Raw genomic sequence first — 57,671 nt, 5'->3', positions numbered from 1 at the left:
TTTGATATTGACATCGTAATAATCGGTGATGGAATCAATACCGATTACCCTGATATTTCGGAAATCATGGAAAAGGCGCATGACAAGGTTGCTCCCAATAAAACCGGCAGCACCCGTTACAAGCACAGTCTTTCCGTCCAACTCTACATTATATGGCAACATGGTCAGTCCCTTCTAAAAATGTCACGTGTATAAACCTTTGCTTCCACATCTTCCAGACTGTTGTCAAAACGGTTGGCTATGATAGCCTTGCTCTGCACCTTGAATCCAGCAAGATCGTTAACAACCCTGCTGCCGAAAAATGTAGTCCCGTCCTCAAGCGTGGGTTCATAGATGATCACTTCCGCACCCTTCGCCTTGATACGTTTCATTATACCTTGAATGGCGGACTGGCGGAAATTGTCAGAGTTCGATTTCATGGTCAGGCGGTATACACCGATGACGCAAGTATGTTCCTTGGATGCGTCCCATTGTCCATTTCCCGTATAATAACCTGCCTTGCGGAGCACTGCATCAGCTATATAATCCTTACGGGTTTTGTTTGATTCCACGATTGCGGACATCATGTTCTGAGGAACATCCTGATAGTTGGCAAGGAGTTGTTTGGTATCTTTCGGCAGGCAGTAACCGCCATAACCGAATGAAGGATTATTATAATGTGTCCCAATACGGGGGTCAAGGCCTACGCCCTCAATGATCGCTTTGCTGTCCAATCCCTTTATTTCAGCGTATGTATCAAGTTCGTTAAAGTAGCTGACACGGAGAGCCAGATAGGTGTTGGCGAAGAGCTTGACTGCTTCCGCTTCTTTTATGCCCATAAAGAGCGTGTCGATGTTTTCTTTGACAGCCCCTTCCTGCAAAAGGGCAGCAAATGTCCTAGCTGCTTCCTGTAACATAGTGACATCCGTGACAGACCGGATCGCCTTGTTTTCTTCAGCAAACTCTGGACCGTCAATGATCTTCGGATAACCTACGATGATACGGCTCGGGTAGAGATTGTCATAAAGGGCCTTGCTTTCACGAAGGAACTCCGGTGAAAACAGCAGGTTGAACTTCTTGACTCCTTTCTGGGCATATTTTACATAAAGGTTACGGGTATAGCCCACCGGAATTGTCGATTTGATGACCATTACGGCATCGGAATTCACTTCAAGCACAAGATCGATAACTTCCTCCACACGACTCGTATCGAAATAATTCTTCACAGGATCGTAGTTTGTAGGAGCGGCTATTACCACAAAGTCGGCATCAGCATAGGCTGACCTCCCGTCCAAAGTGGCAACAAGATCAAGCGGCTTTTCAGCCAGATACTTCTCGATATAATCATCCTGGATAGGGGAAACCTTGTTGTTTAGTTTCTCCACCTTTTCCGGGATTACATCCACGGCAGTTACATGATGATGTTGTGATAGCAGTGTCGCTATGCTCAGTCCCACATAGCCAGTTCCGGCTACTGCGACCCGAATCTCTTTGAAATCACGCATATTATGTTTGATTTGGTTTTATCAATAGCAGTTTATTTATCCTCCCGACTTGTATGCTTCTCTCCATAACCATAGCCATAACCATAACGCTTGCCATAGCCATAATACTTGCCGTATTTACCATAACCATAATAATAGCCGTACTTCTTTTTCTGAAGATCCAAGCCGTTAATGGCGATACAGAGGTTAGGCAGTTTGTTGTTTTCCATAAGCTCATTGATCAAAGTAAACTCTGCCTTACGGGTATAATCGGCACGGCATACGTATACCGACAAATCAGCAGTACGCCCTATCAGCAAGGTATCAGTTACCATACCCACGGGGGCCGTATCCAGAATCACATAGTCAAAATTAGCCTTCAACGTTTCGATAGCTTTTTCCAAGCCGTCACGGGCCAATAATTCCGTTGGATTGGGAGGAACTGATCCGCCCGGAAGAATAAACAGATTCTTGTTTATATCGGAAGGCTGTACCAAATCCATCAGATTCTTTGTCGGATTGGTCAGAAACTGGGTAATACCATGTTCCTTTTGGGAAATATTAAAAACCTTATTCAAGCCAGGCTTGCGAATGTCAAGACCAACTATCACAACTTTTTTACCTAATAAAGAAAGACTGATGGCCAAATTGGATGATACGAAAGACTTACCTTCACCACTGATGGTAGAAGTCACCAGAATCACATTCTTGCCATTTTCAAGCATAAACTGAAGATTGGTACGTACATTACGGAATGTCTCACTCATCAGGTTATTATGATTCTCAAATACAGCTATAGAACCGGACTTTTCATCCGCCAACGGGATATCGCCAATAACAGGAAGAGAAGTTAGTTTTTCAACATCAGCACGGCCCTCAATCTTGAATTTGGTCAATCCAATCAGATAAATAATACCTACCGGAAATCCTACTCCTAATACCAAGGCGGCAAGATAGACCATCATCCTCTTAGGAGAAACCGGATTGTCGTCCGCTAACGCTTCATCAATAATCTTGGCATTATTTGCTGTAGCTGCCAAAGTGATGGCATTCTCTTCACGTTTTTGAAGTAACATCAAATAAAGACCGGCCTTAATTTCCTGCTGCCGGGCGATACTTACGAACTGACGTTCCTGGGTCGGAGCGTCATTAATGCGACGGGAATAGCGGTTCGCCTCACGTGCAAGGTCTTCTTTGGTTATCTGCAATCCTTTCAATGTAGCATCCAGCGTAGCCTGTACATTGCTCCGCATCGCACGGATACTAGTATCCAAATTTATGATCGTCGGATTATTCTCGGTTGATGTACGGAGCAAACGCTTTCTTTCAACCAACATTTCATTATATCTGTCTATTGCACCAGCTGATGCCGCATCCTGTAATCCAATATTACTTGGTAAGACCTCATATTCATTACCTTGCATATAGCGTTGCAAATCCATCACCAAATTGATTTGAGTCTGGTTTTCCACACGCTTCTTTTCATATTCAGCATTACCGGTTAAGGCTATTTGCGCCTCACTGCTCAAATCTGTAATTCCGGCGCTACGCTTGAAGTTCTCCAAGTCTTGTTCTGTACTTCCAAGTTCCTTGGAAATAATGCCGATACGTTCGTCGATGAATTCTGCGGTTTTTTGGGCTACCTCATTCTTGTCATTATTGGCATTGATATTGTACATTTCAAGGAGTTTGTTGATGAAGTCCTTGCCACGTTGGGTATTTGAGTTCTTTAACGAAAGAACAGCTACAGAAGCAGTTTTTGATGTAGGGGCTATCGACAAAGATTTGATATATCCTTTGGCCACAGACATCGGCCGGTTTATAAAAGCTTTTATATGACGCTCCTTACTTTCCTCCTTAGCCTGATTGGTCGTCAATGTATCTTTGCTTTCAAAAAAGGCGACCGTCCCCTCATCGGTCGGAAAAACAGCAGGTAATTTATCGAATTGTTTCCGGTACTCTTTGTCTTTCACTGTTATCAACGCATCCATCCCACCATTGGGAAATAAAGTCATCTCCACTTCCATTGGTGCAGACAGTTTTTCCGCCTCCTGTGGAGTCAAGCTCACCACTACGGGCGAGGTACGATAAAGTTCCCTATTAGGAAACTCATCTTCATCCTTATAAGTCACAAACAGTCCCAGATTGTTGACCACTTCACGGGCAAGAGACTTTGATTTCAGCACCTCAATTTCATTGTCTACATTGTTCGACGAGGAAACGAAGCCGTCCAGTCCCATCTTTTCCAGTTCGGAGGACATGCTCGCACCACCGCCCTTCTTGTCATCCTTGATTAAGACTGTAGCGGTTATATCATAGACGGGAGTGGCCAAACGCAGGTAGCCCCATGCGCAGGCGATACAGATTATTATAGAAACCACAAACCAAGGCCAATGGATCAGGTAACGGAAAAGGATTTCCTGAATATTCACCTGATCTTCCGGTTGCTCACCCCGGTTCTCTCTTTTTTCCTCAATCATATCTATATTACTATTTGAAGATTGTTACTAATAAACTTGCCAATGATACCAGAATAGAAGTAGCGGAGAACCACAAGCTGGTACTGTTACCTATATCAGAGTTACGAGCTTTTGCTTTATTAGGAGTCACATAGACTATATCATTCTGCTGTAACCAATAATAAGGAGAAAGAATTGTCTCCGCCTTGTTTAAATCCAATGTTACAATTTCCTGTTTGCCATCAGCACCCTCACGAATCAGTTTCACATTGTCACGAACTCCCCAAACCGTCATGTCACCGGCCATGGCAAGAGCTTCCAATAAGTTGACTTTCTCATTGTTGATAGTAAATGTACCCGGACGGGCAACCTCACCTAATACAGAAATTTTATAGTTTACCATACGGACAGTAACTATCGGAGTCTCCTTTATGTAAGGTTTCAGTTTGTCTATTATCAGTTGTTCAGCTTCTCTTTTCGTCAATCCACCCACTTTCAATTCACCCAGAACAGGAAAATTGATCTTGCCTTCATTATCTACCAGATAAGGTTGTAAGACAGGCTGGGTAGTCAATTGGGTGCTGGCAGTAGCCGCATTAGCAGGAGTTGCCACCGTCAAGTTGAACGGAACTGCAAGTTCCGGACTAGTACATGAGACTACGATAGTAAGTAAGTCTTTAGGCATTATCTTGGCATCATATAAATTTTCCTGTTGATTGGTGTCCTTTACAACTCCCGCATCCTGCAAATAAGGTACTTTCTTATAGGACTGGCAGGAAGCAAACAGAAATACCACTATCAGACAGGAAAACAAACTTCCATATAAGCTTCGTACATTCAAATGCGTGCGCAATGATTTATTCATATTAAATGATAATTTATTTATAGAATCTTTTGTTGATTATTCCCTATTTATTCTTTATCCAGTACTTCAAATCGCGGAGAATTTTTTGATTTGAACTCCGGAACTATTTTCTTCATCAACCGCACGGTATCCATGATCTTTACCGCGCGCGACAACTTTTCAAATTCTGCATAAGTATCAAGAATATCAGCATATTCATACCGACGAACTTTGGCGATCATGATTTTCTTATTTTCTGTCGGGATCGTATTTTCTTTATCGCTCAACACCTCTTCATACAATTTTTCACCCGGACGTAATCCCGTGAATTCTATTTTGATATCTTCACCCGGACGATAGCCAGCCAATTCGATCATACGAGTCGCTAGATCAACGATCTTGACTGCTTTTCCCATCTCAAAAACAAAGATCTCATTGCCCTCACCCATTGTGGCGGCCTCCATTACCAAACGGCAAGCTTCGGGAATGGTCATGAAGAAACGAATAATATCGGGGTGAGTAACAGTCACCGGCCCACCATTCTCTATCTGTTCTTTAAAACGAGGAATGACAGAACCGTTACTACCCAATACATTACCAAAGCGGGTGGTGATAAATTTGGTATGACCTTTCACTTTTCCTTCACGGATAGCACATCCCAGACTTTGAACATAGATTTCAGCTAAACGCTTGGAACAGCCCATTACATTAGTAGGATTTACAGCTTTATCCGTAGACACCATAATCATCTTTTCAGCACCATATTCCACAGCCATATCAGCCACCTGACGAGAACCGGTCACATTGACAAGTACAGCCTCACAAGGATTTTCTTCCATCAATGGTACATGTTTATAAGCGGCGGCATGAAAGACGATTTGAGGATGATACAATTCGAATACCATACGAACGCGTTCCTTCACACGCACATCACCAATCACCGGAACAAAATCTATATTTGGATATTTTTTCTCAAACTCAAGACGGACATTATGCAAAGGTGTTTCTGCAGAGTCGAACATGATAAGTTTCTGAATTCCCATCTGCACCAATTGACGGCAAAGTTCACTGCCAATACTGCCTGCCGCACCAGTCACCAACACCACTTTTCCCCTGAATTCTTCTGCAACCTGACGAAGGTTGATATTAATTTCGGCACGACCCAACAAATCCTCAATCTTAATAGGACGTACCCACTGATGAAAGTTTCCGTCAGAGTCCGCTTCACTGATAGTAGGAGCTATCAATGTTTTAAGTTCATTGTTTTTACAATATTCCAGAAGTCGTTTTTCTTCCAGGCGGGTATCTTCATAACGGGCAAACAGAATCCCCTTAATTCCGCGCTTCCGCATAATATAATCAACATCCGATTCATTTTCAAAGTAATAAACGGGAAGATCTGCCAATCGGCGTCGGCTGTTATTTTTGCCATATACATAAAAACCGGCTACCTTATAATGGGCACTATCCCTAAGACGTAACTTCAAAGCTACACTCTCTTCATTAGTACCATAAATAAGAATACGTGTGTTCTTTTTATTCACCCAATCCAATAAAAAATCATAGACGATTATCAATGATACACGGAAGGTTGTCAAGATCACTAAAGTCAATAAACCATCAAATAGAAGATAGGATATTTTATAATTATATGGCAATTGGGTCTCATATATAACTCCAAAAGAAATAATGACCAAACAGGTAATTTTAAATAAAACGGCACACATGATACGCCAAAGTTCACGTGCCTGTGAGAAACGAATTGTATTACGATAAGTATGGAATAATAAAGAGCCCGCAACACTTGCCACCAAAGAAACGCAAGCAAACTTACAAAGCATCCAGTCGGTCATTGGAACATGCGCCATATAATGAATTACCGCATAAGCGACCAACGAACATAATACAGAAATTGCCGTGTCAATACCTAAAATAACCCAATAACTAAAATAATTTTTGCGGGCATATTGCACTATGCCCTTCAATGTTTTTTCCATTATAGTATAAATGAATAAAATAATATTTCGAAATTTGATTTATCTGATTGATTATGATCAGTACAAGGACTATGACTACGATTTCCATGTTGGTGTAGCCCAACAGAGAATCCCTTCATCTTTCGATACGTACATACATTTCTACACTATATCTTTTGTAAAGATATAATTCATAATACTTTATGGATTTTTATTTTTGAGAGAGGTCATCGATAAATATATCCACTGTTTGGTTACCGATGTCAGATAGACTGCCTGCTATTTTACAGACTTTCATTACATTTTTGCAGTAAAATCCCCATACCCCTATAAAATAGATTGATTACTCAATCACGTAAATCCCCATTTTCAGATACCGGCTCTACACACCCAGCCGGTATATCTACACATGCACACCCTAACATTGTCAATCGAACAGCAACTTTCGATTTCCCATTCACATGTACTAATTCCCCTTCCAATCCTGCCAATGGTCCCTTGATTACCCGTATTTTCTCTCCCGGAGCCAATGGCGATGTACTCATGCTAATCGTCTCATCCGAGTAATCGAGCATAAACTTAAATCGCAACATTTGTTGATCAGGAATAACAGCCGGAGTACTCTCCCCACGTAATACCATGTAACGGCTGATAGAAGATAAAGTCAGGACTTCTTTTTGTTCTTGCAGATCAACGTGAACGAAAATCATCATCGGAAGCAGTACCCGGTCGACAATTTTACGGCGGTCGCTCCATTGATGGACTTCTTGTTGAATTGGAAGGAAATTTTCGATCCCCATTTTCGTAAGCCGCTCACTTGTTTTTTTCTCGTGACAAATACGTACTATAGCCACTAACCAACGTTTTGAGCGCGCTACGCTGCTGCCAATCACATCTGTTGGCAGAAGATTTCGATCGTCATTTTTCTTAATGATCATGTATTTTTACCCCTCATTTTTCCATTACTCCTTAGGCAATGGATTGAATTCGGTGACAAAGATAGATAAAATTATAAATAGTAAACAAGAAAAAACGCTTTCTTTTTTTACATACAAATAGAAATATACAGTTAAGACTATCTTGGACGTGAAAAATCCGCTATCACATTGGTTCTATTTTACCACCCATATTTTGTACAACATCCCTAAACAAATCAGGCGCGGAAATTCCGCGCCTGATTTCTATTCTTTCGATTTACTTACCACTTATAATTGATACCGAAGCTAAGCAATTCTTTCAACTGGAAGAAGCTGTCTCCTTCAGTCGGTTTCGAGCTATCGTCAAAACGGGTATGTATATAGAGCTTGGTAGAAAGATAACGGTTCAAAACGAAGTTGAATGTATTTTCCCATTCTACACGTGCCCAATGATAGTTGGTCAGATAATTGAGACGAGACTCTAAAGTTACTGCAGAAATAATGGTCCAGTTCAATGTGGATTGTAACTGGGAACCAAAGTCATTTTTAGAGCATTTTCCTTTGTCTAAGCCAAACTTAGTTTCGTCTACTTCAGAGCTACCGATATAACGCAAGTTGTAAGTCAACGGTGCCATAAAGACTGAAAGATTAAATTTCTTCTTGCTCAATTTATAGTCCATACCGACACTGACCGCCAAATCTGCCGGAGACATGAAAGCGGAAACTAATTCTTCGCTGTTAGCTTTATATCCGTTGAAAAACTGTGTCTTAAACTCGGACGAAATGGTATAATACCAATTCTTGAAAGCTCTCAAACCTAATTTATTATACAAACGAAACTGGTCGGTATTGAACAGATATTTATGATATTCATCTGACGGAGTGGAAGTCATACCTACTTTAGCTTCCAGCTGGTTCTCAAACAGCACCTTTTCATTGTCATTATAGTTGGCAAAAATCTGAAAAGTGGCTAATCCGGAGAAGTTACTTTCACCTCCCTTATACCAGTTATCCGAAAGGTGGTTCTGGCTAATCTGCAACGATCCGTTACCTCCGGTCACCCACCAGTTCGGCCGACTAATCTTCATATTGGCTTTCCCTACATTATCATCCATATTTTCCGGTTGAAACAGATGAATAACGTTTGCTTTGGGAGATATTTTCGGCTTCACATCGTGACGGAATACATCACGACTCATGATGCGGTCTTCTGTAGTGACAACCAAGTTCGGACGTTCCAAATAAAGATCCATCAATGCACTGTTCACTATTTTCTCGGCACGCTGGGTTTTGGTAAATGCCAGGGTATCATAAGGCAGAAGTTCCGCTGTCAGTTGAGGAGTGGTGTCCCATTGCATAGGCTTCCATTCCAATTTCGAATATTGTGCCATCGGAGCATAATAATATGCCAATGGTGTGAACAGACGAAAATAATCGGGATCAGACGGAATATAACGTGGCGGCACAGACAGGTCGTTCAAATAATCTAATTGCGCGACATACTTATTATATAAATAAGAAACGGTATCCAGTTTCGGAGTCGGCCCCGACATATTCAGTTTGAGCATCAAATATTTCTGAAGCTCCGCCGAAAGCGTATCTGCTTTCACGACTCTGGCTTTTGCCACAACTGTTGAAGATTTAACCGTTTTGGCAGGTTTAATCGCTTCAGGAGCAGGCTGCAGAGAGTCAGTCGGAAGTGGAGAGGGATCGACAGATTCCTGTGCAAAAAGCGATAACGATAAGATTGACAGGATAAACGCTGAACATAAAGTAGTAATTCTCATCATATTTGTCTATGGTTTAGAGTGCAAAGCTACATTATTTTGTTCAGAAATCATAGGATTCTTTTAAAATTGCATTTTTTAATAAAATTGTGGAGACGAAAGACTGTAATCTTCCTCTTTTTTTTATAATTTTGCGGTTTTTAAGTTCGTAAGAATACTACTAAGTAAACAATTATTAAAACAGTTATAGCTGTGGGAGAAACAAAGTATATTTTCGTCACCGGTGGTGTTGCCTCTTCTTTAGGAAAAGGGATCATCTCATCATCCATCGGTAAGTTGCTGCAAGCAAGAGGTTATAATGTAACCATCCAGAAGTTTGACCCGTATATCAACATCGACCCGGGAACATTGAATCCTTATGAGCACGGAGAGTGCTATGTAACCGTAGACGGACACGAAGCCGACCTCGACTTGGGACACTATGAGCGATTCCTGGGTATACAAACGACAAAGGCGAACAACATTACTACGGGACGTATCTACAAGAGCGTCATTGACAAGGAACGTCGTGGAGATTATCTGGGTAAAACGATCCAGGTGATTCCTCACATCACAGACGAGATCAAACGGAATGTTAAACTGCTTGGTAATAAATACAAGTTTGATTTTGTGATTACTGAAATCGGTGGTACGGTAGGTGACATCGAATCACTCCCCTACCTCGAAAGTATCCGTCAGTTGAAATGGGAACTCGGTAAGAACGCTCTTTGCGTACACTTGACCTATGTTCCTTATCTTGCTGCTGCCGGAGAATTGAAAACAAAACCGACGCAACATTCTGTAAAGGAACTCCAAAGTGTGGGTATTCAGCCGGATGTACTGGTACTGCGTGCCGAGCATCCGCTAAGTGACGGACTGCGTAAGAAAGTGGCACAATTCTGTAATGTAGACGATAAAGCCGTTGTGCAGTCTATCGACGCGGAAACAATTTACGAAGTACCTATCCTGATGCAAGCACAAGGGCTGGACAGCACTATCCTCGAAAAGATGGGACTGCCGGTAGGAGAAACTCCGGGACTCGGCCCATGGCGTAAATTCCTGGAACGTCGTCACGCTGCAGAGACAAAAGAACCGATCAATATTGCACTGGTTGGAAAATACGATTTGCAGGACGCTTACAAGTCTATCCGTGAAGCTTTATCGCAAGCGGGTACTTACAATGACCGCAAAGTGGAAGTTCATTTCGTAAACAGCGAGAAACTGACAGACGAAAATGTATGTGAAGCTCTGAAAGGTATGGCGGGCGTAATGATTGGTCCGGGATTCGGTCAACGGGGTATCGACGGCAAGTTTGTCGCTATCAAATATACACGTACACATGACATTCCGACTTTCGGTATTTGTCTGGGTATGCAATGTATTGCTATTGAGTTTGCACGCAACGTACTGGGATACGCAGATGCCAACTCACGTGAAATGGATGAAAAGACTCCGCACAACGTGATTGATATCATGGAAGAGCAGAAAGCAATCACCAATATGGGTGGTACGATGCGTCTGGGCGCTTACGAATGTGTATTGCAGAAAGGTTCGAAAGCATATCAGGCTTACGGACAGGAACATATTCAGGAACGTCACCGCCATCGCTATGAGTTCAACAATGATTATAAAGACCGATATGAAGCTGCCGGCATGAAATGTGTAGGTATCAACCCGGAATCGGATCTGGTAGAAATCGTTGAAATCCCGACTTTGAAATGGTTTGTCGGTACACAGTTCCATCCGGAATATGGCAGTACGGTACTGAACCCTCATCCGTTGTTCGTTGCATTTGTGAAAGCTGCCATCGAAAACGAAAAAGCAACGGTGAACGGCTAACGATACGTGGTAAACAACCGGTAGTTTGTAATTTATATAATTTGTAATTAAAATAAGAATGGATAAAAACACCATCACAGGTCTCGTTCTGATAGGTATATTATTGGTAGGATTCAGTTTTTTGAGCCGTCCAAGCGAGGAACAGATAGCTGCGCAAAAGAAATACTACGATTCTATTGCCGTGGTACAGCAGCAGGAGGAAGCGTTGAAGGCTAAAACGGAAGCTGCACTGGCTAACAGTCAAAAAGAGGTGGCATCGGCTGCCGATTCTTCTGCTTTGTTTTTCAATGCCTTGCATGGAACCGACTCTAAAATCAGCATCCAGAATAATGTAGCGGAAATCACTTTCACAACCAAAGGCGGACGTGTCTATTCAGCCATGCTGAAAGATTATATGGCACAAGACAAAAAGACGCCGGTCATGTTGTTCGACGGTGACGATGCTTCGATGAACTTCAACTTTTACAACAAGGCAGGAGCCATCCAGACCAAAGATTATTTCTTTGAAGCTGTGAACAAGACGGACAGTAGTGTTACAATGCGCCTGGCTGCGGATAGCACAAGCTATATCGATTTCATCTATACGCTGAAACCGGATAGCTACCTGATGAACTTTGAAATCAAAGCGACAGGCATGGAAGACAAGTTGGCTAGTACTAAGTATGTAGACATCGACTGGTCACAACGTGCCCGCCAACTGGAAAAAGGATTCACTTATGAGAATCGTCTGTCGGAACTGACTTATAAAGTAACAGGTGATAATGTAGACAACTTGTCTGCTGCCAAAGATGACAGTCAGAATTTGCCGGGACGCATTGATTGGGTAGCTTTCAAGAATCAGTTCTTCTCGTCTGTATTTATCGCTGAACAGGATTTCGACAAGGTTTCCGTTAAGTCAAAAATGGAACAACAGGGAAGCGGATATATCAAAGATTATTCTGCTGAAATGAATACTTTCTTTGATCCGTCAGGCAAAGAACCGACAGAGATGTACTTCTACTTCGGTCCGAACCACTTCAAGACGCTGAAAGCGCTGGATAAAGGACGTGACGAGAAATGGGAGCTTCACCGACTGGTTTACCTGGGTTGGCCGCTGATTCGCTGGATTAACCAGTTTATCACGATCAACGTATTCGACTGGTTGTCCGGCTGGGGATTGAGCATGGGTATCGTTCTGTTGATTCTGACTATTATGGTGAAAGTGCTGGTTTATCCGGCTACCTGGAAAACGTACATGTCTTCTGCCAAGATGCGTGTATTGAAACCGAAAATTGACGAAATCAACAAGAAATATCCGAAACAGGAAGATGCAATGAAGAAACAGCAGGAGGTGATGGGCCTTTACAGCCAGTACGGGGTAAGCCCGATGGGCGGCTGTCTGCCGATGTTATTGCAGTTTCCTATCCTGATGGCTTTGTTTATGTTCGTGCCGAGTGCTATCGAGCTGCGTCAACAGAGTTTCTTGTGGGCGGACGACCTTTCTACTTATGATGCGTTCATCACATTCCCATTCCATATTCCGTTCCTGGGTAACCATCTTAGCTTGTTCTGCTTGCTGATGACGTTGACAAACATCTTGAACACAAAGTACACAATGTCTATGCAGGATACCGGAGCGCAGCCACAAATGGCGGCTATGAAATGGATGATGTATCTGATGCCGATTATGTTCTTGTTCGTCTTGAACGATTATCCGTCAGGTTTGAACTATTACTACTTCGTGTCAACGCTGATTAGTGTGGGTACTATGATTCTGCTTCGTAGAACGACTGACGAAACTAAATTGTTGGCTATTCTTGAAGCGAAAAAGAAAGACCCGAAACAAATGAAAAAGACCGGATTTGCTGCTCGCCTGGAGGCGATGCAAAAGCAACAAGAGCAATTGCAGCAGCAAAGACAGAATAAAAAATAAGGAGTAATTCCCGAAATCTATTCTAAGAAAGCCGGACACCTATTTTGGTCGCCCGGCTTTCTTTCTCTAAAAAATAAAATAGGATGAAAACTAAATATTCTTATAAACAAATCTGGACAATCTCCTACCCTATCCTAATCAGTCTGATTATGGAACAGATGATTGGTATGACGGACACTGCTTTTCTGGGACGTGTCGGAGAAATCGAATTAGGTGCTTCCGCCATTGCAGGTGTATATTACCTTGCCATTTTCATGATGGCATTCGGTTTCAGCATCGGTGCCCAGATATTAATTGCGCGTCGCAATGGAGAAGGAAACTACAAGGAAATCGGACCCATTTTTTATCAGGGCATATATTTCCTGCTTGCCATGGCAGTGATTTTATTCACGTTCTCCATCGTATTCTCACCATATATCCTCAAGAATATCATTTCGTCTCCTCACATTTACGATGCAGCCGAGAGTTATATTCATTGGCGTGTGTACGGGTTTTTCTTCTCTTTTATCATGGTGATGTTCCGCGCCTTCTTTGTAGGTACGACGCAGACCAAGACGCTGACTTTGAACTCTATTGTGATGGTACTTTCGAATGTGGTATTCAATTATATCCTGATTTTCGGTAAATTCGGTTTCCCGCAATTGGGAATTGCCGGTGCTGCTATCGGCTCTTCGCTGGCTGAAATGGTATCGGTGATTTTCTTTATCATCTATACCTGGAAGCGGATTGACTGCAGGAAGTATGCATTGAATATACTGCCTAAGTTCCAAGGGAAAACACTGAAACGAATACTGAATGTTTCTGTGTGGACAATGATTCAGAACTTTGTTTCTTTGTCTACCTGGTTTATGTTCTTTCTATTTGTGGAACATTTGGGAGAGCGCTCTTTGGCAATCGCGAACATTATCCGAAACGTGTCGGGAATCCCGTTTATGATTGCAATGGCATTTGCATCCACCTGTGGTTCATTGGTCAGCAATCTGATCGGTGCAGGTGAACAGGATTGTGTACGGGGTACTATCAGGCAGCACATTCGCATTGGATATATATTTGTATTGCCAATTCTGATATTCTTCTGTCTATTTCCGGATCTGATCCTACGTATTTATACAGATATGCCGGATTTGAGAGCAGCATCCGTGCCTTCACTGTGGGTATTGTGTTCTGCCTATCTGGTGCTGGTGCCTGCCAATGTTTATTTCCAATCGGTATCAGGTACAGGGAATACGCGGACTGCACTGGCTATGGAACTTTGTGTATTGGCTATCTACGTCACATACTCTGCATATTTCATCATGTACCTGCGGATGGACGTCGCATTTGCCTGGACAACGGAATGCGTATATGGTATTTTCACGCTGATGTTCTGCTACTGGTATATGAAGAAAGGAAACTGGCAGAAAAAGAAGATTTAAATCCTTTTTTCACTATCTTCGCAAGAAAATAAACATTTTATAAAATATATGAGACAAGCTAATTTAATTATGATGTCGGCAGCAATGTTGTTAGCTGCCTGCGGAGGAACCAAAGACGCAGGCAAGACAGATCAGGTGCTTATCGAGAAATCGGATATTAAGATCGAAGGGAAGCGCATGACTCCCGAAGCACTTTGGGCTATGGGACGTATCGGCGGATTCGCTGTATCGCCCGACGGAAAGAAAATTGCGTATACGGTAGCGTATTACAGCGTACCGGAAAACAAAAGTAACCGCGAAGTTTTCGTAATGAACGCAGATGGAAGCGAAAATCAACAAATCACTCATACCCCGTATCAGGAAAATGAGGTGACTTGGATTAAGGGAGGCACCAAACTGGCATTCTTAAGTAATGACAACGGAAGCAGCCAGCTTTATGAAATGAATCCGGATGGTAGCGGGCGCAAGCAGCTGACCAACTACGACGGAAATATTGAAGGATATTCCATCTCACCGGATGGCAAAAAACTGCTGTTTATTTCACAAGTAAAGACGAAAGAAAGCACTGTTGATAAGTATCCGGACCTGCCGAAAGCTACCGGTATCATCGTTACCGACCTGATGTACAAACATTGGGATGAATGGGTGACGACCGCTCCGCATCCTTTTGTTGCCGACTTTGATGGTAACGGCATTTCCAATATCGTGGATATTCTGAACGACGAACCGTATGAAAGTCCGATGAAGCCTTGGGGTGGCATTGAGCAACTTGCCTGGAATATGACTTCGGACAAAGTGGCTTACACTTGCCGTAAAAAGACAGGACTGGAATATGCGATTTCTACCAACTCTGATATTTATATCTATGACTTGAATACTAAGAAAACAGAAAATATTACTGAAGAGAACAAAGGATATGATACCAACCCACAATACTCACCGGACGGCAAGTATATTGCCTGGCAGAGCATGGAACGTGACGGATACGAAGCTGATCTGAACCGTCTGTTCATCATGAACCTGGAAACTGGCGAGAAGCGTTTTGTGAGTAAGGCATTCGAATCGAATGTGGATGCTTTTGTCTGGGGAGCAGATGCTAAAGTGATCTATTTCACAGGTGTATGGCATGGAGAATCACAAATTTATGCGCTTGACCTGGCAAATGATTCGGTAAAGACTATTACTTCAGGAATGTATGATTACGAAGGGGTAGCTCTTTTCGGAGATAAGCTGATTGCGAAACGTCATTCAATGAGTATGGGTGATGAGATTTACTCTGTGGCACTGGATGGTTCTACCACTCAACTGACACAGGAGAACAAACAAATCTATGACCAGCTGGAAATGGGTAAAGTGGAAGGTCGCTGGATGAAAACAACAGATGGTAAACAGATGTTGACATGGGTGATTTATCCTCCACAGTTTGATCCGAACAAGAAATATCCGACTTTACTGTTCTGCGAAGGAGGTCCGCAGAGTCCGGTAAGCCAGTTCTGGTCTTATCGCTGGAACTTCCAGATTATGGCAGCTAATGATTATATCATCGTTGCTCCAAACCGTCGCGGTTTGCCGGGATTCGGTGTGGAATGGAATGAACAAATCAGTGGCGATTACGGTGGCCAGTGTATGAAGGATTACTTCACTGCTATCGATGAAATGGCAAAAGAGCCGTATGTGGACAAAGATCGTCTGGGATGCGTAGGTGCCAGCTTCGGAGGATTCTCCGTATATTGGTTGGCCGGACATCACGACAAACGGTTCAAAGCGTTCATTGCTCATGATGGTATCTTCAACATGGAAATGCAGTATCTGGAAACTGAAGAAAAATGGTTTGCCAACTGGGATATGGGAGGCGCATACTGGGAAAAACAGAATCCGGTGGCACAGCGTACGTTTGCCAACTCTCCTCACCTATTCGTAGAGAAATGGGATACTCCTATTCTCTGTATTCATGGAGAAAAAGACTACCGTATCCTGGCTAATCAGGCAATGGCTGCTTTTGATGCTGCCGTGATGCGTGGTGTTCCTGCAGAGCTGCTGATTTATCCGGATGAAAACCACTGGGTATTGAAGCCACAGAATGGAGTGTTATGGCAACGCACATTCTTTGAATGGTTGGACAAATGGGTGAAAAAAGCTCCGTCTAAATAAAATTTTACGTTAATTACATAGTAGAATAAACATAGTAAACTAAAAGAAGCCCCTGTTCTCAATCTTTTGAGTTCAGGGGCTTCTCCATTGCATTCATCAAAATCGGCTAAAATTATAAAAAAGTTCGCTAAATTTACTCCGAATAAATATTTTCAATTTCTACAATATACATCTTATGGAAACCTCCATGAGCACCACCGTACCACTTCTCTATTGATTCTTTATCCAGAAAACATTCCGGTTTGATAGTGTCAGCATAAAGTTTCTTACATTCCAGACTCAAACGTGCCTGCTCGAACAGGACATTTCCTTTTTCTGTAAATACAGGTTTCAATCCGGTTTCTTTTACTTTATCTATATTACGTCCCGACTTGGAACCACAAACAGCGTGAATTTTCTTATTTTCTTCTCCTAAGAAAGAAAGTGTCAGGTAATCGTTCTTCTCTACAAACTCGTATGTATACCGTTCGGGACGGATAAAAACGAAAGCAACCGGTTTATTCCACAACCAGCCGATGCCACCCCAACTTGCTGTCATCGTGTTAAACTTCTCCTTTGTTCCGGCTGTAACCAGCATCCACTCTTTTCCAATCGCTTCGAAAAAATTTTCTTTCAAATCTTTTACTTCTAATTTCTTCATCTCTTTATTCGTAAATATGTATTCATAATTAGTTTATATAATAATTTAGGCACGGATTACACAGATTAACACGGTTACTTTGCAACAATAACAACACTAAAAACCGTGAAATCCGTACCTAGAAAAATAACGATTAATTCATGGCAGGTACTTATCTAATTATTTCTGTTTATTCAATTTCACAATCTCTCCCAAATAGGGAATCTTCACCGGAATCTTCCGTTTCTTAGCCTCTGTTGCGAAGACTTTCGGGGGATCATGCAAAGGCTCGTCAGACAAATCGAATGTGCCATAATGCATGGGAATGGTAAGACCAGCATGCATTTCCCCGGCGGCAGTCAATGATTCGTAAGGCGATATATGATTGGGACGCATAAACCAGCGAGGTTTGTATGCCCCGATGCCTAACAAAGCATAATCCGGTGCTCCGAACAGATCGGGAATCTCACGGAAGTGACTGGAATAACCTGTATCACCGCTATAATAAAGAGAAATTCCATTTCCTTGCAGCATGAAAGCTCCCCACAGTCGCTGGCCACCATCACGTACGGAACGTTTGCTCCAGTGTTGTGCCGGTAGAAAAGTAATCTTCAATCCCTCATCTTCCATTTGTTGATACCATCCGGCTTCAATCACTTTCATTTCGGGAAACCATCCCTGAATCAGCTCACCGGTTCCCAAGCCGCAAAAGAGTTTCATTTGCGGGTTATTCTTCAGTAAACGGGCTATACTCTGTTTATCCAAATGATCGAAATGGTCATGGCTGACAAGTAGATAATCAATCCCTGTAAATATGTCAGGATTAGCGGGAAACTCGCTCTGTCTCTTCACAAAAGGAATACTGCCGAACACAGGATCGAACATGATTCGTTTACCTGCTAACTGGAGAAAGAAAGAATTATGTCCGAGCCATATCAGGGAATCTCCCACCACCGCATCCAATGAACGGAGATAACAAACTTTCGGATCCCATTTCACCGTTTTCTTCTCTTTGCGTTGGGGATTGGGCGAAAGACGCCATTTCAGTACACTCCCCATCCCCGGACGGAAGCGATGCTGCCGATTAAAAAAACGCCCGCGCACCATCGGATTTCCTCTCCAATAAGGGTTGACTGTCGCTAAACGTTCATTTCTCCTAAAACATATATGTTCACCCATTTTTATTTCCTGAATACGTATTTACAAACTTACTAAAAATTTCTCGATTTACGATGAATTAGAGTAAACAAAAAATGTACCCCGGACACACTATCGGGGTACATTTACTTATAAAGGAATAAATATTATCCTTTTTTAATAGAATGAGACTTCGTTAAGAGCAGTGCAAGCCATACAAAGGCAGTTGCCAGCCAAGAGCTGAAAGATTAATAATCATTATGACTGCACCCAATATCCATAGAATCAATAGCGACCATTTCAAACCCGTTCCCATCGGTGACCAATGGAATAATTGCCGCAAGATAGTATACAAGAAAGCTCCTAACGGAATGCCGATGAGGGCAACTCCGGCAATCGTACCTAGCAGTGTCATCATTGGAGATACGGAAGCAACCGGCATCCAGTCGATGGCAGGCAGCATCTCGTAAAGCAGTGCTCCTCCGCTAACTGCCACGGCAATTGCTGCAAACACCAGTGCTACCAGTACAACGGCCAGTACGAACAAGACAGGGCAGCAGAGAATGACAAGAGCTACCAGAAATATTTTAAAGAGAACAGCAGCAATGGAAACAAATACATCGCCTATCTTTTGAAGAAAGGTACGAGGTTTGCCGGAGTTCATATAGTTGTTAACTCCGTCCGCTACACGTTCGAAACCGTCTGTCACTGTTTTGCCAATATTCTCAATGGTCACTGCTTCTCCACGCATACTCAATTTTTCCGCGGCAGTACGGGCTTCCGGAATAACGATCCATCCGATAATATAAAGTATAATCATCGGGCAATAAGGTACAAATACAAGGATAATCATCAATATACGCACTAATGTGATGTCCCAACCGAAGTAAGCTGCCAATCCTGCCGCTACGCCTCCCAACAATTTATTATCCGGATCACGAAACCAGCGGCGTTGAGCAGCGGTTTGCGTACTGCCTTGATTAGCGGACGATGTTTGTTCCGTTCTTTTCTGTGAGTCCATATCCTCATCAGCAATTCCAAAGTCTTCCGGTTTGCCGACACGAGCGATAATTTCTTCTACATCCGAAACTGTGATGACCTGTTTTCCTTCAGTTACTTTCTCTGCAAACAGTTCGGCAATACGCATCTCAATATCGTTTACGATCTCTTCCGCACCCTCCTGTTTACGAAAGTAATGCTTCAAATTAGACAGATAATTATCTAACAGTCGGTAGGCATCGTCATCTATATGATAGACAATTCCTCCTAAATTTATGGTCAATGTCTTTTTCATTTTTATTTCTTCTTTTTCGGATTATCTATTGGCTATATGATTCACTGTATCGTTAAGTTCTTTCCAGGAAATTTCCAGCTCTCCCAAAAAGACTTCTCCTTGTTCAGTGAGTTTATAGTATTTGCGGGGAGGTCCCTGGGTAGATTCTACCCACTCATAACTTAACAGGTCATCATTTTTCAGACGGGTAAGCAATGGATACAAGGTGCCTTCCACTACAATCAGTTGGGCTTCTTTCAATTTCTGAATAATATCAGAAGCATAAGCGGGCTCCTTGTGCAACAAAAGCATGATACAATATTCAAGCATGCCTTTCCTCATCTGTGATTTTACATTGTCTACTTTCATTATTCACTTCTTTTAGATGCACAAATATATGCATTACTTTAGTACCTTGCATTACAAAGTACTATAAATTAATAATAATTAAAACATTAGAGACTCTCCACCTTATTATAAAAAGAAATAATGGCTATATTTGTGCCCGTTAAACCAAGAAATAGAAAATACATATGTTTACAATTCGAAAAGCAACGGTAGCCGATTGCGAGCTTATTCATAAGATGGCAAAGGAGGTATTCCCCGCCACCTACAAGGAAATTTTATCTCCCGAACAACTGGATTATATGATGGACTGGATGTATGCACCTTCCAATGTGCGCAAACAAATGGAGGAAGAGGGACATGTGTACTCCATTGCTTATAAAGAGAATGAACCATGCGGATACGTTTCCATTCAACAACAGGAAAAGGATGTATTCCATCTTCAGAAGATATATGTCCTCCCCCGTTTTCAGGGCACGCATTGCGGCAGTTTTTTATTCAAGGAAGCAATCAAGTGTATCAAAGAAATACACCCGGAACCTTGTTTGATGGAGCTCAACGTAAATCGTAATAATAAGGCTTTGCAGTTTTACGAGCACATGGGAATGAGAAAGTTGCGGGAAGGTGATTTCCCGATTGGTAACGGGTATTATATGAATGATTATATTATGGGACTGGATATTTGATATACAAACAAAATGCCTCGGAACATTTATGATACTTGTTCCGGGGCATTTTGTTTATTTAGTTAATGGCAAGATTTTATTTCGCTACACGTTCCAGCCATTTTAACATGAAAATCATTGTAAACATTGAAATCGTACAAGCTACAACAAACACAGTCCATGTCATCCAAATAGGAATTGATTCGTACAGGATAGCACCAATCACTAGCAACTGATTACCCAGTGCTGTTGCTCCCAGCCATCCTCCTTGCATAATACCTTGATATTTAGGAGGAGCAACCTTAGATACAAATGAAATTCCCAATGGAGAGATATACAGTTCAGCTACTGTTAAGATCAGATAGGTCAGCATCAATAAAAATGGAGTAACTTTCACTGGTGAAGTTCCAACAGCTACAATATCCTCATGCAACGGCAAATTAGCAAAATAAGATCCGACTGCCATTACAATAAATGCCAATGCAGCAATTCCCATACCGATGGCAATCTTTTTAGGAGTCGAAGGCTCTTTACCACGTCTACGCTGACTTGCAAAAATAGCCATAATCACCGGAGTCAGGAACACTACAAAAAATGGATTTAACGATTGGAAGAGCTCTGCTGAAATAGGCATACCAAACAGATTCAAGTCAGTATATTCTTTCGCAAAATAAGTCAAAGTCAGACCATTTTGATGGAATGAAAACCAAAAGAAAATAACAACACCAAATACAGCAAACAGAGCATACATACGTTGTTTTACTTCCTGTGCACTCATTTCTACAACTGTAGAAGATGCTGAAGAAGCAACGGTCTTTTTGCTGGGATCCGGGAAGTTTTTCTTATTCAACCAATAAATGGTTAAAGAAATAGCCATAGCAATAATAGCTACCCCGAATGCGTAATGGAATCCAGTAGTAAAGACATTCAAATAATCTGAAGCGAAAGCCGTATAGTCTTGTACAGGAGCAGTAGAAGCTTTGGTAACTAAGGTATGATAAGTTTCAGTAGCTTCAGGCGACAAAGTACCTGCTAATTGACCATGGCACAAAGCAGGAAGATCAGCATCATAATTATAACCGAAAGTAGATAACCACCAGTTACGCACGCCTACAGCTGCAAACGGAGCAAAAATAGCACCGATATTAATAAACATATAAAATAAAGAGAAACCGGAGTCACGCATGTTGGCATATTGAGGATTATCGTACATCTGTCCTACCAATGCCTGCAAATTTCCTTTAAATAATCCGTTTCCAAATGCAATAACAAACAAACTAGCACAAGTAATAACCAGATAGAGCATCTTGTTATCTACCGGAGTCTTAGATGGAATAGCCAATAATAAATAACCAACTGCCATTAACACAATTCCTGTGAAAATAGTTCCTTTGTAGTTCCTCGTTTTATCGGCAATAATACCTCCGACCAACGCCAAAATATAAATAGAAAAATAAAAAGTTGAGTAAATAAATCCTGCTTCTTTTCCATTCATTCCAAACTTGGCTTGCAAGAAAAGCACAAGGATAGCCATCATAGTATAAAAGCCAAAACGCTCACCTAGATTGGCTAAAGCGGCTGCTATCAGTCCTTTAGGGTGTTTGTTAAACATAGAATATAAATTATTAAATTAATGATTTAATGGTCGATACCACATATATTTTGCAAATATATACTTTTTCTCGAGTTTTTGCACAATGATTTGTTAAACTACTCCTCAAATAAACGACAAATTTCCGCCCTGGATTCACGAATCAAATCTTCCGGAGCTATTTTTATCTGAAGTCCCCGTACACCGGCACTTACATAAATATACGGAAATTGTTGGCTGGTTTCATGAATATAAGTAGGAAAATGCTTTTTCATACCGATCGGCGAACAACCTCCCCGGATATATCCGGTAAGTGGCAGAAGTTCTTTTACGGGAATCAACTCGCACTTCTTGTTACCCGAAGCTTTAGCTGCCAGTTTCAAATCAACTTCATGTTCTCCCGGAATGACACAGACAAAATATCCGCTTTTATCGCCGTGCAGAACAAGCGTTTTAAAGACCTGCTCGATATTCTCTCCTAAACTTGCTGCCACATGAACAGCACTCAAGTCGTTTTCATCTACTTCGTAGGGAATTAATTCATAGGCTATCTTAGCTTTATCTAACAGCCGTGCGGCATTTGTTTTATTGATTTTCATTTTCGTTGTATTTATAAGTTCTATATCTGATAAATAAAGAATATGATATGATAAGTGCCAACTCATCGAAGATTGTCCGATAAGTTGGCACTCTATGATTTAAATTAGAGACCCAGCTCTTCGCGAAGAAACTTAGGTGTATATCCTTTAGGGCTCTTCGCAACTTCTTCCGGTGTTCCGTAACTAAGGAGTTCTCCCCCGCCCTTACCACCTTCAGGGCCCATATCGATAATATAATCCGCCATTTTAATCACATCCAGATTGTGCTCGATGACGATAACAGTATTACCTTTATCTACAAGCTTATTCAATACTCCCATCAATACACGGATATCTTCAAAATGAAGTCCGGTAGTCGGTTCGTCAAGGATATAAAGAGTTTTGCCCGTATCTCTTTTCGATAGCTCCGTTGCCAGTTTCACACGCTGGCTTTCTCCACCGGAAAGAGTGGTAGAAGATTGCCCCAGTTTTATATATCCGAGTCCGACATCCTGCAAGACTTTAATCTTATTCAAGATTTGCGGCACATTTTCAAAGAATTCCACAGCACGGTTGATCGTCATGTCAAGTACATCGGCAATTGATTTTCCCTTGAAACGTACTTCCAGTGTTTCCCGGTTATAACGTTTACCGTGACAAACCTCACAAGGCACATATACATCAGGAAGGAAATTCATTTCAATCGTCTTATAACCATTTCCCGTACATGCTTCACAACGCCCACCTGCAACATTAAAGGAGAAACGTCCCGGTTTATAACCACGAATCTTAGCTTCCGGCAGACCCACAAACAGGTTACGGATATCAGAAAACACACCGGTATAAGTCGCAGGATTGGAGCGTGGCGTACGTCCCAAAGGTGATTGATCCACATCTACTACCTTATCTATATTTTCCAACCCTTCAATCGAATCATATTCCAAAGGATCTTGCAAAGAACGATAGAACTTCTGTGAAAGAATCGGTTGCAAAGTTTCATTAATCAAGGTGGATTTTCCACTTCCTGACACACCAGTTACGCAAATCAGTTTACCTAACGGAAATTCAACATCTACATTCTTCAGGTTATTCCCCTTCGCTCCTTTCAGCCAGATAGATTTCCCATTTCCTTTTCTACGCTTGGCAGGGATTTCTATCTTCATCTTGCCATTCAGATATTGCGAAGTCATTGTATCTGTATTCAGCATCTCCTGCGGGGTTCCGGCGAAAACGACTTCGCCTCCGAGACGTCCGGCTTTCGGACCCATATCGATGACATAATCGGCAGCCAGCATCATATCCTTATCATGTTCCACTACAATCACGGAGTTCCCCATGTCGCGGAGTTCTTTCAACGAGTTGATAAGACGCAGATTATCACGCTGATGCAGACCGATACTCGGCTCGTCGAGAATATAAAGTACATTCACTAATTGCGAACCAATCTGTGTAGCCAAGCGGATACGCTGACTCTCACCACCGGAAAGACTAACAGAGCTACGATTCAATGCCAGATAATCCAGACCCACGTCCAGCAAGAACTTCAAACGTGTGCGAATCTCTTTCAGAATCTCCACCGATATTTTCTTCTGCTTATCGGACAGGAACTCATCCACCTTCATCAACCAGTCGTACAACTCGTTGATGTCCATATTCGCCAACTCATTGATATTCTTATCATGGATACGAAAATGCAAAGCTTCTTTATTCAAACGAGCCCCTTTACATTCGGGACAAACCGTTGTTTTGGCAAATTGTTCCGCCCATTTCTGTGCTGTTGCAGAAGCATCCTTTTCCTGCAACATCTGAATATACTTCACCACTCCTTCGTAAGTAACAAAGTAATCGGAGGAAGTACCGATCAGCGAACTCTTGATTTTAATCCGTTCATCAGAACCGTACAAGACTTCATCAATCGCATCGTCCGGTAACTCCTTTATCGGAGTTTTCAGTGTTGCGTCGTACTTCTCGAGCAAAGCACCGATTTGCCAGAAAATCATCGCATTCTTATATTTTCCCAAAGGTGCTATCGCTCCTTCATAAATGGAAAGTTCACGATCGGGAATCACTTTGTCCACATCAATCTGATTGACTACTCCCAATCCCTTACACTTCGGACATGCTCCTTGCGGTGAATTGAATGAGAAGTTATGCGGAGCCGGTTCACGATAAGACAATCCGGTGACGGGACACATGAGCCGCTTACTATAATGACGGATACTTTCAGATTGGGCATCCAGAATCATCATCAACCCATCTCCCTGGCGCATAGCGGTTGCCACACTCTGTTTCAAGCGCCGGTCATCTTTCTCCGCTACCACTAATTTATCAATAACCACTTCTACATCGTGATTTTTATAGCGGTCGAGTTTCATACCATGCGTGATTTCACGCACTTCTCCGTCCACCCGCACATACAGGTATCCTTTTTTACGTATTTGTTCGAAAAGTTCCCTGTAATGTCCCTTACGTGAACGAACTAGCGGAGCCAGCAGATATATTTTCTTTCCTTTATAATCTTTCAGAATCAAGTCCAGAATCTGCTCTTCGGTATATTTCACCATCTCCTCACCCGACAGATACGAATAAGCCACTCCCGCACGGGCATACAGCAAACGGAGATAATCATATATCTCCGTAGTCGTTCCTACGGTAGAACGGGGATTTTTATTCGTTGTTTTCTGTTCAATGGAGATAACCGGACTCAAACCTGTTATCTTATCGACATCCGGACGTTCCAGATTGCCCAAGAAGTTACGGGCATACGCTGAAAAAGTTTCGATATAACGACGCTGTCCTTCGGCAAAAATCGTATCGAAGGCTAAAGAAGATTTTCCACTACCGCTCAATCCGGTGATAACAGTCAAACTGTTACGGGGAATTTCGGCATCAATATCCTTTAAATTGTGCACGCGCGCACCGTACACATTAATATATTCTGTTTCCTGCATATTCATATCCTTCCATAAATGTTGCAAAATTAATGTTTCCGCCCGAAATATGCTCCTAAAAAAGCACAATATTATTTTCTTAACTCAAATCTTATGAAGATATAGGGCATTATTTGTACCTTTGTTCCTTGATTTCAAGAACCAATAGTTATAATTTGATGAAACCGATAAACCGTATATTCTTATTTTTGCTTTTTATAAGCGTTTCATATGCTATCAGTTATGCACAAGAAAACCAATCATATTTCTTGCATACCATCGAAAAAGGACAAAGTTTATACTCCATCTCCAAGATGTATAATGTCACTACATCAGACATTATACGTCTGAATCCGGGCTGTGACGAAAAGATCTATGCCGGACAGACAATCAAAATTCCTACGGGAAAAGAGAGTCAGAAGGGAGAAACATTCCATACGATTCAAGCCGGAGAAACACTATACAAACTGACAACCATGTATAATGTATCCGCCAAAGATATTTGTGAAGCAAACCCCGGTTTGAGTGCCGAAAATTTCCGCATCGGACAGGTCATCCTGATTCCGCAGAAAAAAGAAGAGCAAACTGCTACTGCAACTCAAACGCCTACCGAACAGACCACCATTCAAGGTCCTGTTGTGCCGAAATGCAAGGATATGCATAAGGTAAAACGCAAAGAGACTATTTTTAGCGTGAGCCGTGAATATGGAATCAGCGAGCAGGAGTTAATTGCAGCTAACCCGGAACTGAAAAAAGGCATGAAAAAGGGACAATTCCTTTGCATCCCTTACCCGGCAGCAACGACCGTGCAACCTACACAGAAGGAAGATCCTTACGCTATTCCTCCCAGCAATAGCGAGCTTTTCCGCAAAAGTAAAGAGACTCCCCAAAAGCTGTCTACCATTAAAGCAGCTTTATTGTTGCCTTTCCAGGAAGACAAACGCATGGTGGAATATTACGAAGGTTTCCTGATGGCAGTAGACAGTCTGAAGCGTACAGGTATTTCTCTTGATCTATATGTATATGATTGCGGAAAAGAGGTTTCTACATTAAATACGATTCTTGCCAAGAACGAGATGAAAAGTATGAATATCATCTTCGGTCCGATGCATCAGAATCAAATAAAGCCATTGTCCGACTTCGCAGAGAAGAACGACATACGCCTGGTGATTCCTTTCTCTCAAAAAGGAGAAGAGGTATTCAACAACCCAGCTGTTTATCAGATCAATACGCCTCAATCTTACTTATATTCAGAAGTTTACGAGCACTTCACCCGTCAATTTCCCAATGCAAACGTTATCTTCATAGAACCGGCGAGCGTTGATAAGGAGAAAGCGGAATTTATCAGCGGCTTGAAACAAGAGTTGAAAAGTAAAGGAATTCCAATGAGAAACGTCAGTGAAAGCGCAACGAAAGAAACGTTGAAAGCAGCGCTCCGCAGTGATAAAGAAAACATCTTTATTCCGACATCAGGCAACAACGTCTTACTAATTAAGATACTTCCTCAACTGACGCTGTTAGTCAGAGAGAATCCTGCAGAGAATATTCATCTGTTCGGCTATCCGGAATGGCAGACCTATACCAGAGATCATCTGGAAAACTTCTTTGAATTGGATGTATATTTCTATTCTTCATTCTATACGAATACGTTGTTCCCGGCAGCTGTGCAGTTTACCAATGCTTACCATAAATGGTATAGCAAAGATTTGGCAAGCAAATACCCTAATTACGCAATGCTGGGTTTTGACACCGGCTTCTTCTTCCTGAAAGGATTATCGCTTTATGGCTCGGAACTGGAAAACAATCTGCCTAAAATGAACCTGACTCCTATCCAGACCGGATTCAAATTCGAGCGTGTAAACAACTGGGGAGGATTTATTAATAAAAAGGTGTTCTTCATACGTTTCACTAAGAATTTTGAATTAGTAAAACTTGACTTCGAATAATACGAAAATGATAAAGATAAAACCATTTTTGATCGCAACACTCCTACTTACAGGATTTGCCCTTCCTGCTGTCGCTCAAATCGGAGAAGCACGAAACAATTTATCGGTAGGTATCAATGGAGGTGTCAATTTAAACAGTGCTTCTTTTACTCCCACCATCAAGCAAAATAGCCTGATGGGAATTACCGGAGGTTTGACAGCACGTTATATATCCGAGAAGTATTTTGCCATGATTTGTGGCGCACAGGTCGAGTTGAATGTCTCGCAACGAGGCTGGGACCAATTATTTGAAACAATATCACTGGACGCCAACGGATATGAAGTCACTTCGAAGGACCCTACTAAAACTTACACCCGCAAAATGACTTATATAGATATTCCTTTCCTCGCTCACCTCGCTTTCGGACGAGACAGAGGATTGCAATTCTTTGTCCATGCAGGTCCTCAAATCAGCTTTCTAATCAGTGAATCGGAAACAATAAAAGGTATTGATATGAATAGCTTATCTGATACACAGAAAGCCCTGTACGGAGTTAAGATTCAAAATAAATTTGACTATGGTATTGCCGGTGGTGGTGGTGTAGAACTTAGAACAAAGAAAGCTGGTAGCTTCATCGTTGAAGGCCGTTATTACTTTGCCCTGTCTGATTTCTACAGCACTACTAAGAAAGATTATTTCGCCCGTGCAGCGCATGGAACCATTACCATAAAGCTCACATATTTATTTGATTTGAAGAAATAACCCCTCTTTCAAGGAGGAAGAGATTAAAACCTCTTATTTAAAGATCTCATTCACAACGAACTAAAAAAAATCCCCACTAACTCTAAACGAATTAGCGGGGATTTCTATTTCTGGGGGCTTTAGCCCTTTTTATCGCAATCTATCCGCAGCTTTTACCATCACCTCATCCCGTCCGATAGCACGGATAACCAGTATGTTCAGGATGATAGAAACAAGCGGCAAACACAATGCCCAGCCTATACGGAACATATTTTCATCATTCTTCAATGCAAAATAAAAAGCAAGGGCAGCAATGTAATAACCTACCAATAATAAGCTATTGAAAATTGTCATACGAATCTGCAGCATACGGTTCTTATACAAAAAGATAGTAGCCACAGCCACGATGGTGCTAACCATCAGAATTCCGAATAAGCCCCATGTAGACTGAATAGCACCGTTTACTTCCAATCCTAATGCCTTAAAAGGATGTTCTCCCATCGCATCAATGAAGTAGCCCATCGGCAAACACATGGCTGTAATCAGCAATCCTACAACAATCAATAAATAAACAGTTTGAATTCGTTGAATCATAAGTATTCTAAATAGTAGTTGAGTTAAACAATAATAGCCAAGCAATAAGGAGCAGGGATCATCATCCCACTTACTACTTGACTATCAAATTCTTCGTCAGAAAATAAATTACTGAAGTTTTTCTTTCTCCTTAGCCGGATTTCTATAATATATTTTCCCTTCGATGTATTCTTGCGTAGCAATCAAGTCCGGTTTCGGCAATTTCTCATAATAACGAGAAATTTCGATTTGCTCTCTATTTTCAAACACTTCTTCCAAATTGTCATTGTAAGAAGCAAACTCTGCCAGTTTCTTAGAAAGATCGTTTTTGATTTCTACACTGATCTGATTAGCACGCTTACCAATAATGGCAACTGTTTCATAAACATTACCTGTATCAGCACAGAGTTCCATCATGTCACGGGTTACTGTTGTAGCAGGAGCATTCGTTTTTTTGTAGTCCATAAATCTATTTAAATTTAGTCTTTAATTACTTTCTGTGATTCATTGAATATCTTCTCGGCTTCTTTCAAATATTTACTTTCAGGAAATTCATTCTTAAAAGCGTAATATTCATCAATCGTTTCGCGGTAACGATCCATCTTCTTGTCTTCAACGCTATAGATAGCCATTTCGTGTCTTGCACGCAGAACCAAAATGGAAAGTTCTTCACGATAATCAGTATAAGGATAATCCTTCAATGCATTTTGAGCTGTGATTACACAAGACTCATAGTTATTGCCTAAATAATTACCCAGATTATAATATAGCCTTGCTGAATAAAGCTCTTTCAAAACCAGCTTATCCTGTAAAGCAAAAATCATATCCTGTGCTTCCTGCTTTTTTGTGCTGTTCGGGAAATACTCCATGAACATCTGCAACTGCTGGATAGCCTGATAAGTGCTTGACTGATCCAAACGTGGTTCCGGAGTATCCAGGAATAAAGCCTTACCTGCATGGAAACGTGCCAATTCGGTGAAAGTACCACGAGGATATGTATTGAAATAGGTGATAAATGTCTGGGCAGCTGTCTGATAATCTTTCTGATTATAGTAGCTCATTCCCAACATATACAAAGATTCTTCCGCTTTATCGGTTCCTTTCAGAATGGTTATCAACTCATTCAGCAACGTAGCTGAACGATTATACTGCCCCTTCGCAAAATAGTTTTTGGCGGCTTCGTACTTGTATTCGTAATCGGTGCTTTTCAGCAATTTATTATACTCCCCACATGATGTAAGAGTAGCCGCCGCAAGCAAAGTTATAATGATATTTTTCTTCATCCTATTTAAAAATAATGCGCAAAGTTACTTATTCGCTGGGAATTTAGCAATTAATCTGTGTTTTTTAATACATAAAAGGCGTTAAACATCGACAAAAGGAGAGAAAATGACGTCGAATTACAAACGACAAACTATAAACAGCAGATTATAAACGAATCACAATAGTGACAGTATGTGTTCGGGATAGTAACGGTATCGTTGGCATATACCGTCGCTATCTTCACCGGATAGCGTCACTATATTTATAGTAAAAACGGTAAGCAATTGCGTTGTCCTTGAATTGGATAACACAACTGTTTACCGTTCATTATTTATTGCTCACTGTTATATTTACAGTTTATACAAATCACTTGCAGCCAGTAAATCGACTTTCTTTTCTTTCAATACCTCGATACATTTATCCAGGTTGCTGGGGCGAATCACTACATTTGCAATATGGTTATTGGCAAACGAATACATATATTCAATAAATACACCCTCTTCTGATAAATATCCCAGCACTTTTGCCAAAGCACCCGGCACATTGGGACAGCTTATACCTACTACATCAGTCACATTCACTGCAAAATGATTATCTTTTAAAGCTTTGTATGCTCTATCCGGATCGGATACAATTCCACGCAAAATACCAAAATCAGCATTTTCGGCAATGCACAAGGCAGAAAGATTGATATTTTCTTTCGCCAGCACTTCAGTCACTTCCGTCAAACGGCCTGACTTATTTTCCAAAAAAATAGAAAGTTGTTTTGCTACCATATTTATTAAAGTATTAAGTAATAAGTATTAAGTATTAGGTAACAAGCATTAGGTATTAGGTAACAAGTATTACCGTAGTTCCAAGATCACCCGCATGGTCAATACTTAATACTTAATACCTAATACTTATTTACATTTTTCTGTTATCAATTACACGTTTCGCTTTACCTACGCTGCGTTCAATGCTGCGAGGCTCTACCAGTTTCACGTTGACTCCCAGTCCGAGTACGCTTTGCAAACGTCCTCCCAGTTTCTTCTTCAAAGCCAGCATTTTGTTGATCTCATCCGAATAGAATTCCGGACGTACTTCAACCTGGAGTTCCATTGTATCGGTATTGTTTTCACGACCTACTATCAACAAATAATGCGGTTCAAACTCTTCCATTTCAAGAATGACTGATTCAATCTGCGTCGGGAATACATTCACACCGCGGATAATCAACATATCATCACTACGTCCCAAAATACGATCCATACGTACCAATGTACGGCCACAGGAACATTTATCATGATGCAAGGCCGTCAAATCACGCGTACGGTAACGAAGCAACGGCATACCCTCTTTGGTTAAATGAGTAAATACCAGTTCGCCCGTTTGACCGGATTCCACCGGTTGCAATGTATTCGGGTCGATGATTTCCGGGAAGTAATGGTCTTCATTCAAGTGAGTCCCGTGCTGACATTCGCACTCGTACCCGACACCCGGTCCGGCAATCTCACTCAATCCATAAATATCGTATGCTTTGATTCCCAGCTTTTCTTCTATCTCATGACGCATATTTTCCGTCCAGGGTTCTGCACCGAAAGCACCAACTTTCAGTCGGAATTCTTCACGTGGCAAACCGGAATCTTTGATTGCATCTGCCAGATAAAGCGCATAGGAAGGAGTACAACAAAGCACTGTCGATCCGAAATCGTGCATCAAGGTTATCTGTTTTTCCGTGTTACCACTGGACATCGGAATAACAGAAGCACCGATATTTTCGGCTCCTGCATGTGCTCCCAATCCGCCCGTGAACAGTCCGTATCCATAAGATACCTGAAAAACATCAGAACGCCCCGCTCCATAAGCGGTAAAAGCACGTGATATACATTCCGCCCATGTAGACAAGTCCTTACGGGTATATCCGACAACCGTCGGTTTTCCGGTTGTTCCGGAAGAAGCATGAATACGTACAATTTGGCTCATCGGCACGGCACAAAGTCCGAACGGATAATTATCTCTTAAATCATGTTTCGTGGTAAACGGCAGTTTTACAATATCATCAATACTATTGATGTCATCGGGAGTAATCCCCATTTCCTGCATCTTCTTTCGATAGAAAGGCGTGTTGTGATAAACGTAATCTACAATTTTCTTGAGTCGTATGCTTTGAATCTTGCGAAGACTTTCGCGGTCCATACACTCAATGCTCTCATTCCAAATCATGTGTTTCTGGTATTACTAGTTGTATGAATCTGTTTTTTGATATTAATATGTTGCAAAGTAAAGGATTTATTTGGAAAAATGATTTGTTATCTCGATTATTTTACCGAATATTGCTCCACTTTTTAGGATTTAACTATGAATTATGAACTAACATCAGCTTATAAACCTACCGGAGATCAGCCGGAAGCTATAGCACAACTTACTGAAGGGGTACTTCAGGGAGTTCCCGCACAGACTTTATTGGGAGTGACCGGGTCGGGAAAAACATTTACCATTGCCAATGTGATCGCCAATATCAATAAACCCACGTTGATTTTGAGCCATAACAAAACACTGGCTGCCCAGCTCTATAGTGAGTTTAAAGGATTTTTCCCCAATAATGCGGTAGAATATTACGTTTCTTACTATGATTATTACCAGCCGGAAGCTTATCTGCCGAACAGTGATACATATATAGAGAAGGATCTCGCCATCAATGACGAAATCGACAAGCTCCGACTCTCTGCCACTTCCGCCCTACTCTCCGGAAGAAAAGACGTGGTAGTGGTTTCTTCCGTATCTTGTATCTACGGTATGGGAAATCCTTCGGACTTCTACAAAAATGTCATCGAAATAGAACGGGGACGGATGATAGACCGCAATGTGTTTCTACGTCGTTTGGTAGACAGTTTGTATGTCCGCAATGATATCGACTTGAACCGTGGAAATTTCCGGGTCAAGGGCGACACAGTGGATATTTATCTGGCTTATACCGACAACCTGCTCCGTGTCACCTTTTGGGGGGATGAGATTGACGGCATCGAAGAGGTAGATCCTATCACAGGAGTCACTATCGCACCATTTGACGCCTATAAGATTTATCCGGCCAACCTGTTCATGACTACCAAAGAGGCTACTCTCCGTGCTATTCATGAAATAGAGGATGATCTAACCAAGCAAGTAGCTTTCTTCGAATCTATCGGCAAAGAATACGAGGCCAAACGATTGTATGAGCGAGTAACTTACGATATGGAAATGATCCGGGAATTGGGACATTGTTCCGGAATTGAGAATTATTCCCGTTATTTTGACGGCCGTGCTGCCGGTACCCGCCCCTATTGTTTGCTCGATTTCTTTCCGGATGATTTCCTGATCGTTATCGACGAAAGCCACGTAAGCGTACCCCAAATCCGTGCAATGTATGGAGGAGACCGTGCGCGAAAAATCAATCTTGTGGAATATGGTTTTCGATTGCCTGCCGCTATGGACAACCGTCCGTTGAAATTTGAAGAGTTTCAGGAGATGGCAAAACAAGTAATCTACGTCAGTGCTACACCGGCGGATTATGAATTGATTCAGTCGGAAGGAATTGTCGTGGAACAGGTGATTCGTCCTACCGGTCTGCTTGATCCTATCATCGAAGTACGTCCGAGTCTCAATCAGATTGACGATTTAATGGAAGAAATCCAGCTCCGTATTGAAAAGGAAGAACGCGTACTCGTCACTACACTAACCAAACGAATGGCAGAAGAACTGGCAGAATATCTTCTTAATAATAATGTGAGATGTACCTATATCCATAGTGATGTCGACACACTGGAACGTGTAAAGATTATGGATGATCTCCGTCAAGGAGTTTATGACGTACTTATCGGGGTCAACCTGCTTCGTGAGGGTCTCGACCTTCCGGAAGTGTCTCTCGTCGCTATTCTCGATGCAGACAAAGAAGGATTCCTCCGCTCCCACCGTTCGTTGACACAAACTGCGGGACGTGCCGCGCGTAATGTGAACGGTAAGGTAATCATGTATGCTGATAAGATGACGGATAGTATGAAACTGACGATTGATGAAACGAACCGTCGCCGCGAAAAGCAGTTGGCATACAATGAGGCAAACGGAATTACCCCGCAACAGATTAAAAAGGCCAGAAACTTGTCTGTATTCGGTAATGCAAAAGAGGCAGATGAGCTGTTGAAAGAAAGACATGCTTATGTAGAACCTTCTACTCCGAATATCGCAGCAGATCCGATAGTGCAGTATATGAGTAAAGCGCAGATGGAAAAGAGTATCGAGCGTACCCGCAAACTGATGCAGGAAGCAGCCAAGAAACTTGAATTTATCGAAGCCGCACAATATCGTGACGAATTATTGAAACTGGAGGACTTGATGAAAGAGAAATGGGGATAAAATTTCCCCATTGTTCACCTATTATAGCCTGATTGTTAAGGGCTGAAACTCTTAACAAACCTGTAACTTCGCATTTAGTCTATTAATTAGTGTTATAAAAACACCAATTAAGGGCTGATAATTTGCAAAGTTACCGGAATCCCGTATCTTTGCACTGTGTTTTTCATAGTATTAGATTTAAGGTTAACAAAGGTTGGAGCAAGGCGTTGCTCCTTTTTTTATGTCTATACGTCACCTTCAATGAAAAATATAAAATTGAAAAGACATAATGCACCACTCTCTAAAGCATAAATTAAGGAGGATTGCAGATATAGACTGATCGTTCATTACGACTGAATCTATTCATGCAATCCTCCCATTTCTTATAGTTGGATTATTCCTACTTCAAGCGATGATAAATCAAAGAGCCTTCTCTATGGCATTTTTAATCAACGGTTCCATAATATCATACCCTTCGCTCGTTGGGTGAACTCCATCTTTAGTATATTGAGGATTCAAGGCCTGATTTTCGTCAACCACCATTGCCTTGTAATAATTAACAAACGGAATTTTATTTGCTCTTGCATAAGCCTCTATCCGGTCATTTAAAGATTTAATTTTCTGCGGAACATCTTTTATTTCCATTCTCCACTTAAATGCAGCAGCAGGCAATACGGAAGTCAAAATTACTTTTATTTTATTTGCTTTTGCCAGTTCCGCCATAGAAACAATGTTTCCGAATGTATAATCTTCATTATACGCTTGTGTATTTTCAGCGACATCATTTGTTCCAGCATTAATCACCACTAAAGCAGGAGAAAGATTAATCACATCTTCCCGGAACCGTAACAAGAATTGATAGGAAGTCTGCCCACTGATTCCACGGCCAATGTAACCATTTGATTTGAAAAAATCCGGATGAGTCCTTACCCATCCTTCCGTAATGGAATTTCCCATAAAAATAACCCGTTTGTCTTTCTTTGTCGCTTGTGGAAGTGCAGCATTTTCTTTTGAATAACGACGTAGATTAGCAAAATCATTTTTCTGTGCATAGCTTTCTCCTATCGAGAAACTCAAGCAAACAACAGCCAATAATATCCATTGGCCCCATCTTCTTTTATTCATGTTTATATTAAGTATTAGTAATATTATATTTCATGCAAAGATAAAAAGAAAAGCGATGCACTATACTTTGTATGGCCATTTTTTGTGCATTTCCATGCCATAATGTGCTGATAAATGTCAGACGGGAGAGATTTTTTCTGCATATTTGTTATTGTTTTCAGTTTTCCTGCAAAAATACGCCATACGCGGGGAGCTTCTAAACTCATCGGTTCTTTTCAGTTGGTTTCGGTTCTAAATAGTCATATACGTTCGCATATTAATAACCTTTCTTTGGGGAAGCAAAAGTTAGAGGCTCCATTTACTTGAAACAAAGCCTCTGAATGTATCAAACGGAGGCTCTGCCGCATGAGTTTAGAGCCTCCATTTGGGGGATAAAAAAGCGCCTTTTTGCCGAACGCATAGTGGAACGCTCTCCAAAGGCAGATAACTCGCTATATGGCAGCCGGTTACACCTACCTAAAAAAGTCCCCCTTGAACACTTACCGGTATTATTATAAATATATAAATAATAAACTATATATTAAAATATATAGTTCGATTTTTCTATTTTTTGAATCTTTATAACGCAAATCGCATGTGCTAAAATTTATTTGTAGCTTTGCTTTTTTCGAATAAATTCAGCTGTTAAATCAGTTCATAGTAATTATTAAAAAAGTTGATGAAGAAAGAAGAATGGAAGCATCCGCATTTGTCTATCGCCCAAAACATCGAATAACCGTTAAGGCGAAGGTACTTTTTCTTAATCTATGTTATATAACATACGTTTTTTCTTGGATTATTTGCTAATTTCACGATAGTCCGTATCTTTGCACTGTGTTTTTCATAGTATTAGATTTAAGGTTAACAAAGGTTGGAGCAAGGCGTTGCTCCTTTTTTTATGTCTATATGCTTGATTTCCTAAAAAAGAATGGTATTTTTGTGAAGTCACAATTATTATCCGAAACATGAAACGCAAACTGCTTTATACCACTCTAATAATTGCTATCCTGTGTGTAATCAGCATAGTTGTATGTAACAGGACGATCAAGAAACACACAGTCTCCAAACTATATACGGAAGTAAATACCATCCCTTCCAACAATGTAGGATTACTTCTCGGAACTTCTCCCAAGTTGAAAAGTGGAAATAACAATTTATACTTCGATTATCGGATTCTTGCAACAGTAGAGTTATATAAAGCCGGAAAAATTAAATATATCCTCATCAGCGGCGATAACCGTAAAGAGGATTACAATGAACCGGAAGAAATGAAGAAAGCACTCATGCAAAAAGGTATTCCTGAAAAATCCATTTATTTAGATTATGCCGGATTCCGGACTCTCGACTCTGTTGTACGTGCCAAAGAAGTGTTTGGACAAAATCGTCTGACCATCATCTCCCAACGTTTCCATAACGAACGAGCGATCTATCTTGCAGAGAAAAATGGAATAGACGCCATCGGGTACAACGCACAAAATGTAAATGCTTATGCCGGACTGAAAACTAACATCCGGGAATTACTTGCAAGAGTCAAAATGTTTATAGATTTAGGTATAGATAAACAACCTCATTTCTTGGGAGAGAAAATAATAATTGAATAAGCGAGATACCTCCGATGCATGGAAGTGAGTTTAACATATTCTGAATAAAAAGTGATATACGTTTCTTTATTCCCAAATATAGCTCTACCTTTACTGAAAAATCAGAATATGGCAAAGATTACAGTTCAGAAAACAGATGTTACTATCCTAAAAATCAACGATACAGATTACATTTCCTTAACCGACATAGCTAAATACAAGACGACAGATGCCAATGCTGTTATTGCCAACTGGCTACGTAATAGAATGACCATTGAATATTTAGGATTATGGGAGATATTGTACAACCCCCATTTTAAACCCCTCGAATTCGAGGGGTTTAAAAAAGAAGCAGGACTAAATGCGTTTACTCTTTCCCCTCAAAAATGGATAGAAACCACCTGTGCTATTGGAATTATATCCAAATCAGGACGATATGGGGGCACTTTTGCTCACAAAGACATTGCATTCAAATTTGCAAGTTGGATTTCCGTTGAATTTGAATTATACATAGTAAAAGAATTCCAACGTCTCAAAGAGCAAGAGCAAGCTCAACTTGGTTGGTCGGCAAAGCGAGAATTATCTAAAATTAATTACCATATTCATACTGATGCAATCAAACAACATCTTATCCCTCAAGAAATCACTTCACAGCAAACATCTATGATTTATGCCAGCGAAGCTGATGTCCTTAATGTAGCCATGTTTGGAATGACAGCCTTAGAATGGCGGGATACACACCCTGATTTAAAAGGAAATATCCGCGATTATGCCTCAATCAACGAACTTATCTGCTTATCAAATATGGAAAACTTAAATGCAGTTTTCATAAACGAAGGTTTGGCACAAAAGGATAGACTCATCAAATTAAATCAAATAGCAATTCAACAAATGAACATATTAGAAGATATTAAAGATAAAAAGTTATTGAAATAATTTATGGAACAACAAATTCAACTCAACGATCACAACAAGCAGGAATACCCTCCTATGCATACAGCAGAGCATTTACTCAATGCCACCATGGTGAAAACCTTTGGCTGCCCACGTTCTCGCAATGCCCACATCGAAAGAAAAAAAAGCAAATGTGACTATATACTTTCGTCATGTCCGACAGCGGAACAAATCCAGTCTATTGAAGATAGAGTGAACGAGGTAATCAGTCAGAACCTACCTGTGACTGTTGAGTTTATGACTCATGAACAGGCCAAAGATATTGTAGATTTAAGTAAGCTACCTGCCGATGCAAGCGAAACTCTTCGCATTGTCCGCATTGGAGATTATGATGCCTGCGCCTGCATCGGATTGCATGTATCCCATACTTCTGAAGTGGGTACCTTCAAAATCATTAGTTATGATTATGACGAAGAAAGGCAAACACTAAGAATAAGGTTCAAACTGATCGAGAAGAAGTAAACAGGTTATCAAATTAATATCTATCTTATATAAAATAAATAAAAACAGGATACATTTTGTCATTTATATTGCAAAAATGACATTATAAAAATGACAAATAGACAATTTTAGTTTCTAAAATCTCTTGGCATAAGGTTTGCATTTATAGAAGCGAACAACGGTTCGAGAGCGGACGATGGAAGGCGGGATAACCGATACCATCGGAAGTGAAAATGCCGAAGTTCTAAATTTATTAATTGAATGTTTAACTTAAAGATAGGAGACTAAAATTATGATGCCTGTTAGAAGAACTCAAAGTTGGTTACCAAGTATCTTTAATGATTTCTTTGATAACGATTGGATGGTAAAAGCAAATGCTACTGCACCTGCAATTAATGTTTTGGAAACAGAAAAAGAGTACAAAGTGGAATTGGCTGCTCCTGGTATGACGAAGGATGATTTCAATGTTCGCATTGATGAAGACAACAACCTCGTTATCAGCATGGAGAAGAAGACTGAAAACAAGGAGGAAAAGAAAGACGGTCGCTATCTGCGTCGCGAATTCTCATACTCTAAGTTCCAGCAAACAATGATTCTACCGGACAATGTGGACAAAGAAAAAATTGCTGCATCCGTAGAACATGGTGTTTTAAACATCGAACTTCCGAAACTCTCTGAAGAAGAAGTGAAGAAGCCCAATCGGCAAATCGAAATAAAGTAATACGGTAACCACTTGCTGTTCACCGGAAACGGTGATAAGAAGTAATAAAACAGCTCTTTCCCTGAAAAGGAAACGAGCTGTTTTTATATTATTATCCTTAGTTATTCTTCCGATAACTAATCACTGCCCAACTATTAAACACTACTGCAAAAAACAACAATACTCCAAACTGTGGCAGTAAATCAAAGAAACCACTACCCTTTAAATACACCATTCGCATCACTTCCATAAAATACCTCAAAGGATTGAGCCTGGTTATTATTTGAGCCCATTCCGGCATACTGCTAATGGGAGTAAACAAACCACTCATCAAAATTACAACCAACAAACAGAACCACATAACAAACATAGACTGTTGCATCGTTGCCGAGTAGTTGGAAATAACAAGTCCGAAACCGGACATTACCAGAACGAAAAGAACTGCGAAAAAGTAAATCAATAGAAAATGACCGACCGGCACTATGCCATAAATTAACCAAGCTAATATGAAACATACAGTCAGCACCACAAAACCAATCAACCAGTAAGGCAGGAGCTTTGCCAAAATAAAGATAAACTTCGGAACCGGCGTCACATTGATTTGCTCAATCGTTCCTACTTCCTTCTCGCTAACTATATTCAATGCAGGCAAGAAACCACAAATCAAAGTTAATAACATGACCATCAATGCCGGAATCATATAGAGTTTATAGTTCAGATTCGGATTAAACAACCCCTGTGTATCAATGCCTATCGAAGGGAAAGCACCGGAGACTGTAGCAGTTGCAGGATATTCCGAACGCAGCTCGGCTGCATAATCATTAATAATAGAAGATAGATAAGAACTCCCCAGCCCTCCTTTTGTCCCATTCACAGCATTGGCTGCTATCAGTATGTGGGTATCTTCTCCATTCATCCAATCCCGTTCCAGATGCCGCGGAATTTCCATCACAATATCCGCCGTTCCAATTTCAATATTCCGTAGGCCTTCTTCATACGAAGCCGGCACTTCCACCAGACGGAAATAGGTAGAGGCGGCAATCTTATTGACTAAACGTTGTGAAATAGCCGAATGGTCATTATCCACAATATTCAGCTGTATATTCTTGATTTCCAGATTTACCGCCCAAGGCATCAGCAGCATAATCATGCATGGAAATACAAGAATCAATTTCGGAAGAAACGAATTGCGAAGCAATTGTTTAAACTCTTTTTCTATCAGGAACTTTATCATAAATAATTCTTCCATTTATCAATCTGCCCATTAGCACACTGTATAGTATTCATACAGCCAATTGGCATATCGACATATTATTCCAATCTATACTTAAATTTCTTGATACTGATCGTAATAAGTACCGTCGCCATCAATAACAAGATACCAATCTCTTTATACACCAATGCAACTGGTACTCCTTCAATCATCAGTTTACGCACAGCCTGTATATACCAACGTGCCGGAAGTATATCCGAGATCCATTGAAGTATCACCGGCATACTCTCTATAGGGAAAATCATGCCCGATAAAAGCATTGTGGGCATCATCAGCATCAATCCGGAAACCAGCATGGCCGCAACCTGTGTACGTGTGACTGATGAAATCAATAAGCCCAATGCCAATGATACGAAGATAAACAGCAAAGATACCGTGATTAACCAGAACAAACTTCCTACCACCGGAACATCCAACACAAAGACCGAAAGCAAAAGGATCGTTATCAGATTGACGAACGACAGCACAAAATAAGGTACAGCCTTTGCCAAAATAATAAATAGCGGCTTCACAGGTGAAACCAATAATACTTCCATCGTGCCTGTTTCTTTCTCACGAACAATGGAAATCGAGGTCATCATGGCGCAAATCAGCATCAGGATCAAGCCCATCACTCCCGGAACAAAGTTATAAGCACTCTTCATCTGCGGGTTGTAGAGCAATTTGATATCAGGAGTCAGGCGGGCAGCCGACATATTCGGGGGAATCATCTCCTGGCCTACCATAGAAACGATTCCTGTCGCATAATTAACTTGCGAAGTCGACATATTGGGATCTGTTGCATCTACTATCAGCTGTACACGAGCATCACCCGTATAGAGATCATCCGCAAACCGTTCGCTAAAGACAATCGCCATATCAACTTCATTCTTTAGGAAAGCAGCTTCCATTTCCTGGGGCGAATGAAAACGTGCAGTAACGGTGAAATACTCACTGGCATCCAAACGATCAATTATTTTTCGCGTTACCACATCATTAGAAGGATCGAGCACCGCCAACCGAACATTCTTCACTTCCGTGCTGATAGCAAAACCGAATAGAATAATTTGCACGACAGGCATCCCCAACAAAATCAGCATGGTTCGCCGGTCACGGAAAATATGATAAAACTCTTTCTTTATAAAAGCTATAAACTGTCTCATAATCAATCTGCTTTGCGCACCGCACCGCGGGCTAATTTCTGAAAAACGTCATCCATCGTTTCCGCACCGAATTGTTGTTTCAGACGGGCAGGTGTATCAAGTGCTTTTATCTGACCGTCCACCATGATAGATATCCGGTTGCAATATTCCGCTTCATCCATATAATGGGTAGTGACAAACACGGTAATACCCTGATCGGCTGCCTGATAGATCAATTCCCAGAACTGTCTTCTCGTAGCAGGATCTACTCCGCCTGTCGGCTCATCCAGAAAAACGATTCTCGGTTCATGGAATATTGATACTGAAAAAGCCAATTTCTGTTTCCATCCCACCGGAAGGCTCTTCACCAGAGTATCCCGTTCGGCAGTAAGCTCCAAACGATCCAACAATTCTTCCGTCTTCCGTTCTATGTCTTGTTCCTTCATGCCATAAATTCCGGCAAACAGACGGATATTCTCCCACACTTTCAGGTCTTCATATAGCGAAAACTTTTGGCTCATATATCCGATATGTTTCTTAACTTGTTCGGCCTCCCGGTAAATATCATATCCTGCCACCTTCCCGATGCCTGATGTCGGTTTACTTAATCCGCAAAGCATACGCATAGCTGTCGTCTTTCCTGCTCCATTAGCACCCAGAAAGCCAAATATCTCGCCCCGGTTCACCTGAAAGGAGATATGATCTACTGCAGTAAAATCTCCAAAACACTTTGTCAACTGTTCCACTTCAATGACCGGAGCTACTTCATGCTTCACTTCCTCCCGCTCCAAAGAAGGAGGGCAAAGGATAGACGCAAATTGATGAAGAATACGTTCCGGGGTATCAATGCCATGAATCTGTCCATGATTGATGAAAGCAATCCGGTCACATTGCCGGGCCTCATCCATGATAGGAGTAGAAACGACAATGGTAATACCCTGTTCCCGTAAGTTTCGGAGCATTTGCCAGAATTCCTTACGCGACACGGGATCTACTCCGGTAGTAGGTTCATCCAGGAATAAAATATTCGGTTTATGAATCAAAGCACAGCTCAATGCCAGTTTCTGCTTCATACCACCTGACAAAGCCCCTGCCCTTCTTTTCCTGAACGGTTCTATCTGTTGATAGATATCTTTAATTAAATCATAATTCTCCTGAACTGTCGTATGGAACACGGTAGCAAAAAACTCCAGATTCTCTTCTACCGAAAGATCCTGGTAAAGTGAAAAACGACCGGGCATATATCCCACCTTCGTACGAATCTGTTTATAATCCGTTACCACATCCAGCCCGGCAACCATGGCCGTTCCTTTATCCGCCAGCAACAAAGTAGTCAGAATACGGAATAAGGAACTCTTACCGGCACCATCAGGCCCTATCAGCCCAAAGATTTCTCCCCGTTCCACAACGAAAGAAACGTCTTTCAGCGCCTCCACTGTTCCATAGTTCTTGCCGACTTCTTTCACAACCACTATGGGTTCTCCCTTTTCCATCTCCTCTCCTTCAATTTTTAATCATTAATTTTTCAATGTCACTCCTCCGTACATACCAATCTTCAATGCTCCGTCATTCTTCACGGCAATTTTCACTGCATATACCAGATTAGCACGTTCGTTTTTCGTCAAAATCGTTTTGGGAGTGAACTCCGAACGGTCGGAAATCCAGGTCACTACCCCCGGATAAGCTTTCTGCTCCGAGTTTCCATAATCAGCATACACAGTTACCTCATCTCCCAGTTTCACTTGCGACAACTGTTCGGAGGTAATGTAAGCCCTCAAATACATGCGATCCACTTCAGCCACTTTAAACAGCGGTTTACCTATCGCCGCCAATTCACCGGCTTCTGCATATTTTGCCAATACTGTACCTTCGATAGGTGACTGGACATGACATTTAGCTAACTGATCCTCCATCTGTGCAACCTGTATGGCAACCGAATTTCCTTGTTCTATCAGGCTATTTGTACTATTCTGCAATGATGATTCCTGTGCGACAAGCTGCCTTTCAAGCAATTTGACTTGTGCATCCCAGTCGTCCAACTGTTTCTGATTCGCCGCTCCAGCAGCAAGCAGGTTTTCCACGCGTTTCTTTTCACGTTCAGCTGTTGCTATTTGCTGTTTGGTAGCAGCTATCTGTTTAGCAAGATCCGGACGTTGGCTTTCCACAGATTTCATACTGGCCTCCAGTTGTAATTTCTTCAAATACAATTGCACCGTATCCACCAGTCCAATCTCCTCACCTGCTTTCAGTCTTGTCCCCTCTTCTACCTCCAGTCGCAACAACTTTCCGGCAGCTTCGGCAGAGACTATCACTTCTGTGGCTTCAAACGTGCCGGTTGCATCATAGCTGGGTATTCCCTTACCACAAGCAGCCAACATTATCAATGCCACTCCAACCATTCCTATCTTTGTCATTCGTTCCATATCTAAAGAAGTTATATTAATCATTCGTAGTATATTTCAATTGATAAATTCCCATTAACCGTTGAATTTCATGCAACGCTTTCGACTGACGTGCCAAACTCTCATTGGTCAATTCCCGAAGCATCTCGGTCACCGTCAATGTTCCATTCGCCACTTTGGCTTCTGCCGATTTGCGAATATTGGTACGCAAACGGATAATCTCATCATCATCCTGCATTTGCTTTTCCAATGATTGGATAGCCTGATCCTGTTGTGTCATCTCCAATCTTGTATTAAAAAGAAATACATCCCGGTTATTATCCAATTGCCGGCGTTTATTTTCAATTACCTTCCGGTCATTCTTTAAGGTGTACAAACTACCGAAATTCCATGAAAGGCGAACACCCGCAATATAGTAGGGAGAAAATTCATTTTTCAGCATATTCAATCCGGGGTTTCCATAAGCTCCCTGCACGAATAATCCGAACTGTGGAAGATGACGCACATTCAAAGCTTTCTCCTGTACTTGCAATCCTACTTCTTGCGCATTGAACAAAGATAATTCCGGACGACGAATCTCACCGACAGCCGAAATGTCATCTTGAGGAACAGGTTTCTCCAAAACCGTTTCCTGCGACAACTTCTCTCCTACCAGAAGTGAAAGCATCTTCAAATATGCCATACGCGACGAAACCAGTTCAACTCTTTTCTGCTTTGTGTTCAACTGCTCCACTTTCACAGCATCCAAATCGGCCTGATTGGCAATGCCATTTTCTACGTAGGCAGTAATCTGGCGATAATTTCTCTCCAGTTCATCTTGCAACAATGCATTCTGTTTCAGCTGCTCGTCCAACAAAAGAATTCCAAAATAAAGGTCATTTACACGACTATTCAGCGCATACATATCCACATTCAGCTTTTCTTTCTCTATCTCCGCTTCCGCAGTCGTTTGTTTCTTCTGCATCCGGATTCCTCCGCCATCCCAGATTTTCTGTTGTAACTCCAACATCACCTGATATTGATCTTTCGGCAGTCCTTTCAAATCCACTCCGGGAAGTTTCACCGGAATTTCTGTTACCTCACTCTGATAAGAAGCTTTAGCCGAAAGGGCAAACTGTGGCAAATATCCTTTTGCCGCATTCTCAAGATTATATTCCTTTGTTTTCTCCACCAGACCATACTGATGTACCAACGGATAATTTTCCTGCGTCTTCCGTTGACATTCTTCCAACGTTATCTGCGCATTTATTCCCGATACAAACAATAAAAAGGAGAAACTGAAAAACATTCTTTTCATACACATCATTTCTTTAATTTCTTCAAAAGACAAAGATAGAGGTTTCAAAAATACATTCACATTCCGATAGTTAGTAAAAATGTTCCAATAGTTCGATAAAGAGAAAGAATAAAAGGCTATTTGCTGATTTTTATTATCTTTGGCGGAAAAACAGATAGAAATGGAAAAGAAAATACCATTGAACATAGGTCTCGAAATCTTAGTAAATCCGGATGTCGTCCGATTTAACGAATTTCGTTTTATATCTCCGCATTTCGGATTCGTAAACAGCTTCGCCAAAATAGAATCCAATCTTATCACAGTGGATCAACCTTACCGTATCAAAGAGGGACGTATCGCAGTCATCAAACAGGGATATGCACGCGTATTAATCAACCTGATAGAAGAAACTTTTCAGCCGGACAAGCTATTAGTAATTGTTCCGAATTCCATTCTTCAGATTATAGAAGTCTCTCCGGATTTTGATATGCAGATGGTAGGCATGGACGCAGAATTTCTTTCTATAGCCGGAAAAGACAATTTCTTCACTCATCTTTCACAGTTACAGAAAAACCTCATATTATCTCTGACCTCACATGAATACGGCTTGTTTAAGAGCTACTTTGCTTTAATATGGAATATATTACAAGAACCAACGTTCCGACGGGAAGCTATTCAATATCTACTAATCAGTCTTTTGTGCAATATAGAGTATCTTGTCAAAAACAACAATCAAAAAGAACAGAGTTGTCAGACACATCAGGAAGAGATTTTCCAGCGTTTCATTTCTTTAGTCAATGCTTATAGTAAGAGAGAACGTAATGTTAGTTTTTATGCGGATAAGCTATGTCTCACTCCTCGTTATCTTAATACTATCATCCGCCAAACCAGTCAACAAACAGTAATGGACTGGATAAACCAGTCCATTATATTAGAAGCTAAAGTATTGCTAAAACATAGCAATCTGCTTGTTTATCAAATTTCTGATGAGTTGAACTTCCCTAATCCTTCTTTTTTCTCGAAGTTCTTTAAGCGAATGACAGGAATGACACCACATGAATATCAATTCTCGAAATAAAATTTATTTCGAGAATTCCTTAATTCTTTGCTCTTCTTCCAATTTGCAGATCAATAATGTGTTATCTTTCTCTGCAATGATATATCCATCCAAGCCTTGAATGACTACTCGTTTTTCTTCGCTGGCATGCACAATACAATTTTTGCTTTCGTACAAACGGATATCGGTTCCTACGGTTGCATTTCCAGACTTATCCTGTGGAAGCAAACCGCGAAGTGCTCCCCATGTACCCAGATCTGACCAGCCAAAAGAAGCGGGAAGTACATAAATCTCCTGTGCTTTCTCCATCACTGCATAGTCGATAGAAATGCTTTCGCAAGTAGGGAATAACTTCTTGATTGTTTCATTTTCTTTCTCTGTATAGAAATCGGGGAAAATGCGATCGAAAATTTGTGCGATGCCCGGAGCATATACACGCATCACGGAAGTAATAGTACGCACATTCCATACAAAGATTCCCGCATTCCAGAAGAAATTGCCTTCTGCCAGATACTTTTCGGCAGTCTCTTTATCCGGTTTTTCCTTAAATGCATCTACGGTGTAAATTTCTTTATCTGTCTGGAGCTGATCGGCAGCAGCAATATATCCGTATCCGGTTTCTGGACGAGTTGGCCGGATACCTATCGTTACAATGGCGCTGCCATCATCTGTGAAACGAAGGGCTTTCTCCATCACTCTACGGAATTCTCCCGTATCAATGACTAATGCATCCGAAGGAGTTACTACAATGTTAGCATTCGGATGTTTTTTCTTGATCTTCCAGCAAGCAAAAGCAATGCAGGGCGCAGTATTGCGCGCACAAGGCTCCGCCAAAATATTACTTTCCGGAATTTCCGGCAACTGCTCCCGAACAATATCAATGTATTTTTCAGAAGTTACGACCCACATATTTTCCCTAGGGCAAACACCGTCGAAACGGTCTGCCGTCAACTGAATCAGCGACCGGCCACATCCCATTACATCAATAAATTGTTTAGGACATTCCGGAGTGCTCATCGGCCAAAAGCGGCTCCCTATGCCACCAGCCATTATTACAACATGATTATCCATACCTGTTATTCTCCTGTTAAAAAAATATTCTTTGAAATAGGTGTGCAAGGTACTTCAAAATGTCCAAATCTACAAGAAAAACAGAACACTTTTGTCATAATTCGGTAGAATCTAGCATCCTGGCAGCCCCCTCTTCCACTTTTGTCTGCCTTCCTCTGCTTTTCTGATTCACATTACTTCTCCGGTTTCCAACTGAAATGCAGGCTTTCGGTTCGTGCCTTCATTGCTAATATTCGCAATTCTTCCACTTTTTGAGGATTCTCTTTCAATAAATCATGTTGCTCCCCTATGTCATCCGGAAGATAATATAACTCTTCTTTCAACTTTTCCGGTTTCGACATATTTAATCGAACCAGTTTCCACCCATCTTTCAGAATCGACTGCTTTCCTCCCTGTTCATAAAACTCATAGTATATATATTCATGGCTACGAGATACTTCACCGTTTCCTGTCAACAAAGGCAAATAAGAGATACCATCAATCCCTTTCACCATATCAGCTCCGACAAGTTCGGTTACAGTCCTACAACAACAAAGGCCGCTCCCGAATAACAGGAACGGCCTTACCATTTTCATTTCAATGTGATGTCAGCCTCTTTTCAAAAAGATGACATTCTGCTTATTTATACTCTGCCCAGCTCTTGATGGCTATATCATCCACACTCATCGTACAGAAGGCATTGATAAATGCACTAGCCAGACGGGCATTCGTAATCAACGGTATATTCAAGTCAATGGCAGCACGACGGATTTTATACCCATTACTTAATTCTCCGGCTGTCAGATTCTTCGGGATATTGACTACCATGTCGATCTCCTTGCGATGAAGCATCTCCAATGCTTGCGGATGTCCCTCCTCACTCGGCCAATAGACATGAGTACTTTCAATTCCATTCTCTGCAAGCGTTTTGTGTGTACCACCCGTTGCAAAGAGTTTGTATCCCTTATTCACCAACATACGGGCCGCATCCATCATATCGGCTTTCTGTTTCATTGTTCCCGTAGACAGCAGGATATTCTTCTTCGGAATACGATAGCCTACGGAAAGCATCGCTTTGAGTACGGCACAGGAAGTATCCATTCCGATACAACCCACTTCACCGGTAGAAGCCATATCTACTCCCAACACCGGATCAGCCTTCTGCAAGCGGTTGAAAGAGAATTGGGAAGCCTTGATTCCCACATAATCCAGTTCGAAGAGATTTTTTTCCGGTTTCTCCACAGGCAGACCGAGCATTACTTTCGTTGCCAGCTCGATAAAGTTGATCTTCAACACTTTGCTGACAAACGGGAAAGAACGACTGGCACGCAGATTACATTCAATCACCTTGATATCGTTGTCTTTCGCCAGATACTGAATATTAAACGGACCGGAGATATTCAAAGCCTTAGCAATCTCACGGCTGATACGCTTAATACGGCGAACAGTTTCTACATACAGCTTTTGCGGCGGGAACTGGATTGTTGCATCGCCGGAATGTACTCCCGCAAATTCGATATGCTCACTTATAGCGTATGCTACAATTTCTCCATTCTGCGCCACCGCATCCATTTCCACTTCCTTGGCGTGTTCGATAAACTGGCTTACTACCACCGGATGTTTCTTCGATACATTAGCTGCCAGTTTCAAGAAACGTTCCAATTCTTCCTGGTTGGAACAAACATTCATCGCAGCTCCCGAAAGCACATAAGACGGACGAACAAGTACGGGGAAACCTACCTCTTCAACGAACTCCTGAATGTCATCCATAGAAGTCAACTCACGCCAACGGGGCTGATCCACACCGATACGGTCAAGCATGGCAGAGAATTTCTCACGATCTTCGGCATTGTCAATACTCTTGGCACTCGTACCTAGAATATTAATCTTCTGTGCATCCAGACGCAAAGCAAGGTTATTTGGAATCTGACCACCGGTAGATACAATTACCCCATGCGGATTTTCCAGTTCCAGAATATCCATCACACGTTCAAAAGTCAATTCATCAAAGTACAAACGGTCGCACATATCGTAGTCCGTGGATACGGTTTCAGGATTATAGTTAATCATGACACTGCGCCATCCCTCTTTGCGAATGGTATTCAAAGCCTGTACGCCACACCAGTCGAATTCTACGGAAGAACCGATACGATAAGCACCGGAACCTAATACGACAATAGATTTATGGTCGCCCAGATAACGCACATCATTTGCTACACCGCTATAAGTAAGATACAGATAATTGGTTTGTGCCGGGTATTCGGCTGCCAACGTATCGATCTGTTTCACTACCGGAAGAATGCCTGCCTCTTTACGGTGTTTGCGGATATAAAGAATTCCATCTTCCATATCACCTTCGTAACCGATGGCACGGGCAATCTGGAAATCGGAGAAACCTTGAACCTTAGCTTTACGGAGCAATTCGTTCGACAGATCGGCAATCTGTTTGTGATTGTTTCCCCAACTATGCAGTTCTTCGGAAGTCTTCATAATATTCATTAACTTCTGCAAGAACCATTTATCAATCTTAGTCAATTCGTGCACCTGATCGATGGTGTAGCCAGCGCGAAACGCTTTCGAGATCACGAAAATACGTTTATCGGTCGGTTCGCGCAAGGCTTTATCAATGTCGGAAATAACCAATTCTTTGTTCTCCACAAAACCATGCATTCCCTGTCCGATCATACGAAGACCTTTCTGGATAGCTTCTTCAAAAGTGCGTCCGATAGCCATCACTTCACCCACAGATTTCATAGAAGAACCCAACTCTCTATCTACACCGTGGAATTTACCTAAATCCCAACGAGGAATCTTACATACGACATAATCCAGTGCCGGTTCAAAGAAAGCGGAAGTAGTCTTGGTTACAGAATTCTTCAGGTCGAAGAGTCCATAACCCAATCCCAATTTGGCAGCAACGAAAGCCAGCGGATAACCGGTTGCCTTAGATGCTAAAGCCGATGAACGGGAAAGGCGGGCATTTACTTCGATCACCCGGTAATCTTCGGATTCGGGATCGAAGGCATATTGTACGTTACATTCACCCACGATACCGATATGGCGGATGATACGTATTGCCAATTCCCGAAGTTTATGATACTCTTTATTGGTAAGCGTCTGTGAAGGAGCAATAACGATAGACTCACCGGTATGAATACCCAGCGGATCGAAGTTTTCCATATTACAAACGGTGATACAGTTATCGAAGCGGTCACGTACCACTTCATATTCCACTTCTTTCCAACCGCGTAGTGATTTCTCCACCAATACCTGTGGGGAGAAAGAGAATGCTTTTTCTACCAGCACATCCAGCTGTTGTTCATTATCACAGAAACCGGACCCCAAGCCTCCTAACGCATAAGCAGCACGAACAATCACCGGATAGCCCAGTTCTTTTGCTGCGCGACGTGCATCTTCCGCATTTTCTACGGCTTCACTCTTGATGGTTTTTACATTGATCTCATTCAATTTCTGAACAAAAAGTTCACGGTCCTCGGTATCCATAATGGCCTGTACCGGAGTACCCAACACTTTTACATTATATTTTTCAAGAATACCTTCTTTATACAATGCTACTCCACAGTTCAGAGCCGTCTGACCACCGAACGCCAGCATAATACCTTCCGGTTTTTCTTTTTGGATCACTTTCTCTACGAAGTACGGAGTCACCGGAAGAAAGTAAATTTGATCTGCCACTCCTTCGGAAGTCTGCACCGTAGCAATATTCGGATTGATAAGAATGGTTTCAATCCCCTCTTCTTTCAAGGCTTTAAGTGCCTGTGAACCGGAATAGTCAAATTCACCAGCCTCACCGATTTTCAGGGCACCTGAACCTAATAGCAATACTTTCTTTATATTTTCTTTCATTGTTACAATAGTTTTACAAATTCGTCGAACAGGAATTCCGTATCCGTAGGTCCACTCGCAGCTTCCGGGTGGAATTGCGCAGAGAACCAGGGATTCTTTTTATGTTTGATTCCCTCGTTGGACCCATCGTTCATATTGATAAACAACGGTTCCCACTCTGCACTCAACGTATTATTGTCTACGGCATAACCATGATTTTGTGAAGTAATGAAACAACGTTCCGTACCTACCATACGCACCGGCTGATTGTGGCTACGATGTCCGTATTTCAATTTATAAATCTTGGCTCCGCCCGCTTTTGAAAGCAACTGGTTACCCATACAGATGCCGAAGATAGGCAGTTTCTCATTTACCATCGCCTTCCGTATATTCTGTACCGCAGCATCACAAGTATCCGGGTCACCCGGTCCGTTGGAGATAAACAACCCGTCAAATTCGAGTCCGCTATAATCATAATCCCAAGGTACACGGATCACTTCTACATTACGTTTCAGCAGACAACGAATAATATTTGTCTTTACACCGCAATCTACCAGGATAACCTTCTTAAATTGAGAATTGAAAGTTGAGAATTGAGAATTAAGCTGCGCATAGGAACTATTTACGGAGAAAGTTTGTGAAGTTCCGGCAGGAAAATAGCAAATAATCTCTTTGCAAGATACACGATCTACATAATTGACGCCTGCGTATACTGCTTCAGGCACATTATCCGGTTCATCATCGAAAACGATTTTTCCCATCATTACTCCATGTTCACGAAGAATCTTAGTCAGCTCGCGCGTATCAATGCCTGTGATACCGGGAATCTGCTCGCGTTTCAACCAGTCACCGAGACTTTCCACCGCATTCCAGTGGCTGTATTCATAAGAATAGTCACTTACGATAATCGCTTCCGCGTGGATTTTCTCACTTTCCATGAAAGTGGCAAGTCCATTCGGTTCGATGGTAAAAGGAGGAACACCGTAGTTGCCTACCAGAGGATAGGTAAGCGTCATCAACTGTCCGGCGTATGAAGGGTCAGTAAGGCTCTCCGGGTATCCGGTCATGGCAGTATTAAAAACTACTTCGCCTGCCACCGGCTTCTCGTAGCCAAACGACTTACCGGAAAACCGGCTCCCGTCGTCAAGGATTAATGTCACATTTCTCATTCTTATTATTGAATCGTTGTATGGTTGTTAGAATTGATACATTTGTTCTATATAGTCGATGAACGCCCGGTTCACCATTTTCACACCTCCCGGTGTAGGGTAGTTACCGCTAAAATACCAGTCGCCTTTATGACGCGGACAAGCCTCGTGCAATCCCTCCAACGGTTGATAGACAATTTCCACTTTCGCCTTTGTTCCCTTGGGAGTCAGCAGTTCCACCATCTTGCCAGAGATTTCCTCATCGGTGAACGGAGCATAGATATCCTTCACATAGTTTATCATCTGCTCTTTCGGCAGTCCCACCTGATCTTTCGATTTACGGTAGGCAGCCGCAATCACATCTTTCATATCCCGCTCCTTTAAAAGTTCGACAGCAGCCCTGAAAGCGATAAACTCACTCATCTTTGCCATATCGATACCGTAATAGTCAGGATAACGCACTTGCGGAGAAGAAGATACTATCACAATCTTCTTCGGACCGAGACGGTCGAGAATACCGATAATACTTTGTTTCAACGTAGTACCACGCACAATGCTGTCGTCAATAATCACCAGATTATCAACACCGGGTACCAGACTTCCGTATGTAATGTCATACACATGGGCTGCCAGATCATTACGACTGTTTCCTTCGGCAATAAACGTACGGAGTTTGATATCCTTGATCGCCACCTTTTCGCTACGGATACGGCGGGAAAGAATGACTTCCAGTTCCTCCATATCCGGATGATGCCCTAATGCAGCAATTTGCTGCACTTTCTCCTCATTCAAGTAATCGTCCAGTCCCTGCAACATTCCGTAGAAAGCCACCTCCGCAGTATTGGGAATAAAAGAAAAAACCGTATGATCGATGTCATTATTGATAGCTTTCAATATTCTCGGAACCAACTTTTCACCCAACCGTTTCCTTTCCTTATAAATATCGACATCACTCCCACGGGAGAAATAGATACGTTCGAAAGAACAGGCATGATTTTCGCGCGGCTTGTTAATTTGCGAAGTACGGATTTTACCTTCTTTGCTGATTAACAATGCTTGCCCCGGTTGCAATTCTTTGATTTCCTCAAACGGAACATTCAAAGCAGTCTGGATCACCGGACGTTCGGAAGCAAGAACAGCTATCTCATCATCCTGATAACAGAATGCAGGCCGGATTCCCCACGGGTCGCGGATGGCGAAGGACTCGCCGCTCCCGGTCAATCCGCAAATCACGTATCCCCCATCCCATTCGCGGCTGGAAGTGCGCAACACGTTTGCCAAATCAATATATTCTTCTATATAATGAGTGATTCCCATGCCCGTAAGCCCCTCGGCTTCGGCAAGATTGAATACACGCTCCACTTCACGGTCAAGACGGTGTCCCACCTGCTCCAACATGATATATGTATCGGCATATTTACGCGGATGCTGACCAATGGCAGTGATACGGGCAAATATCTCGTCCACATTTGTCATATTGAAATTTCCGCAGAGGGCCAGATTCTTGGCGCGCCAGTTATTTCTTCTTAAAAATGGATGCACATAAGAGATTCCGGATTTTCCCGTAGTAGAATAACGAAGATGTCCCATATATATTTCACCGGCAAAAGGTAAAGTTCGTTTGGCATACTCTGCATCGTGCAACTGTTCGGGAGTGAGATCCTTAAAATTATTTTGAATATTTTCAAAGATTTCCGTAATGGCTCCGGAACCTAAAGCGCGTTCACGAAACATATATTCTTCACCCGGATTTGCTTCCAGTTTCACACATGCCAGTCCCGCACCTTCCTGTCCACGATTATGCTGCTTCTCCATCAACAGGTAGAGTTTATTAAGACCATACATCCATGTCCCGTACTTTTTCTCGTAATACTCTAACGGTTTGAGCAAGCGTATCATGGCAACGCCACATTCATGTTTCAATTGTTCCATCTCTCTATATATTAGTTACTACTTAAAGTTACTCTACTGTTACCGACTTCGCCAGATTTCTCGGCTGATCCACATCCATCCCTTTGCATACCGCAATGTGGTAAGCAAGAAGTTGCAGAGGTACCGTAGTTATTAACGGATCGAGACATTCGATTGTTTCAGGAAGTTCGATACTACAGTCAGCGATTTTGCTGATAACGGTATCTCCTTTCGTCACAAATGCAATCACTTTTCCTTTCCGTGCCTTAATCTCCTGAATATTACTTACTACTTTTTCATACAACCCATTCTGCGTAGCAATCACCACTACCGGCATTTCCGCATCGATCAGGGCAATCGGTCCATGCTTCATCTCCGCAGCCGGATAACCTTCGGCGTGAATATACGATATTTCTTTCAATTTCAATGCACCTTCCAGAGCAACGGGATAACTATATCCGCGTCCCAGGTAAATAAAATTATGCGCATAAGTGAAAGTTTTCGATAACTCCGCCAAAGTATCATTCAATTCCAACACCTCTTTCATTTTTTCCGGAATATGATTTAACTCCTGTACGATTGAAAGATAATGCTGTTCGTCAATGGTTCCTTTCGCTTTGGCAAGTGTCAATGCCAACATCGCCAATACAGTGACCTGTCCGGTAAATGCTTTGGTAGAAGCCACCCCGATTTCTGGACCCACATGAATATATGAACCGGTATGAGTGGCACGGGGAATAGAAGAGCCGATCGCATTGCAAATGCCATATATAAATGCCCCGCGGCTTTTCGCCAATTCCACAGCAGCCAATGTATCTGCCGTCTCGCCACTCTGGGAGATTGCTATCACCACATCCTGCCCGTCAATCACCGGATCACGGTAGCGGAATTCGGAAGCATACTCCACTTCCACCGGTATGCGGCAAAAACTCTCAATCAGATGCTTACCGATCAGTCCGGCATGCCAGGAAGTTCCGCAAGCAACAATAATAAACCGTTTGGCATTCAGCAGCTTTTCCCGGTGATCTATCACAGCAGAAAGCACCACATTATCAGCTTCCACATTGATACGTCCGCGCATGCAATCACGAATACAATCGGGCTGTTCGAAAATCTCTTTCAACATAAAGTGCGGATATCCCCCTTTTTCCAACTGACCGAGGTTGAGTTCCACCTTCTTTATTTCAGGTATCATTTCGACATTGTTCAAGTTGACTACCTTCAACTCCTTCCCCAGATTCAAAACAGCTATTTCCCCGTCTTCCAGATAAACCACTTTATCAGTATATTCTACAATCGGAGTAGCATCTGAAGCAAGAAAGAACTCATTCTCTCCAATCCCCACTACCAATGGACTGCTCTTACGGGCAGCAATAATCTCATCGGGATGCTCCTTATCAAGAATCGCAATCGCATAAGCACCAATTACCTCCCCTAACGCCAACTGAACAGCCGTCAACAGACTGACCTGATTAGTGACTTTCATGTATTCTATTAATTGAACGAGGACTTCGGTATCTGTACTACTTTTAAAAATATAGCCTTTGGCTTGAAGTTTTTCTTTGAGAACGGCGTAGTTTTCAATAATACCGTTATGAATGAGAGCGAGCTTTTCGGAAGAAGAGTAATGAGGGTGGGCGTTAGCAGAACAAGGTTCCCCGTGAGTAGCCCAACGGGTATGGGCAATTCCGATTGTACCGGAAATATCTTTCTGTGTGACGAAATTTTCAAGATCAGAGACTTTTCCTTTCGTCTTATACACATTTAACTGTTGGTCATCACTAATGATTGCTACCCCCGCGCTGTCATATCCACGATACTCCAGTCGCTTCAGCCCTTTGATAAGGATAGGGTAGGCTTTTCGTTTACCAATATAGCCTACTATTCCACACATATTATGATATTTTTATTTCGCCTGCAAATATACACATTACAAATAACATAAAGACAACAAAAAGCATATTTATTTGACAGAAACGCATAAAAAAGTTGCAAACACATCAAAAAGTTAAATAATATATTATTTTTAGCTCAAAAAGAAACAAATTACAATCAGCTTCAAATAAGGATAAATAAGCTAACAAATTAAAAGCAAATTTCCCGTTTTTAATAACAAATTAAAAGAATAAAGATTCCTATTCTCATTTCGCGTCACACAAAAGCTAAATTTCACTATCATTTTGAAATTAAAATATTAACTTTGCCAAACAATTTGATACATCAAACAGGTATTATCATACAATAAAGCTAGTAAGAATGAAGAAACAAGAACTTTTTAACAACGTAACAGAAGGATTCCCTTACCAACGACAGCCCCAACAGATGGGCTTGTACGATGCGGCATACGAACACGATGCCTGCGGTGTCGGTATGCTGGTTAACATTCATGGAGAAAAGTCACACGACATTGTTGAGTCGGCTTTAAAGGTATTAGAAAACATGCGCCATCGCGGTGCCGAGGGTGCGGATAACAAGACCGGTGACGGTGCAGGTATCATGCTTCAAATTCCGCATGAGTTTATTTTATTACAAGGTATTCCTGTCCCCGAAAAAGGACGGTACGGCACAGGATTATTGTTTTTACCGAAAAACGAAAAAGACCAGGCAGCTATTCTAAGTATTATTATTGAAGAAATTGAAAAAGAAGGACTCACATTGATGCATTTGCGCAATGTGCCCACCTGCCCCGAAATCCTGGGAGAATCGGCTCTGGCAAACGAACCGGACATCAAACAAGTGTTCATCACCGGATTTACGGAAACGGAAACTGCCGACCGGAAGTTATATCTGATCCGGAAAAGAATCGAAAATAAAGTCAGATTGTCATCTATTCCGGCAAAAGACGATTTTTATGTTGTGTCACTCTCTACCAAAAGCATTATATATAAAGGTATGCTTTCATCATTACAGCTGCGCAACTATTATCCGGACCTGACAAATAGCTATTTTACCAGCGGACTGGCATTGGTGCACTCTCGTTTCAGTACCAATACATTCCCTACATGGGGATTGGCACAGCCGTTCCGTCTGCTGGCACACAACGGTGAAATCAATACTATCCGTGGTAACCGCGGA

The 57,671-nt window shown here is 41.7% G+C and carries 45 protein-coding genes (2 of these 45 cut by a window edge); 14 read left to right on the top strand and 31 right to left on the bottom strand.

What is annotated here, in order from left to right; genetic code table 11:
* The 7 genes from AB5217_RS00670 to AB5217_RS00640 form a co-directional block, all read right to left on the bottom strand.
* On the bottom strand, positions 1–162 hold the 5' end (the start) of the coding sequence (locus AB5217_RS00670) for an NAD-dependent epimerase/dehydratase family protein (protein WP_287767355.1). It extends 906 nt beyond the left edge of the window; the window shows 162 of its 1,068 coding nt (coding positions 1–162); it begins with the start codon at positions 160–162; its stop codon lies beyond the left edge, outside the window.
* 2 nt (positions 163–164) lie between these two features.
* Positions 165–1,484: a UDP binding domain-containing protein gene (locus tag AB5217_RS00665; protein WP_287767357.1), complete on the bottom strand. Its 1,320-nt coding sequence runs from the start codon at positions 1,482–1,484 to the stop codon at positions 165–167.
* A gap of 32 nt (positions 1,485–1,516) precedes the next feature.
* Positions 1,517–3,943 carry a GumC family protein gene (locus tag AB5217_RS00660; RefSeq protein ID WP_287767359.1) on the bottom strand — a complete coding sequence of 809 codons (2,427 nt, stop codon included), beginning with the start codon at positions 3,941–3,943 and terminating at the stop codon, positions 1,517–1,519.
* 10 nt (positions 3,944–3,953) lie between these two features.
* Entirely contained in the window at positions 3,954–4,787 is an 834-nt protein-coding gene (locus AB5217_RS00655) for a polysaccharide biosynthesis/export family protein (protein WP_287767360.1), read from the bottom strand.
* A gap of 47 nt (positions 4,788–4,834) precedes the next feature.
* Positions 4,835–6,763 (bottom strand): polysaccharide biosynthesis protein, encoded by a 1,929-nt coding sequence (locus tag AB5217_RS00650; RefSeq protein ID WP_368112733.1) that lies wholly within the window; start codon positions 6,761–6,763, stop codon positions 4,835–4,837.
* A 326-nt stretch (positions 6,764–7,089) separates the two neighbouring features.
* On the bottom strand, positions 7,090–7,680 hold the full coding sequence (locus tag AB5217_RS00645; RefSeq protein ID WP_368112734.1) for a UpxY family transcription antiterminator: 591 nt from the start codon (positions 7,678–7,680) through the stop codon (positions 7,090–7,092).
* Positions 7,681–7,940: 260 nt separating this feature from the next.
* Positions 7,941–9,449, bottom strand: a complete 1,509-nt coding sequence (locus AB5217_RS00640) for a DUF3078 domain-containing protein (protein WP_287767362.1) — start codon at positions 9,447–9,449, stop codon at positions 7,941–7,943.
* A 189-nt stretch (positions 9,450–9,638) separates the two neighbouring features.
* Here AB5217_RS00640 and AB5217_RS00635 point away from each other — a divergent pair, with 189 nt between their 5' ends.
* The 4 genes from AB5217_RS00635 (at position 9,639) to AB5217_RS00620 (ending at position 16,742) form a co-directional block, all read left to right on the top strand.
* Positions 9,639–11,264: a CTP synthase gene (locus tag AB5217_RS00635; protein ID WP_117610616.1), complete on the top strand. Its 1,626-nt coding sequence runs from the start codon at positions 9,639–9,641 to the stop codon at positions 11,262–11,264.
* A gap of 58 nt (positions 11,265–11,322) precedes the next feature.
* A complete protein-coding gene (yidC, locus tag AB5217_RS00630) occupies positions 11,323–13,176 on the top strand; it encodes a membrane protein insertase YidC (protein ID WP_368112735.1) in 1,854 nt (617 codons plus the stop codon).
* A gap of 83 nt (positions 13,177–13,259) precedes the next feature.
* Entirely contained in the window at positions 13,260–14,591 is a 1,332-nt protein-coding gene (gene bexA, locus AB5217_RS00625; protein WP_004309255.1) for a multidrug efflux MATE transporter BexA, read from the top strand.
* Positions 14,592–14,639: 48 nt separating this feature from the next.
* Positions 14,640–16,742 (top strand): prolyl oligopeptidase family serine peptidase, encoded by a 2,103-nt coding sequence (locus tag AB5217_RS00620; RefSeq protein ID WP_368112736.1) that lies wholly within the window; start codon positions 14,640–14,642, stop codon positions 16,740–16,742.
* Positions 16,743–16,875: 133 nt separating this feature from the next.
* Here AB5217_RS00620 and AB5217_RS00615 read toward each other — a convergent pair whose 3' ends face one another.
* The 4 genes from AB5217_RS00615 to AB5217_RS00600 form a co-directional block, all read right to left on the bottom strand.
* Positions 16,876–17,382, bottom strand: coding sequence for a flavin reductase family protein (locus AB5217_RS00615; protein ID WP_004299977.1), 507 nt, complete (start codon positions 17,380–17,382; stop codon positions 16,876–16,878).
* Positions 17,383–17,541: 159 nt separating this feature from the next.
* A complete protein-coding gene (locus AB5217_RS00610; protein ID WP_061447955.1) occupies positions 17,542–18,540 on the bottom strand; it encodes an MBL fold metallo-hydrolase in 999 nt (332 codons plus the stop codon).
* Positions 18,541–18,694: 154 nt separating this feature from the next.
* A complete protein-coding gene (locus AB5217_RS00605; protein WP_004299979.1) occupies positions 18,695–19,792 on the bottom strand; it encodes a PspC domain-containing protein in 1,098 nt (365 codons plus the stop codon).
* A gap of 21 nt (positions 19,793–19,813) precedes the next feature.
* Positions 19,814–20,140 (bottom strand): PadR family transcriptional regulator, encoded by a 327-nt coding sequence (locus AB5217_RS00600; protein ID WP_004299980.1) that lies wholly within the window; start codon positions 20,138–20,140, stop codon positions 19,814–19,816.
* 164 nt (positions 20,141–20,304) lie between these two features.
* On the opposite strand from AB5217_RS00600, the gene AB5217_RS00595 reads away from it, so the two are divergent.
* Positions 20,305–20,802: a GNAT family N-acetyltransferase gene (locus AB5217_RS00595; protein WP_004299981.1), complete on the top strand. Its 498-nt coding sequence runs from the start codon at positions 20,305–20,307 to the stop codon at positions 20,800–20,802.
* Between the two features lie 76 nt (positions 20,803–20,878).
* Here AB5217_RS00595 and AB5217_RS00590 read toward each other — a convergent pair whose 3' ends face one another.
* The 3 genes from AB5217_RS00590 to uvrA all read right to left on the bottom strand — a co-directional run bounded on the left by AB5217_RS00590 (position 20,879) and on the right by uvrA (position 25,901).
* Positions 20,879–22,393: a peptide MFS transporter gene (locus tag AB5217_RS00590; RefSeq protein ID WP_004299982.1), complete on the bottom strand. Its 1,515-nt coding sequence runs from the start codon at positions 22,391–22,393 to the stop codon at positions 20,879–20,881.
* A 98-nt stretch (positions 22,394–22,491) separates the two neighbouring features.
* Positions 22,492–22,971, bottom strand: a complete 480-nt coding sequence (gene ybaK / locus AB5217_RS00585; RefSeq protein WP_004309260.1) for a Cys-tRNA(Pro) deacylase — start codon at positions 22,969–22,971, stop codon at positions 22,492–22,494.
* Between the two features lie 104 nt (positions 22,972–23,075).
* Complete coding sequence (uvrA, locus tag AB5217_RS00580) at positions 23,076–25,901, bottom strand: excinuclease ABC subunit UvrA (protein ID WP_004303626.1); 2,826 nt, start codon at positions 25,899–25,901, stop codon at positions 23,076–23,078.
* A 158-nt stretch (positions 25,902–26,059) separates the two neighbouring features.
* Between uvrA and AB5217_RS00575 the strand changes: the two genes are divergently transcribed.
* Both AB5217_RS00575 and AB5217_RS00570 read left to right on the top strand, forming a co-directional pair.
* Positions 26,060–27,826 carry a LysM peptidoglycan-binding domain-containing protein gene (locus AB5217_RS00575; RefSeq protein ID WP_032847306.1) on the top strand — a complete coding sequence of 589 codons (1,767 nt, stop codon included), beginning with the start codon at positions 26,060–26,062 and terminating at the stop codon, positions 27,824–27,826.
* Positions 27,827–27,833: 7 nt separating this feature from the next.
* Entirely contained in the window at positions 27,834–28,568 is a 735-nt protein-coding gene (locus AB5217_RS00570) for a porin family protein (RefSeq protein ID WP_004299987.1), read from the top strand.
* 129 nt (positions 28,569–28,697) lie between these two features.
* On the opposite strand, the gene AB5217_RS00565 is transcribed toward AB5217_RS00570, so the two are convergent.
* From AB5217_RS00565 to AB5217_RS00545, 5 genes are all read right to left on the bottom strand, one after another.
* Entirely contained in the window at positions 28,698–29,141 is a 444-nt protein-coding gene (locus tag AB5217_RS00565; RefSeq protein WP_004317902.1) for a DUF4293 domain-containing protein, read from the bottom strand.
* A 108-nt stretch (positions 29,142–29,249) separates the two neighbouring features.
* Positions 29,250–29,585 (bottom strand): DNA-directed RNA polymerase subunit omega, encoded by a 336-nt coding sequence (locus tag AB5217_RS00560; protein ID WP_004299989.1) that lies wholly within the window; start codon positions 29,583–29,585, stop codon positions 29,250–29,252.
* A 14-nt stretch (positions 29,586–29,599) separates the two neighbouring features.
* Positions 29,600–30,403, bottom strand: a complete 804-nt coding sequence (locus AB5217_RS00555; RefSeq protein ID WP_004299990.1) for an outer membrane protein assembly factor BamD — start codon at positions 30,401–30,403, stop codon at positions 29,600–29,602.
* Between the two features lie 330 nt (positions 30,404–30,733).
* Positions 30,734–31,159: an amino acid-binding protein gene (locus AB5217_RS00550; protein ID WP_032847305.1), complete on the bottom strand. Its 426-nt coding sequence runs from the start codon at positions 31,157–31,159 to the stop codon at positions 30,734–30,736.
* A 130-nt stretch (positions 31,160–31,289) separates the two neighbouring features.
* Positions 31,290–32,588, bottom strand: a complete 1,299-nt coding sequence (locus tag AB5217_RS00545; protein ID WP_032847304.1) for a phenylacetate--CoA ligase family protein — start codon at positions 32,586–32,588, stop codon at positions 31,290–31,292.
* Between the two features lie 135 nt (positions 32,589–32,723).
* Between AB5217_RS00545 and uvrB the strand changes: the two genes are divergently transcribed.
* On the top strand, positions 32,724–34,754 hold the full coding sequence (gene uvrB / locus AB5217_RS00540) for an excinuclease ABC subunit UvrB (RefSeq protein WP_004299995.1): 2,031 nt from the start codon (positions 32,724–32,726) through the stop codon (positions 34,752–34,754).
* 399 nt (positions 34,755–35,153) lie between these two features.
* Here uvrB and AB5217_RS00535 read toward each other — a convergent pair whose 3' ends face one another.
* Positions 35,154–35,858, bottom strand: a complete 705-nt coding sequence (locus AB5217_RS00535) for an SGNH/GDSL hydrolase family protein (protein WP_004299998.1) — start codon at positions 35,856–35,858, stop codon at positions 35,154–35,156.
* Between the two features lie 944 nt (positions 35,859–36,802).
* Between AB5217_RS00535 and AB5217_RS00530 the strand changes: the two genes are divergently transcribed.
* The 4 genes from AB5217_RS00530 (at position 36,803) to AB5217_RS00515 (ending at position 39,533) form a co-directional block, all read left to right on the top strand.
* Positions 36,803–37,438, top strand: a complete 636-nt coding sequence (locus AB5217_RS00530; protein ID WP_032847302.1) for a vancomycin high temperature exclusion protein — start codon at positions 36,803–36,805, stop codon at positions 37,436–37,438.
* 108 nt (positions 37,439–37,546) lie between these two features.
* Positions 37,547–38,353 (top strand): KilA-N domain-containing protein, encoded by an 807-nt coding sequence (locus tag AB5217_RS00525; protein ID WP_032845227.1) that lies wholly within the window; start codon positions 37,547–37,549, stop codon positions 38,351–38,353.
* Positions 38,354–38,356: 3 nt separating this feature from the next.
* A complete protein-coding gene (locus tag AB5217_RS00520; RefSeq protein WP_004303639.1) occupies positions 38,357–38,833 on the top strand; it encodes a hypothetical protein in 477 nt (158 codons plus the stop codon).
* Positions 38,834–39,104: 271 nt separating this feature from the next.
* Complete coding sequence (locus AB5217_RS00515; protein ID WP_004300008.1) at positions 39,105–39,533, top strand: Hsp20/alpha crystallin family protein; 429 nt, start codon at positions 39,105–39,107, stop codon at positions 39,531–39,533.
* Positions 39,534–39,630: 97 nt separating this feature from the next.
* Here the strand turns inward: AB5217_RS00515 and AB5217_RS00510 are convergent, their stop codons facing one another.
* The 5 genes from AB5217_RS00510 to AB5217_RS00490 all read right to left on the bottom strand — a co-directional run bounded on the left by AB5217_RS00510 (position 39,631) and on the right by AB5217_RS00490 (position 45,605).
* Positions 39,631–40,746, bottom strand: a complete 1,116-nt coding sequence (locus AB5217_RS00510; protein ID WP_032845229.1) for an ABC transporter permease — start codon at positions 40,744–40,746, stop codon at positions 39,631–39,633.
* 77 nt (positions 40,747–40,823) lie between these two features.
* Positions 40,824–41,927, bottom strand: a complete 1,104-nt coding sequence (locus tag AB5217_RS00505) for an ABC transporter permease (RefSeq protein ID WP_004300010.1) — start codon at positions 41,925–41,927, stop codon at positions 40,824–40,826.
* A 2-nt stretch (positions 41,928–41,929) separates the two neighbouring features.
* The gene (locus tag AB5217_RS00500; RefSeq protein WP_032845226.1) at positions 41,930–43,399 is read right to left on the bottom strand and encodes an ATP-binding cassette domain-containing protein; all 1,470 of its coding nucleotides are present in this window, start codon (positions 43,397–43,399) and stop codon (positions 41,930–41,932) included.
* A 24-nt stretch (positions 43,400–43,423) separates the two neighbouring features.
* Entirely contained in the window at positions 43,424–44,329 is a 906-nt protein-coding gene (locus tag AB5217_RS00495; RefSeq protein WP_004303643.1) for an HlyD family secretion protein, read from the bottom strand.
* Between the two features lie 16 nt (positions 44,330–44,345).
* Positions 44,346–45,605, bottom strand: coding sequence for a TolC family protein (locus AB5217_RS00490; RefSeq protein WP_032845228.1), 1,260 nt, complete (start codon positions 45,603–45,605; stop codon positions 44,346–44,348).
* Positions 45,606–45,765: 160 nt separating this feature from the next.
* On the opposite strand from AB5217_RS00490, the gene AB5217_RS00485 reads away from it, so the two are divergent.
* Complete coding sequence (locus AB5217_RS00485; RefSeq protein ID WP_032845225.1) at positions 45,766–46,662, top strand: helix-turn-helix domain-containing protein; 897 nt, start codon at positions 45,766–45,768, stop codon at positions 46,660–46,662.
* Between the two features lie 3 nt (positions 46,663–46,665).
* On the opposite strand, the gene AB5217_RS00480 is transcribed toward AB5217_RS00485, so the two are convergent.
* The 6 genes from AB5217_RS00480 to glmS all read right to left on the bottom strand — a co-directional run bounded on the left by AB5217_RS00480 (position 46,666) and on the right by glmS (position 56,490).
* On the bottom strand, positions 46,666–47,712 hold the full coding sequence (locus AB5217_RS00480) for a mannose-1-phosphate guanylyltransferase (RefSeq protein ID WP_004325717.1): 1,047 nt from the start codon (positions 47,710–47,712) through the stop codon (positions 46,666–46,668).
* Positions 47,713–47,885: 173 nt separating this feature from the next.
* Positions 47,886–48,287 carry a hypothetical protein gene (locus tag AB5217_RS00475; protein WP_229036750.1) on the bottom strand — a complete coding sequence of 134 codons (402 nt, stop codon included), beginning with the start codon at positions 48,285–48,287 and terminating at the stop codon, positions 47,886–47,888.
* 43 nt (positions 48,288–48,330) lie between these two features.
* Positions 48,331–51,558 carry a carbamoyl-phosphate synthase (glutamine-hydrolyzing) large subunit gene (carB, locus tag AB5217_RS00470; RefSeq protein WP_032845224.1) on the bottom strand — a complete coding sequence of 1,076 codons (3,228 nt, stop codon included), beginning with the start codon at positions 51,556–51,558 and terminating at the stop codon, positions 48,331–48,333.
* A 2-nt stretch (positions 51,559–51,560) separates the two neighbouring features.
* Entirely contained in the window at positions 51,561–52,706 is a 1,146-nt protein-coding gene (gene carA, locus AB5217_RS00465) for a glutamine-hydrolyzing carbamoyl-phosphate synthase small subunit (RefSeq protein WP_122136689.1), read from the bottom strand.
* A 27-nt stretch (positions 52,707–52,733) separates the two neighbouring features.
* Positions 52,734–54,617, bottom strand: coding sequence for an amidophosphoribosyltransferase (locus tag AB5217_RS00460; RefSeq protein WP_368112737.1), 1,884 nt, complete (start codon positions 54,615–54,617; stop codon positions 52,734–52,736).
* Positions 54,618–54,645: 28 nt separating this feature from the next.
* A complete protein-coding gene (gene glmS, locus AB5217_RS00455; protein ID WP_008776596.1) occupies positions 54,646–56,490 on the bottom strand; it encodes a glutamine--fructose-6-phosphate transaminase (isomerizing) in 1,845 nt (614 codons plus the stop codon).
* Between the two features lie 362 nt (positions 56,491–56,852).
* Between glmS and gltB the strand changes: the two genes are divergently transcribed.
* A protein-coding gene (gene gltB, locus AB5217_RS00450; protein WP_074638392.1) for a glutamate synthase large subunit crosses the window boundary here: on the top strand, positions 56,853–57,671 show its beginning. Its footprint extends 3,732 nt past the window's final position; only the first 819 of its 4,551 coding nucleotides appear in the window; its start codon is at positions 56,853–56,855; the stop codon falls past the right edge of the window.

It is taken from the genome of Bacteroides sp. MSSM.1001136sp1_RTP21357st2_D2_RTP21359_211015, from assembly GCF_040913205.1.
Classification (GTDB): domain Bacteria; phylum Bacteroidota; class Bacteroidia; order Bacteroidales; family Bacteroidaceae; genus Bacteroides; species Bacteroides ovatus.
Note: the sequence above shows the minus strand (reverse complement) of the source record. Positions and strands in the feature narration are given on the sequence as shown.

Bases quoted from the DNA above. Each gene is read 5' to 3' on its own strand.
- AB5217_RS00665 (WP_287767357.1), bottom strand. From the start codon at position 1,484: ATGCGTGATTTCAAAGAGATTCGGGTCGCAGTAGCCGGAACTGGCTAT.
- ybaK (WP_004309260.1), bottom strand. From the start codon at position 22,971: ATGAAAATCAATAAAACAAATGCCGCACGGCTGTTAGATAAAGCTAAG.
- AB5217_RS00505 (WP_004300010.1), bottom strand. From the start codon at position 41,927: ATGAGACAGTTTATAGCTTTTATAAAGAAAGAGTTTTATCATATTTTC.
- AB5217_RS00490 (WP_032845228.1), bottom strand. From the start codon at position 45,605: ATGAAAAGAATGTTTTTCAGTTTCTCCTTTTTATTGTTTGTATCGGGA.
- AB5217_RS00485 (WP_032845225.1), top strand. From the start codon at position 45,766: ATGGAAAAGAAAATACCATTGAACATAGGTCTCGAAATCTTAGTAAAT.
- AB5217_RS00650 (WP_368112733.1), bottom strand. From the start codon at position 6,763: ATGGAAAAAACATTGAAGGGCATAGTGCAATATGCCCGCAAAAATTAT.
- AB5217_RS00590 (WP_004299982.1), bottom strand. From the start codon at position 22,393: ATGTTTAACAAACACCCTAAAGGACTGATAGCAGCCGCTTTAGCCAAT.
- uvrA (WP_004303626.1), bottom strand. From the start codon at position 25,901: ATGCAGGAAACAGAATATATTAATGTGTACGGTGCGCGCGTGCACAAT.
- AB5217_RS00565 (WP_004317902.1), bottom strand. From the start codon at position 29,141: ATGATTCAACGAATTCAAACTGTTTATTTATTGATTGTTGTAGGATTG.
- carA (WP_122136689.1), bottom strand. From the start codon at position 52,706: ATGAGAAATGTGACATTAATCCTTGACGACGGGAGCCGGTTTTCCGGT.
- AB5217_RS00520 (WP_004303639.1), top strand. From the start codon at position 38,357: ATGGAACAACAAATTCAACTCAACGATCACAACAAGCAGGAATACCCT.
- AB5217_RS00460 (WP_368112737.1), bottom strand. From the start codon at position 54,617: ATGGAACAATTGAAACATGAATGTGGCGTTGCCATGATACGCTTGCTC.
- AB5217_RS00610 (WP_061447955.1), bottom strand. From the start codon at position 18,540: ATGGGTGAACATATATGTTTTAGGAGAAATGAACGTTTAGCGACAGTC.
- AB5217_RS00640 (WP_287767362.1), bottom strand. From the start codon at position 9,449: ATGATGAGAATTACTACTTTATGTTCAGCGTTTATCCTGTCAATCTTA.
- AB5217_RS00510 (WP_032845229.1), bottom strand. From the start codon at position 40,746: ATGATAAAGTTCCTGATAGAAAAAGAGTTTAAACAATTGCTTCGCAAT.
- AB5217_RS00500 (WP_032845226.1), bottom strand. From the start codon at position 43,399: ATGGAAAAGGGAGAACCCATAGTGGTTGTGAAAGAAGTCGGCAAGAAC.
- AB5217_RS00550 (WP_032847305.1), bottom strand. From the start codon at position 31,159: ATGGTAGCAAAACAACTTTCTATTTTTTTGGAAAATAAGTCAGGCCGT.
- AB5217_RS00495 (WP_004303643.1), bottom strand. From the start codon at position 44,329: ATGGAACGAATGACAAAGATAGGAATGGTTGGAGTGGCATTGATAATG.
- AB5217_RS00515 (WP_004300008.1), top strand. From the start codon at position 39,105: ATGATGCCTGTTAGAAGAACTCAAAGTTGGTTACCAAGTATCTTTAAT.
- AB5217_RS00620 (WP_368112736.1), top strand. From the start codon at position 14,640: ATGAGACAAGCTAATTTAATTATGATGTCGGCAGCAATGTTGTTAGCT.
- AB5217_RS00645 (WP_368112734.1), bottom strand. From the start codon at position 7,680: ATGATCATTAAGAAAAATGACGATCGAAATCTTCTGCCAACAGATGTG.
- glmS (WP_008776596.1), bottom strand. From the start codon at position 56,490: ATGTGTGGAATAGTAGGCTATATTGGTAAACGAAAAGCCTACCCTATC.
- AB5217_RS00605 (WP_004299979.1), bottom strand. From the start codon at position 19,792: ATGAAAAAGACATTGACCATAAATTTAGGAGGAATTGTCTATCATATA.
- AB5217_RS00575 (WP_032847306.1), top strand. From the start codon at position 26,060: ATGAAACCGATAAACCGTATATTCTTATTTTTGCTTTTTATAAGCGTT.
- AB5217_RS00600 (WP_004299980.1), bottom strand. From the start codon at position 20,140: ATGAAAGTAGACAATGTAAAATCACAGATGAGGAAAGGCATGCTTGAA.
- AB5217_RS00545 (WP_032847304.1), bottom strand. From the start codon at position 32,588: ATGATTTGGAATGAGAGCATTGAGTGTATGGACCGCGAAAGTCTTCGC.
- yidC (WP_368112735.1), top strand. From the start codon at position 11,323: ATGGATAAAAACACCATCACAGGTCTCGTTCTGATAGGTATATTATTG.
- AB5217_RS00570 (WP_004299987.1), top strand. From the start codon at position 27,834: ATGATAAAGATAAAACCATTTTTGATCGCAACACTCCTACTTACAGGA.
- AB5217_RS00655 (WP_287767360.1), bottom strand. From the start codon at position 4,787: ATGAATAAATCATTGCGCACGCATTTGAATGTACGAAGCTTATATGGA.
- AB5217_RS00475 (WP_229036750.1), bottom strand. From the start codon at position 48,287: ATGAAAATGGTAAGGCCGTTCCTGTTATTCGGGAGCGGCCTTTGTTGT.
- AB5217_RS00530 (WP_032847302.1), top strand. From the start codon at position 36,803: ATGAAACGCAAACTGCTTTATACCACTCTAATAATTGCTATCCTGTGT.
- AB5217_RS00480 (WP_004325717.1), bottom strand. From the start codon at position 47,712: ATGGATAATCATGTTGTAATAATGGCTGGTGGCATAGGGAGCCGCTTT.
- AB5217_RS00595 (WP_004299981.1), top strand. From the start codon at position 20,305: ATGTTTACAATTCGAAAAGCAACGGTAGCCGATTGCGAGCTTATTCAT.
- AB5217_RS00535 (WP_004299998.1), bottom strand. From the start codon at position 35,858: ATGAATAAAAGAAGATGGGGCCAATGGATATTATTGGCTGTTGTTTGC.
- AB5217_RS00615 (WP_004299977.1), bottom strand. From the start codon at position 17,382: ATGAAGAAATTAGAAGTAAAAGATTTGAAAGAAAATTTTTTCGAAGCG.
- AB5217_RS00555 (WP_004299990.1), bottom strand. From the start codon at position 30,403: ATGAAGAAAAATATCATTATAACTTTGCTTGCGGCGGCTACTCTTACA.
- carB (WP_032845224.1), bottom strand. From the start codon at position 51,558: ATGAAAGAAAATATAAAGAAAGTATTGCTATTAGGTTCAGGTGCCCTG.
- uvrB (WP_004299995.1), top strand. From the start codon at position 32,724: ATGAATTATGAACTAACATCAGCTTATAAACCTACCGGAGATCAGCCG.
- AB5217_RS00560 (WP_004299989.1), bottom strand. From the start codon at position 29,585: ATGGACTACAAAAAAACGAATGCTCCTGCTACAACAGTAACCCGTGAC.
- AB5217_RS00660 (WP_287767359.1), bottom strand. From the start codon at position 3,943: ATGATTGAGGAAAAAAGAGAGAACCGGGGTGAGCAACCGGAAGATCAG.
- bexA (WP_004309255.1), top strand. From the start codon at position 13,260: ATGAAAACTAAATATTCTTATAAACAAATCTGGACAATCTCCTACCCT.
- AB5217_RS00525 (WP_032845227.1), top strand. From the start codon at position 37,547: ATGGCAAAGATTACAGTTCAGAAAACAGATGTTACTATCCTAAAAATC.